At 67.2% G+C, this 56,498-nt stretch carries 52 protein-coding genes and 2 tRNA genes (2 of these 54 only partly in view); 23 read left to right on the forward strand and 31 right to left on the reverse strand.

Going from position 1 to position 56,498, the window contains the following annotated elements:
* Window positions 1-1,190 carry the 5' portion of an ATP-binding protein gene (locus OHZ10_RS16750; protein WP_342703232.1) on the reverse strand. It extends 241 nt beyond the left edge of the window, so only the first 1,190 of its 1,431 coding nucleotides appear in the window; its start codon is at window positions 1,188-1,190; its stop codon lies off the left edge, out of view.
* 91 nt (window positions 1,191-1,281) lie between these two features.
* Entirely contained in the window at window positions 1,282-1,527 is a 246-nt protein-coding gene (locus OHZ10_RS16755; RefSeq protein ID WP_342703233.1) for a cysteine-rich CWC family protein, read from the reverse strand.
* 294 nt (window positions 1,528-1,821) lie between these two features.
* On the opposite strand from OHZ10_RS16755, the gene argB reads away from it, so the two are divergent.
* From argB to OHZ10_RS16790, 7 genes are all read left to right on the forward strand, one after another.
* Window positions 1,822-2,721 (forward strand): acetylglutamate kinase, encoded by a 900-nt coding sequence (argB, locus tag OHZ10_RS16760; RefSeq protein WP_006490510.1) that lies wholly within the window; start codon window positions 1,822-1,824, stop codon window positions 2,719-2,721.
* A complete protein-coding gene (locus OHZ10_RS16765; RefSeq protein ID WP_059232923.1) occupies window positions 2,718-3,509 on the forward strand; it encodes a pyrimidine 5'-nucleotidase in 792 nt (263 codons plus the stop codon). Before argB ends, OHZ10_RS16765 begins: the two co-directional genes overlap by 4 nt.
* Window positions 3,476-4,144: a nucleoid occlusion factor SlmA gene (slmA, locus tag OHZ10_RS16770; protein ID WP_174994148.1), complete on the forward strand. Its 669-nt coding sequence runs from the start codon at window positions 3,476-3,478 to the stop codon at window positions 4,142-4,144. The genes OHZ10_RS16765 and slmA overlap by 34 nt, the downstream gene beginning before the upstream one ends.
* 270 nt (window positions 4,145-4,414) lie before the next feature.
* A complete protein-coding gene (metX, locus tag OHZ10_RS16775; protein WP_059232921.1) occupies window positions 4,415-5,560 on the forward strand; it encodes a homoserine O-succinyltransferase MetX in 1,146 nt (381 codons plus the stop codon).
* The gene (gene metW, locus OHZ10_RS16780; RefSeq protein WP_059232920.1) at window positions 5,557-6,165 is read left to right on the forward strand and encodes a methionine biosynthesis protein MetW; all 609 of its coding nucleotides are present in this window, start codon (window positions 5,557-5,559) and stop codon (window positions 6,163-6,165) included. Before metX ends, metW begins: the two co-directional genes overlap by 4 nt.
* Window positions 6,166-6,284: 119 nt before the next feature.
* Window positions 6,285-7,706 (forward strand): AmpG family muropeptide MFS transporter, encoded by a 1,422-nt coding sequence (locus OHZ10_RS16785; protein ID WP_174994147.1) that lies wholly within the window; start codon window positions 6,285-6,287, stop codon window positions 7,704-7,706.
* Window positions 7,696-8,748: a M48 family metallopeptidase gene (locus OHZ10_RS16790; protein ID WP_256085356.1), complete on the forward strand. Its 1,053-nt coding sequence runs from the start codon at window positions 7,696-7,698 to the stop codon at window positions 8,746-8,748. Before OHZ10_RS16785 ends, OHZ10_RS16790 begins: the two co-directional genes overlap by 11 nt.
* A 23-nt stretch (window positions 8,749-8,771) precedes the next feature.
* Here the strand turns inward: OHZ10_RS16790 and OHZ10_RS16795 are convergent, their stop codons facing one another.
* A complete protein-coding gene (locus OHZ10_RS16795; protein WP_059232917.1) occupies window positions 8,772-9,716 on the reverse strand; it encodes an AraC family transcriptional regulator in 945 nt (314 codons plus the stop codon).
* A 227-nt stretch (window positions 9,717-9,943) separates the two neighbouring features.
* Here OHZ10_RS16795 and OHZ10_RS16800 point away from each other — a divergent pair, with 227 nt between their 5' ends.
* Window positions 9,944-10,996: an NAD(P)-dependent alcohol dehydrogenase gene (locus tag OHZ10_RS16800; protein ID WP_256085357.1), complete on the forward strand. Its 1,053-nt coding sequence runs from the start codon at window positions 9,944-9,946 to the stop codon at window positions 10,994-10,996.
* Window positions 10,997-11,083: 87 nt separating this feature from the next.
* Here OHZ10_RS16800 and OHZ10_RS16805 read toward each other — a convergent pair whose 3' ends face one another.
* The 5 genes from OHZ10_RS16805 to gatC form a co-directional block, all read right to left on the reverse strand.
* A complete protein-coding gene (locus tag OHZ10_RS16805; protein ID WP_174994145.1) occupies window positions 11,084-11,857 on the reverse strand; it encodes an exodeoxyribonuclease III in 774 nt (257 codons plus the stop codon).
* Window positions 11,858-11,898: 41 nt separating this feature from the next.
* Complete coding sequence (locus OHZ10_RS16810) at window positions 11,899-12,738, reverse strand: PPK2 family polyphosphate kinase (RefSeq protein WP_256085358.1); 840 nt, start codon at window positions 12,736-12,738, stop codon at window positions 11,899-11,901.
* A gap of 118 nt (window positions 12,739-12,856) precedes the next feature.
* Entirely contained in the window at window positions 12,857-14,332 is a 1,476-nt protein-coding gene (gene gatB, locus OHZ10_RS16815; protein ID WP_059232913.1) for an Asp-tRNA(Asn)/Glu-tRNA(Gln) amidotransferase subunit GatB, read from the reverse strand.
* 4 nt (window positions 14,333-14,336) lie between these two features.
* Window positions 14,337-15,827, reverse strand: coding sequence for an Asp-tRNA(Asn)/Glu-tRNA(Gln) amidotransferase subunit GatA (gene gatA / locus OHZ10_RS16820; protein WP_342703238.1), 1,491 nt, complete (start codon window positions 15,825-15,827; stop codon window positions 14,337-14,339).
* A 69-nt stretch (window positions 15,828-15,896) separates the two neighbouring features.
* Complete coding sequence (gatC, locus tag OHZ10_RS16825) at window positions 15,897-16,196, reverse strand: Asp-tRNA(Asn)/Glu-tRNA(Gln) amidotransferase subunit GatC (protein ID WP_006477478.1); 300 nt, start codon at window positions 16,194-16,196, stop codon at window positions 15,897-15,899.
* 367 nt (window positions 16,197-16,563) lie between these two features.
* On the opposite strand from gatC, the gene OHZ10_RS16830 reads away from it, so the two are divergent.
* From OHZ10_RS16830 to rodA, 5 genes are all read left to right on the forward strand, one after another.
* Window positions 16,564-17,607, forward strand: a complete 1,044-nt coding sequence (locus OHZ10_RS16830; protein ID WP_004189550.1) for a rod shape-determining protein — start codon at window positions 16,564-16,566, stop codon at window positions 17,605-17,607.
* A gap of 126 nt (window positions 17,608-17,733) precedes the next feature.
* A complete protein-coding gene (gene mreC / locus OHZ10_RS16835; RefSeq protein WP_342703242.1) occupies window positions 17,734-18,738 on the forward strand; it encodes a rod shape-determining protein MreC in 1,005 nt (334 codons plus the stop codon).
* Window positions 18,735-19,247 (forward strand): rod shape-determining protein MreD, encoded by a 513-nt coding sequence (gene mreD / locus OHZ10_RS16840; protein ID WP_009687274.1) that lies wholly within the window; start codon window positions 18,735-18,737, stop codon window positions 19,245-19,247. The genes mreC and mreD overlap by 4 nt, the downstream gene beginning before the upstream one ends.
* A gap of 94 nt (window positions 19,248-19,341) precedes the next feature.
* Window positions 19,342-21,606 carry a penicillin-binding protein 2 gene (gene mrdA, locus OHZ10_RS16845; RefSeq protein WP_059232910.1) on the forward strand — a complete coding sequence of 755 codons (2,265 nt, stop codon included), beginning with the start codon at window positions 19,342-19,344 and terminating at the stop codon, window positions 21,604-21,606.
* A gap of 11 nt (window positions 21,607-21,617) precedes the next feature.
* Complete coding sequence (gene rodA / locus OHZ10_RS16850) at window positions 21,618-22,766, forward strand: rod shape-determining protein RodA (RefSeq protein ID WP_059232909.1); 1,149 nt, start codon at window positions 21,618-21,620, stop codon at window positions 22,764-22,766.
* A gap of 81 nt (window positions 22,767-22,847) precedes the next feature.
* Here rodA and OHZ10_RS16855 read toward each other — a convergent pair whose 3' ends face one another.
* The 14 genes from OHZ10_RS16855 to def form a co-directional block, all read right to left on the reverse strand.
* On the reverse strand, window positions 22,848-23,600 hold the full coding sequence (locus OHZ10_RS16855; RefSeq protein WP_059232908.1) for a tetratricopeptide repeat protein: 753 nt from the start codon (window positions 23,598-23,600) through the stop codon (window positions 22,848-22,850).
* Window positions 23,597-24,382 (reverse strand): HpcH/HpaI aldolase family protein, encoded by a 786-nt coding sequence (locus OHZ10_RS16860; protein ID WP_059232907.1) that lies wholly within the window; start codon window positions 24,380-24,382, stop codon window positions 23,597-23,599. Before OHZ10_RS16860 ends, OHZ10_RS16855 begins: the two co-directional genes overlap by 4 nt.
* Window positions 24,383-24,701: 319 nt before the next feature.
* Window positions 24,702-25,154, reverse strand: a complete 453-nt coding sequence (gene queD / locus OHZ10_RS16865; RefSeq protein WP_059232906.1) for a 6-carboxytetrahydropterin synthase QueD — start codon at window positions 25,152-25,154, stop codon at window positions 24,702-24,704.
* A gap of 18 nt (window positions 25,155-25,172) precedes the next feature.
* Window positions 25,173-25,805: a 7-carboxy-7-deazaguanine synthase gene (gene queE, locus OHZ10_RS16870; RefSeq protein WP_021163976.1), complete on the reverse strand. Its 633-nt coding sequence runs from the start codon at window positions 25,803-25,805 to the stop codon at window positions 25,173-25,175.
* 72 nt (window positions 25,806-25,877) lie between these two features.
* Window positions 25,878-26,612 carry a 7-cyano-7-deazaguanine synthase QueC gene (gene queC, locus OHZ10_RS16875; protein ID WP_059232905.1) on the reverse strand — a complete coding sequence of 245 codons (735 nt, stop codon included), beginning with the start codon at window positions 26,610-26,612 and terminating at the stop codon, window positions 25,878-25,880.
* A 350-nt stretch (window positions 26,613-26,962) separates the two neighbouring features.
* A tRNA-Phe gene (locus tag OHZ10_RS16880) sits at window positions 26,963-27,038 on the reverse strand.
* Window positions 27,039-27,099: 61 nt separating this feature from the next.
* On the reverse strand, window positions 27,100-27,801 hold the full coding sequence (gene esaR / locus OHZ10_RS16885; RefSeq protein ID WP_059232904.1) for a response regulator transcription factor EsaR: 702 nt from the start codon (window positions 27,799-27,801) through the stop codon (window positions 27,100-27,102).
* On the reverse strand, window positions 27,802-30,216 hold the full coding sequence (esaS, locus tag OHZ10_RS16890) for a sensor histidine kinase EsaS (RefSeq protein ID WP_059232903.1): 2,415 nt from the start codon (window positions 30,214-30,216) through the stop codon (window positions 27,802-27,804).
* Window positions 30,206-30,796, reverse strand: coding sequence for a DUF4390 domain-containing protein (locus OHZ10_RS16895; protein ID WP_059232902.1), 591 nt, complete (start codon window positions 30,794-30,796; stop codon window positions 30,206-30,208). The genes esaS and OHZ10_RS16895 overlap by 11 nt, the downstream gene beginning before the upstream one ends.
* Entirely contained in the window at window positions 30,793-32,184 is a 1,392-nt protein-coding gene (gene rsmB, locus OHZ10_RS16900) for a 16S rRNA (cytosine(967)-C(5))-methyltransferase RsmB (RefSeq protein ID WP_174994330.1), read from the reverse strand. The genes OHZ10_RS16895 and rsmB overlap by 4 nt, the downstream gene beginning before the upstream one ends.
* A gap of 231 nt (window positions 32,185-32,415) precedes the next feature.
* Window positions 32,416-33,273 carry a zinc metalloprotease HtpX gene (htpX, locus tag OHZ10_RS16905; protein ID WP_059232900.1) on the reverse strand — a complete coding sequence of 286 codons (858 nt, stop codon included), beginning with the start codon at window positions 33,271-33,273 and terminating at the stop codon, window positions 32,416-32,418.
* 100 nt (window positions 33,274-33,373) lie between these two features.
* A complete protein-coding gene (locus OHZ10_RS16910; RefSeq protein WP_174994331.1) occupies window positions 33,374-34,015 on the reverse strand; it encodes a LysE family translocator in 642 nt (213 codons plus the stop codon).
* Window positions 34,016-34,135: 120 nt separating this feature from the next.
* Entirely contained in the window at window positions 34,136-35,119 is a 984-nt protein-coding gene (gene fmt / locus OHZ10_RS16915; protein WP_059232898.1) for a methionyl-tRNA formyltransferase, read from the reverse strand.
* A 34-nt stretch (window positions 35,120-35,153) separates the two neighbouring features.
* Complete coding sequence (gene def / locus OHZ10_RS16920) at window positions 35,154-35,657, reverse strand: peptide deformylase (protein ID WP_011353573.1); 504 nt, start codon at window positions 35,655-35,657, stop codon at window positions 35,154-35,156.
* 185 nt (window positions 35,658-35,842) lie between these two features.
* Between def and dprA the strand changes: the two genes are divergently transcribed.
* The 3 genes from dprA to OHZ10_RS16935 all read left to right on the forward strand — a co-directional run bounded on the left by dprA (window position 35,843) and on the right by OHZ10_RS16935 (window position 40,382).
* Window positions 35,843-37,174 carry a DNA-processing protein DprA gene (gene dprA / locus OHZ10_RS16925; RefSeq protein WP_342703249.1) on the forward strand — a complete coding sequence of 444 codons (1,332 nt, stop codon included), beginning with the start codon at window positions 35,843-35,845 and terminating at the stop codon, window positions 37,172-37,174.
* Between the two features lie 36 nt (window positions 37,175-37,210).
* A complete protein-coding gene (locus OHZ10_RS16930) occupies window positions 37,211-37,591 on the forward strand; it encodes a thioredoxin family protein (protein WP_059232896.1) in 381 nt (126 codons plus the stop codon).
* Window positions 37,592-37,784: 193 nt separating this feature from the next.
* Window positions 37,785-40,382: a DNA topoisomerase III gene (locus OHZ10_RS16935; RefSeq protein ID WP_174994333.1), complete on the forward strand. Its 2,598-nt coding sequence runs from the start codon at window positions 37,785-37,787 to the stop codon at window positions 40,380-40,382.
* Between the two features lie 130 nt (window positions 40,383-40,512).
* Here OHZ10_RS16935 and OHZ10_RS16940 read toward each other — a convergent pair whose 3' ends face one another.
* Window positions 40,513-41,562 carry a LysR family transcriptional regulator gene (locus OHZ10_RS16940; RefSeq protein ID WP_059232894.1) on the reverse strand — a complete coding sequence of 350 codons (1,050 nt, stop codon included), beginning with the start codon at window positions 41,560-41,562 and terminating at the stop codon, window positions 40,513-40,515.
* Window positions 41,563-41,989: 427 nt separating this feature from the next.
* Here OHZ10_RS16940 and OHZ10_RS16945 point away from each other — a divergent pair, with 427 nt between their 5' ends.
* Window positions 41,990-43,003: a D-2-hydroxyacid dehydrogenase family protein gene (locus OHZ10_RS16945; protein ID WP_256085363.1), complete on the forward strand. Its 1,014-nt coding sequence runs from the start codon at window positions 41,990-41,992 to the stop codon at window positions 43,001-43,003.
* Between the two features lie 48 nt (window positions 43,004-43,051).
* On the opposite strand, the gene OHZ10_RS16950 is transcribed toward OHZ10_RS16945, so the two are convergent.
* Both OHZ10_RS16950 and OHZ10_RS16955 read right to left on the reverse strand, forming a co-directional pair.
* The gene (locus tag OHZ10_RS16950) at window positions 43,052-43,918 is read right to left on the reverse strand and encodes a patatin-like phospholipase family protein (RefSeq protein WP_174994335.1); all 867 of its coding nucleotides are present in this window, start codon (window positions 43,916-43,918) and stop codon (window positions 43,052-43,054) included.
* Between the two features lie 8 nt (window positions 43,919-43,926).
* Entirely contained in the window at window positions 43,927-44,331 is a 405-nt protein-coding gene (locus tag OHZ10_RS16955; RefSeq protein WP_059232891.1) for a PaaI family thioesterase, read from the reverse strand.
* A 190-nt stretch (window positions 44,332-44,521) separates the two neighbouring features.
* On the opposite strand from OHZ10_RS16955, the gene OHZ10_RS16960 reads away from it, so the two are divergent.
* A tRNA-Lys gene (locus OHZ10_RS16960) sits at window positions 44,522-44,597 on the forward strand.
* A gap of 329 nt (window positions 44,598-44,926) precedes the next feature.
* On the forward strand, window positions 44,927-45,832 hold the full coding sequence (locus OHZ10_RS16965; protein ID WP_425394775.1) for a DUF3592 domain-containing protein: 906 nt from the start codon (window positions 44,927-44,929) through the stop codon (window positions 45,830-45,832).
* Window positions 45,833-45,872: 40 nt separating this feature from the next.
* On the opposite strand, the gene OHZ10_RS16970 is transcribed toward OHZ10_RS16965, so the two are convergent.
* Complete coding sequence (locus OHZ10_RS16970; protein WP_174994336.1) at window positions 45,873-46,487, reverse strand: CGNR zinc finger domain-containing protein; 615 nt, start codon at window positions 46,485-46,487, stop codon at window positions 45,873-45,875.
* A gap of 81 nt (window positions 46,488-46,568) precedes the next feature.
* Between OHZ10_RS16970 and OHZ10_RS16975 the strand changes: the two genes are divergently transcribed.
* The gene (locus OHZ10_RS16975) at window positions 46,569-47,384 is read left to right on the forward strand and encodes an alpha/beta hydrolase (protein WP_340624554.1); all 816 of its coding nucleotides are present in this window, start codon (window positions 46,569-46,571) and stop codon (window positions 47,382-47,384) included.
* A gap of 24 nt (window positions 47,385-47,408) precedes the next feature.
* Here OHZ10_RS16975 and OHZ10_RS16980 read toward each other — a convergent pair whose 3' ends face one another.
* The 5 genes from OHZ10_RS16980 to phnA all read right to left on the reverse strand — a co-directional run bounded on the left by OHZ10_RS16980 (window position 47,409) and on the right by phnA (window position 52,544).
* Complete coding sequence (locus OHZ10_RS16980; RefSeq protein ID WP_342703256.1) at window positions 47,409-48,167, reverse strand: amino acid ABC transporter ATP-binding protein; 759 nt, start codon at window positions 48,165-48,167, stop codon at window positions 47,409-47,411.
* The gene (locus OHZ10_RS16985) at window positions 48,164-48,844 is read right to left on the reverse strand and encodes an amino acid ABC transporter permease (protein WP_059232887.1); all 681 of its coding nucleotides are present in this window, start codon (window positions 48,842-48,844) and stop codon (window positions 48,164-48,166) included. Before OHZ10_RS16985 ends, OHZ10_RS16980 begins: the two co-directional genes overlap by 4 nt.
* Before the next feature lie 14 nt (window positions 48,845-48,858).
* Complete coding sequence (locus OHZ10_RS16990) at window positions 48,859-49,641, reverse strand: amino acid ABC transporter substrate-binding protein (RefSeq protein ID WP_059232886.1); 783 nt, start codon at window positions 49,639-49,641, stop codon at window positions 48,859-48,861.
* 180 nt (window positions 49,642-49,821) lie between these two features.
* Complete coding sequence (gene phnY, locus OHZ10_RS16995; RefSeq protein WP_059232885.1) at window positions 49,822-51,276, reverse strand: phosphonoacetaldehyde dehydrogenase; 1,455 nt, start codon at window positions 51,274-51,276, stop codon at window positions 49,822-49,824.
* A 29-nt stretch (window positions 51,277-51,305) separates the two neighbouring features.
* Window positions 51,306-52,544 (reverse strand): phosphonoacetate hydrolase, encoded by a 1,239-nt coding sequence (phnA, locus tag OHZ10_RS17000; protein ID WP_342703257.1) that lies wholly within the window; start codon window positions 52,542-52,544, stop codon window positions 51,306-51,308.
* A 208-nt stretch (window positions 52,545-52,752) separates the two neighbouring features.
* Between phnA and OHZ10_RS17005 the strand changes: the two genes are divergently transcribed.
* The 3 genes from OHZ10_RS17005 to OHZ10_RS17015 all read left to right on the forward strand — a co-directional run.
* On the forward strand, window positions 52,753-53,808 hold the full coding sequence (locus OHZ10_RS17005) for a putative 2-aminoethylphosphonate ABC transporter substrate-binding protein (RefSeq protein WP_059232884.1): 1,056 nt from the start codon (window positions 52,753-52,755) through the stop codon (window positions 53,806-53,808).
* A gap of 108 nt (window positions 53,809-53,916) precedes the next feature.
* Window positions 53,917-55,008 carry a putative 2-aminoethylphosphonate ABC transporter ATP-binding protein gene (locus OHZ10_RS17010; RefSeq protein ID WP_342703258.1) on the forward strand — a complete coding sequence of 364 codons (1,092 nt, stop codon included), beginning with the start codon at window positions 53,917-53,919 and terminating at the stop codon, window positions 55,006-55,008.
* Window positions 55,005-56,498: the 5' portion of a putative 2-aminoethylphosphonate ABC transporter permease subunit gene (locus OHZ10_RS17015; protein ID WP_340624559.1), read on the forward strand. The gene runs 234 nt beyond the window's last position; only the first 1,494 of its 1,728 coding nucleotides appear in the window; it begins with the start codon at window positions 55,005-55,007; its stop codon lies off the right edge, out of view. The genes OHZ10_RS17010 and OHZ10_RS17015 overlap by 4 nt, the downstream gene beginning before the upstream one ends.

Genomic DNA, 56,498 nt, shown 5'->3' on the forward strand with positions numbered 1-56,498 from the left:
AGTTCGATCTCGCCGCCAAGCCGCGCGGCCGCACTGAACGCGAGATACAGGCCGACCCCGTGCCCGCCCTGCGTGCTGTCGACCGGCATCGCGCCGAGCGATTCGCGCAGCGAGGCCGGAATGCCGGGCCCGTCGTCGCATACCTCGAATTCAATTTCGTCGACCGTGCCGCCGTGCGCGACCTTCGCGGCCAGCGTCACGCGCTGCGGGCTCGCCCGCGCGGCGTTGTCGAGCAGGATCGTCAGGATCTGGCCGGCCGCGACCGTATCGTCGAGCGCGACGCCCGCCGGACGCGCGCCGAGCGATTCGAACTGCACGTGCGGATGCCGCAGGCGCCAGTGCTCGACGAACGTGTCGAGCCAGTCGTCCACCGGCTGGCGGCTGGCCGGCGCGCTCGCGCGGCTGCGCAGGCGCGCGAGCGCCGACGTGCAGAGCGTCATCTGTTCCTCGAGCACCTTCAGGTCGGCCTCGTAGCGCGCGAGCCCCGGATCGGCGCGCGCCGCGTCGCGCAGCTCTTCGGCGAGCATCGCGATCGTCGACAGCGGCGTGCCCATCTCGTGCGCGACGGTGGCAGCCTGCACGCCGAGCGCAACGGCCCGCTCGTCGCGCAGCAGATGCTGCTGCGCTTCGCCGAGCGCCGAATCGCGCTGGCGCAGCGCATTCGACATGCGCGCGACGAACCACGCGATCAGCCCGACGCTCACCATGAAGTTCGCCCACATGCCGGTACGGTAGTAGTCGAACAGGTTCGCCGGGTTGTCCATGTTGAGCGGCACCGAATCGAAGCCGAGTGCCGCATAGCACGCGACCGCGAACGCCGCGAGCCAGATCATCAGGTGCCACGGCAGCACGGCCGCCGCGATCGCGAGCGACGGCAGGTACAGCGACACGAACGGGTTGGTCGTGCCGCCCGACAGGAACAGCAGCGCGGACAGCGCGCCGAGGTCGACCCACAGCTGGCCGAGCAGCTCGAAATTGGTCTCGGGCCGGGCGCGCAGCACGCGCACCCAGGTCAGCGCGTTGAAAACGATTTCGAGCGCGATGACCATCAGCATTGCCGGTAACGGCAGGTGCACGCCGAAATAGGTCTGCACGACGCCGATCGTCACGAGCTGGCCGATGATCGCGAGATTGCGTAGCCAGAACAGGTGACTGAGGTTGACGCGCCCGGTGGTGGTGATTCGTTGCATCCGAGCAGTTTACCCGTTTAGCGGGCGGCGCCTCTAGCGGGGCCGGATCGGATCGCGCGGGCGGGGTGCGCCGCGGGCACGGCGGCCGCCGTCAGCCGGTCGCGCCGGCCATGCGTTGCGCGATCTCGTCGGCCAGGCACTCGGGGCACCGGCAGCGCGCGCCGGCCGCAGGCGGCGTGCCGCCGGGCACCACCGGCATCGACGCGCACCAGCAGTCGAACGGCTGCGTATGCGCGCCACAGTCGAAGCCGCGCCCGCAATGCGGGCAGCGCGCGCGGCGCGGTGCGGAGCGGGCGGCGGCGGCGGCGGCGGCGGCGGCGGCGGCAGGATCGATCATGGCGCAATCGCGGAAGCGGGCGGGAAATCGCCCCACGCGACAAGCATAGCGCGGCGCACGGATTTTGCACGCCGGCCATCCGGCCGAGGCCCCTCGCAAACACGCGCGCGCCAGCCCGCCGGCGACACCCGCGCGCCGCGGCCGGAATCGCGCCGCGCCATAGCCGGCGGGCCGCCGCGCGCCGTGCCCGCCTCGCGCCGCCGGTGTTCCGGCCCGCCCAAAAACCCGATGCTGCGCTGCGCCACTCCTGTACAATTCGCCGTGTTTCAACTGTTCCCAGCCAGAGCCGCCGCCATGTCCGAGCCCATCGACCTCTCGCAGATCGCCCCCACGCTGAAAGCAGAAATCCTCGCCGAGGCGCTGCCGTACATCCGTCGTTACCACGGCAAGACCGTGGTCATCAAATACGGCGGCAACGCGATGACGGAAGAGCGGCTCAAGCAGGGCTTCGCGCGCGACGTGATCCTGCTGAAACTGGTCGGCATCAACCCGGTGATCGTCCACGGCGGCGGTCCGCAGATCGATCACGCGCTGAAGAAGATCGGCAAGGCCGGCACCTTCATCCAGGGCATGCGCGTCACCGACGAAGAGACGATGGAAGTCGTCGAGTGGGTGCTGGGCGGCGAAGTGCAGCAAGACATCGTGATGCTGATCAACCACTTCGGCGGCCACGCGGTGGGCCTGACGGGCAAGGACGGCGGCCTGATCCACGCACGCAAGCTGCTGATGCCGGACCGCGACAACCCGGGCCAGTACATCGACATCGGCCAGGTCGGCGAAGTCGAGGCGATCAACCCGGCGGTCGTGAAGGCGCTGCAGGACGACGCGTTCATCCCGGTGATCTCGCCGATCGGCTTCGGCGAAGACGGCCTCTCGTACAACATCAATGCGGACCTCGTCGCGGGCAAGCTCGCGACCGTGCTGAACGCCGAGAAGCTGCTGATGATGACCAACATCCCGGGCGTGATGGACAAGGACGGCAACCTGCTGACCGACCTGTCGGCGCGCGAGATCGACGCGCTGTTCGAGGACGGCACGATCTCCGGCGGCATGCTGCCGAAGATCTCGTCGGCACTCGACGCCGCGAAGAGCGGCGTGAAGTCGGTGCACATCGTCGACGGCCGGATCGAGCATTCGGTGCTGCTGGAAATCCTGACCGAGCAACCGTTCGGCACGATGATCCGCTCGCATTGAGCGCGCGCCGCCAGCCAGTCAGCCCCGACCTGCCGGCCCCGCTGCGGCGCCGGCGCATCTCGCGCAGCCGGCCGCGCGCCGGCGCGCCCGTCTGGCTGTTCGACCTCGACAACACGCTGCACCACGCATCGCACGCGATCTTTCCCGAGATCAACCGTGCGATGACGCAATACATCATCGATACGCTGCAGGTCGAGCGAGCCGAAGCCGACCGCCTGCGCAACGACTACACCGAGCGCTACGGCGCCGCGCTGCTCGGCCTCACGCGCCACCATCCGATCGACCCGCACGACTTCCTGCGCGTGGTCCACACGTTTTCCGACCTGCCCGCGATGATCCGCGCCGAGCGCGGCCTCGCGCGCATCGTCGCCGCGCTGCCGGGCCGCAAGCTGATCCTGACCAACGCGCCGGAGAACTATGCGCGCGCGGTGCTGCGCGAGCTGCGCATCGAGCGGCTGTTCGAGCGCGTGATCGCGATCGAGCACATGCGCGACCGCCGCACGTGGCGCGCGAAGCCCGATCACACGATGCTGCGCCGGACGCTGCGCGCCGCCCATGCGCGCCTGTCCGACGCGATTCTCGTCGAAGATACGCGCGGCCACCTGAAGCGCTACAAGCGTCTCGGCATCGGCACGGTATGGATCACCGGCCACCTGCCGGGCCATCTGCCGGTTACCGGGCGTCCCCACTATGTCGACCAGCGCATTCGTTCGTTAAAATCGCTCCGACTGGGCACACGATCGGGGCGACAAAAATGCAGCCGACTTACCCGCAGGACCAAGCCGTAACGGACGATCAGGCATCACCCACCCGCACCCGTACGCGCCCGAAGCCGGGCGAGCGTCGCGTGCACATCCTGCAGACGCTCGCAACGATGCTCGAGGCGCCGAAGCGCGAGAAGATCACGACGGCATCGCTGGCGGCGCGGCTCGACGTGTCCGAAGCCGCGCTGTACCGCCATTTCCCCAGCAAGGCGAAGATGTACGAAGGGCTGATCGAGTTCATCGAGCAGTCGCTGTTCGGCCTCGTCAACCAGATCGTCGAGAAGGAACCGAACGGCGTGCTGCAGGCCCGCACGATCGCGCTGACGATGCTCAGTTTCGCCGCGAAGAACCCCGGGATGACGCGCGTGCTGACCGGAGAGGCGCTGGTCGGCGAGGACGAGCGGCTGACCGAGCGCGTGAACCAGCTGCTCGACCGCATCGAAGCCACCGTCAAGCAGTGCCTGCGGGTCGCGCGCACGGAGGCGAATGCGCCCGGCGGCGCCGCGCCGTTCGCGCTGCCGGCCGATTACGACCCGGCCGCGCGGGCGAGCCTGCTCGTCAGCTACGTGATCGGCCGCTGGCACCGCTTCGCGAAAGGCGGATTCCAGAAACCGCCCGGCGAGCAGGCCGATGCGCATCTGCGGCTGATCCTGCAGTGAGGGGACGCTGACGGCACGCCGCGCCACCCGCGCCGGAATCCGCCTCCCGCAAATTCCGCTATACTTTGCCGACTTGCCGCCCCTCGGGTGGCAGGTCGGAAGCGCGCCGATTTGCTGACTCGATTGCGGGCGCGCGAACCGGCCGGGGCGTTGATGGTGTCTTTGTCCCGGCGGTTCACTACAAATGCGGCTAAAGAGGTCGTCAGCCGCGCACCTCCGACTCCGCGCATCGCCGACACCATTTAGCTGCCCAGTCATAAGGCGGAACGAATGGAATCGATCGGCATCGTCGCTCCACAGACCATGCACTTCGCCGAACCGCTGCGCTTGCAAAGCGGCAGCGTGATCGGCAACTATCAGCTCGTCGTCGAGACGTACGGCGAACTCAACGCCGCGCGCTCGAACGCGGTGCTCGTCTGCCACGCGCTCAACGCGTCGCACCACGTCGCCGGCGTCTACGCGGACGATCCGCGCAGCACCGGCTGGTGGGACAACATGGTCGGGCCGGGCAAGCCGCTCGACACCAACCGCTTCTTCGTGATCGGCGTGAACAACCTCGGCTCGTGTTTCGGCTCGACCGGCCCGATGAGCGTCGATCCGTCGACCGGCAAGCCATACGGTGCGCGCTATCCGGTCGTCACCGTCGAGGACTGGGTCCACGCGCAGGCGCGGGTTGCCGACGCGTTCGGCATCGAGCGCTTCGCCGCGGTGATGGGCGGCAGCCTCGGCGGCATGCAGGCGCTCGCGTGGAGCCTGATGTATCCGGAGCGCGTCGCGCACTGCATCGACATCGCGTCGACGCCGAAGCTGTCCGCGCAGAACATCGCGTTCAACGAAGTCGCGCGCTCGGCGATCCTGTCCGATCCCGATTTCCACGGCGGCGACTACTACGCGCACGGCGTGAAACCGAAACGCGGCCTGCGCGTCGCGCGGATGATCGGCCACATCACGTACCTGTCCGACGACGACATGGCCGAGAAATTCGGCCGCGCGCTGCGCCGCGCCGACGGCGCGCTCGACGCGTACAACTTCAGCTTCGACGTGGAATTCGAGGTCGAGTCGTACCTGCGCTATCAGGGCGACAAGTTCGCCGACTACTTCGACGCGAACACCTACCTGCTGATCACGCGCGCGCTCGACTACTTCGACCCGGCGAAGGCGTTCGACGGCAACCTGACGGCCGCGCTCGCGCACACGCAGGCGAAGTACCTGATCGCGAGCTTCTCGACCGACTGGCGCTTCGCGCCCGCACGTTCGCGCGAAATCGTGAAGGCGCTGCTCGACAACAAGCGCACGGTCACCTACGCGGAAATCGACGCGCCGCACGGCCACGACGCGTTCCTGCTCGACGACGCGCGCTATCACAACCTGATCCGCGCGTATTACGAACGAATCGCCAACGAGGTGGGTGCATGAACCAGCAAGCGCTGAATTCCCTGTCCGCGCGCGCGGACTTCCGCACGATCGCCCGCTGGGTCGAGCCGCGCTCGACCGTTCTCGACCTCGGCTGCGGCGACGGCTCGCTGTTGTCGCTGCTGATGGAAGAACTGGACGTCACCGGTTACGGGATCGAACTGAACGACGCGGGCGTGCTCGCGAGCACGAAGAACGGCATCAACGTGATCCAGCAGAACCTCGAGGACGGCCTGCGCCTGTTCGAGGACCACAGCTTCGACATCGCGATCCTGTCGCAAACGCTGCAGACGATCCACCAGACGGCCGCGATCCTGCGCGAAACGGCGCGCGTCGGCCGCGAATGCATCGTGTCGTTCCCGAACTTCGGTTACTGGTCGCACCGCCTGTCGGTGCTGCACGGCCGGATGCCCGTGTCGAAATCGCTGCCGTACCAGTGGCACAACACGCCGAACGTGCGGGTGCTGACGATCAAGGATTTCGAGGCGCTCGCGCCCGAAGTCGGCGTCACGATCCTCGATCGCGTCGTGCTGCACGAAGGCCAGCCGATTCGATGGGGAGCGAACTGGCGTGGTAGTCTTGCTGTCTACCGCGTCAAGCGCAGCTGAGCCAGGGGGCCGTTGACGGACGCCGACGGCCCGCACGCTCGTGCGGCCGCGCTTCTGTGCCACCCGCGCCGCCGCCTGCGCCGCCGCCGCAATCAGTCAACGCTACCCAGTTCCAGTCCATGTCGAAAACGCCACACGAGGCGCCCGCACTCACCGCTCACGAGGAGCACCCCGGCTGGCGAGCCTATCTGAACACGCACATGCTGATCTGCGTGTTCCTCGGCTTCACGTCAGGTCTGCCCCTCTTCACGCTCGTCTACCTCGTGCAGGCATGGCTGCGCTCCGAGGGCGTGAACCTGAAGGAAATCGGCCTGTTCGCGCTGATCCAGTTCCCGTATACGTGGAAGTTCCTGTGGGCGCCGCTGATGGACCGCTACATCCCGCGCCTGCCCGGCTGGCGGCCGGGCCGCCGGCGCGGCTGGATGCTGCTCACGCAGGTGCTGGTCGCGGGTGCGATCGCCGCGCTCGGCTTCGTGTCGCCGCGCGACTCGATCTGGACGGTGGCCGCGCTCACGACGCTCGTCGCGTTCTTCGGCGCGAGCTCCGACATCGTGATCGACGCGTACCGCCGCGAGCTGCTGCGCGATACCGAGCAGGGCCTCGGCAACGCGGTGCACGTGAACGCATACAAGCTCGCCGCGCTGATTCCCGGCTCGCTGGCGTTGATCCTGTCCGACCACATGCCGTGGGACGCCGTGTTCGCACTCACCGGCGCGTTCATGCTGCCGGGCATCCTGATGACGCTGCTCGTGCGCGAGCCGGAAGTGGTCGGCGTGCCGCCGCGCAACCTGCGCGACGCGATCGTGCTGCCGTTCCGCGAATTCATCCAGCGCGACGGCTGGGCCGGCGCGCTGCTCGTGATCGCGTTCATCTTCCTGTTCAAGATCGGCGACACGATGGCGACCACGCTGTCGACGTCGTTCTTCCTCGACATCGGCTTCACGCGCACCGAAATCGGCATCGTCGCGAAAACCACCGCGCTCGTCGCGAGCGTCGCCGGCGGCATCATCGGCGGCATCTGGCTCGTGAAGATCGGCATCGGCCGCGGGCTGTGGATCTTCGGCGCGCTGCAGATGGTGTCGACGCTCGGCTTCGCGTGGCTCGCGCAGCTCGGCCCCGGCTCGCCGGCGCTCGCGATGCTCTACGACTTCACCGTCTCGACGAGCCACGCGATCGCATCGGCACTGTCGGTGTTCGGCATCGCCGTCACGCCGCAATTCAGCCCGATGACGGTCGCGCTCGCAATCGTCTACGGTTTCGAAACCTTCACGACGGGCCTGACGATGGCCGCGTTCGTCGCGTATATCGCGAGCACGACCGACCCGCGCTACACGGCCACGCAGTTCGCGCTGTTCACGAGCCTCGCGTCGGTGCCGCGCACGCTCGCGTCGGCTGCGAGCGGTTTCGTCGTCGCGAAGATCGGCTGGTTCGACTACTTCATCGTGTGTACCGCGCTCGCGATTCCCGGCATGCTGCTGCTGTTCAAGATCGCGCCGTGGAACGGTACCGCACGCAACGGCGAGGCCAGCCGTGCGCAGTGACCGCCTGCACCGCGTCGCGCGCGTTGCGGCCTCGTTGAGCATCGGCGCCGCGGCACTCGCCGCGACGTTCGCGCACGCGTCCGACACCGCTGCGCCTGGCGCGGGCACCACGCCGGCTGCCGCACCCGCCACGCCAACCGCGCCCGCAACGTCCACCGCACCCGTCGCGCCGTCCGCCGCCGAAGCCGCGCAGCCGACCGGCGCCGCGGTGCCGGCAAAGGCCTATACGCCGACGCCGCAGCAGGTGCGCTACGGCAACGCGATCGCGTTCCGTACGCTGATCCCGTCGCCGCTGCTCGAACAGCTCACCGCGAACGAATACGCGCAGATCGTGCAGGCCGCCGCCGACAGCAACCGGCTGCTGCCCGCGAACCAGCCGCGCGTGAAGCGCCTGCGCGCGATCGTCGCGAAGCTCGCGCCGTATTCGGTGAAGTGGAACGATCGCGTGAAGAGCTGGAACTGGGACGTCAACGCGATCCGCTCGCGCGACATCCGCCTGACCTGCCTGCCGGGCGGCAAGGTGCTCGTGTACGGCGGCATGCTCGACCGCGTCCGCCTGAACGACGACGAGCTCGGCGTGCTGCTCGCGCACGGCATCGCGCATGCGCTGCGCGAACACGCGCGCAGCAACTTCAGCACGGCCTCGCAGACGTCGCTGCGCGCCGCCGCGCTGCCGCCGCTGTTTGGCGTCGGCGATCCGCTGCCGCAGGCGCTGAACCTCGGCGAGCGCCTGCAGGCGCTCCACTACGACCCGACCGACGAGACCGAAGCCGACGTGATCGGCGGCGACATCGCCGCCCGCGCGGGCTTCGATCCGCGCGCCGCGATCACGCTGTGGGACAAGCTCGCGGTTGCGACGCGCGCGAACAAGGCCACCGGCTTCATCTACACGCACCCGTACAGCACCGCGCGGCGCCAGGACCTGCTGAACCGGCTGCCGGACCTGATGCCGCTGTACGCGAAGGCGACCGGCAAGCGCGTCGACACGCTGCCCGACTACGCCGGCATCAGCGCGCAGCGGCGCAAGGTCGTGCGGCGCTGAGCGCCGCCGCGTGACATCGAACGCTAAGCGTCCACCGCGGCCGCGATCGGACGAACGCCGCTTTCGCGCATCCAGCGCACCTCGTCACCGGGGCTGCGGCCGAACAGCCGCTTGAATTCGCGACTGAACTGCGACGCGCTCGCATAGCCGACGCGCGCGGCCGCCGTACCGGCGCCCACCCCGTCCTGCACCATCATCAACCGCGCCTGGTGCAGCCGCGCGGCCTTCACGTACTGCATCGGCGACGTCGCCGTCACGTGCTTGAACTGCGCATGGAACACCGCGAGGCTCATCCCGGCCTCGCGCGCGAGCGTCTCGACATCGAGGTCGGCCTTCAGTTCCGCATGGATACGCCGCAACGCCTTCGCGATGCGGCCGAAGTGATGCTGCTGCACGAGCGCCGCGCGCATCGCGTCGCCCTGCTCGCCCGTCAGCACGCGATACGCGATCTCGCGCATGATCGCGGGCCCCAGCACGCGCGTGTCGTGTGGCGACGCGAGCGCTTCGAGCAGCCGCACGACCGCGTCGGCCAGCGGCGCGTCGAGCGGCGTTGAATAGACGCCGAGCGGTTCGCTGGCGGCGGCGCCGAGCGTCTCGTCCAGCAGGATCGCGAGCTCGGCGATCACCGCGAGGTCGACGCGGATCGAGATCGCGAGAAACGGCTCGTCCATGCTCGCGAACGTCTCGCACTCGAATGGCAGCGGCACCGACAACACCAGGTACTGCTGCGCGTCGTACACGAACGAGCGATCGCCCAGATAGCCGAGCTTGCGCCCCTGGCACACGACGATGATGCTCGGCTCGTACAGCACCGGCATGCGCGGCGCGGGACGGGTCACGCGGATGAAGCGCACGCCGTCGAGCGCCGCGAGCGTGTCGCCATCGTTCGGCGCGAGGCGCGTGTGCAGCTCGATCATGCGGCGCTGCACGCGGTCGCCCGCGTCGGCCAAAAGGGGCTGGAAGCTCATCGGCGTGGTCCTGTCCGGCAAGAGAATCTGGCTCGCAATGTAGCACCTTGAATGCGTTTTGACGGCTGTTAGCGTGCAGTTCAAGAGGAATAGGCAAATCTTCCAGACCTTCGTGTATTTCGCCGCGGCGTCGCGCTCCTTACGATGACGTCCTGCCTCGCCGCATCGCCACATGATGCGACGGCAGTCTGTTTCGCCGGATCCGTTCCGGACAAGGAGCCCACCGCATGAGCACTACCTATGCCTACGCGGCGACCGATTCGCAGTCGCCGCTCGCCCCGTTCGAATTCCAGCGTCGCGCGCTGCGCGACCTCGACGTCCAGATCGACGTCCTCTACTGCGGCGTCTGCCACTCGGACCTGCACCAGGCGCGCAACGAATGGCGCAACACGATCTACCCGGTCGTGCCGGGCCATGAAATCGTCGGCCGCGTGACCGCGACCGGCGCGCAGGTCTCGCGCTTCAAGGTCGGCGAGCTGGTCGGCGTCGGCTGCCTCGTCGATTCGTGCCGCACCTGCCCGAGCTGCGCCGACGGCCTCGAGCAATACTGCGAGAACGGCTTCGTCGGCACCTACAACGGCCAGGACCGCGTGACGGGCGACGTCACGTTCGGCGGCTATTCGACGCAGCTCGTCGTCGACGAGGCGTTCGTGCTGCGCGTGCCCGAGACGCTCGACCCGGCCGGCGCCGCGCCGCTCCTGTGCGCGGGGATCACGACCTACTCGCCGTTGCGGCAGTGGAACGTCGGCCCCGGCAAGAAGGTCGGCATCGTCGGGCTCGGCGGCCTCGGCCACATGGGCGTGAAGCTGGCGCGCGCGATGGGGGCGCACGTCGTGCTGTTCACGACGTCGCCGTCGAAGATCGAGGACGGCAAGCGCGTCGGCGCGCACGAAGTCGTGATCTCGAAGGACGAAGCGCAGATGAACGCGCACCTGAACAGCTTCGACTTCATCCTGAACACGGTCGCCGCGCAGCACGACCTGAACCCGTTCCTGCACCTGCTGAAGCGCGACGGCACGATGACGCTCGTCGGCGCGCCGGAGCACGATCACCCGTCGCCGCAGGTGTTCAACCTGATCTTCAAGCGCCGCCGCCTCGCGGGCTCGCTGATCGGCGGGATCGCGGAAACGCAGGAAATGCTCGACTTCTGCGCGGAGCACGGGATCACGTCGGATATCGAAACGATTCCGATGCAGCAGATCAACGCCGCTTACGAGCGGATGCTGAAGAGCGACGTGAAGTACCGGTTCGTGATCGACATGGCGTCGCTCAGGCAGTAAGCGCCGCGTCAAACGAAACGGGCCGCATGTCCGACATGCGGCCCGTTTTGCATTCGGCGGCTGCGCGACGCGGCGCAGCGCCGGCGATCACTTCTTGTAGTCGTAGTCGATCGTCAGCGGCGCATGGTCGCTGAACTTGATGTCCTTGAAGATCGACGTGCTTTTCGCGGTGCCGGCCACGCCCGGCGTCGCGATCTGGTAATCGATCCGCCACCCGACGTTCTTCGCGTACGCCTGGCCGCGGTTGCTCCACCACGTGTACTGCTCGGCGCGCGGGTCGAGCGTGCGGAATACGTCGACGTAGCCGACATCGTCGAACAGCTTCGTGAGCCACTCGCGCTCTTCCGGCAGGCAGCCCGAGTTCTTCTGGTTGCTCTTCCAGTTCTTGATGTCGATTTCCTTGTGGACGATGTTCACGTCGCCGCACAGGATCACTTCGCGCTTCTTCTTCAGCGCGGCGAGGTGCGGCATGAATTCGTCCATGAAGCGGTACTTCGCCTGCTGGCGCTCTTCGCCGCTCGAGCCGGACGGCACGTACACCGACACGACCGACAGCTTGCCGTAGCGCGCCTCGACGTAGCGCCCTTCGGTATCGAATTCGCTGCTGCCGAAGCCGATGATCACGTCATCGGGCTCGCGGCGGCTGTACACGCCCGCGCCGCTGTAGCCCTTCTTCTCGGCGTGGTGGAAATAGCTCTTGAAGCCGTGCGGCTCGACGAATTCGGCCGGCAGGTCGTCGGCCGATACCTTGATTTCCTGCACGCACACGCAATCGGCGTTCTGTTCGCCGAGCCATTCGAAGAAGCCCTTCTTCGCGGCGGAGCGGATGCCGTTCAGGTTGGCGGTAATCACTCGCATCATGTCGGGTTCCGTTCAGTTCGATGTTTTTACAGGGTGGCAGCTTAACGGATCTTCACGCCTTCGAGCTCGGGCTTCGGCGGCGGGAATTCCAGCTTCATGTCGGTCATCGCGCGCAGCAGCAGCTCGGCGATCATCACGTTGCGGTGCGTCTTCGAATCCGCCGGGATCACGTACCACGGCGCATGCTCGGCCGACGTCGCGGCAAGCGCGTCGCGGTACGCGGACTGGTACGCCTCCCAGTGCTTGCGCGCGTCGAGGTCGGAGATGTCGAACTTCCAGTGCTTGGCCGGATCGTCGATGCGCGCCTGCAGCCGCTCGCGCTGCTCGTCCTTCGAGATGTGCAGGAAACACTTGATGATCGTCGTGCCGTTCTCGAACAGCATCGTCTCGAAATCGCGGATCTGCCGGTAGCGGCGCTCGCACTCCTTGCTGTCGATCGCATCGAGCACGCGCGGCACGAGCACGTCTTCGTAGTGGCTGCGGTTGAAGATCGCGAGCTCGCCCGCGGCCGGCACCTGCGCATGCACGCGCCACAGGAAGTCGTGCGCGGCCTCGATCGGCGTCGGCGCCTTGAACGGCACGATGCGCAGGCCGAGCGGGTCGACATCGCGGAACACCGCGCGCACGGTGCCGTCCTTGCCGCTGGTGTCCATCCCCTGCAGCACGAGCAGCACGCGCTTCTTCTGTTGCGTGTGCAGGCGCTCCTGCTGCGTGTCGAGCTCGGTCGACACGGCCGACAGGCGTTCGCGGTCGGCGTCCTTCGAGCCGGACGAAAACGGCTTCGCGCCCGGGTCGAACGCATCGAGCTTGAATGCGGCGGCTTCCTTCTCGCGCGTGCTGTAGGGCACGCGGAAATCGTCGAGCGACGGTTGTTTCGCCATTCGTTCCTCCGTTGGACGGTGTGATGCATACGATAACGCATCCACCAAACGCAACGGGCCGCCCCGAACTGGTTCGGAGCGGCCCGTCGTCAAGCGCGGTTCAGGCGCGCGGTCATGCTCAGCCGAGCTTCTTCTTCAGCAGTTCGTTGACCTGCTGCGGATTGGCCTTGCCCTTCGTCGCCTTCATCGCCTGGCCGATCAGCGCGTTGAACGCCTTTTCCTTGCCTGCGCGGAATTCCTCGACCGACTTCGCGTTCGCCGCGAGCACTTCGTCGATGATCGCTTCCAGCGCGCCGGTGTCGGAGATCTGCTTCAGCCCCTTCGCGTCGATGATCCGGTCGGCCGCGCCTTCGTCGGTCGCCTTCTCGTCCCAGATCGCCGCGAAGATTTCCTTCGCGATCTTGTTCGAGATCGTGCCGTCGGCGATGCGCTGCAGCAGCAGCGCGAGCTGCGCGGCCGACACGGGGATCGCGTCGATCTCGATGCCGTCACGGTTCAGCTGCGACGACACGTCGCCCATCAGCCAGTTCGCGACGATCTTCGCGTTCGCCGCGCCGGCCTTCGCGACCACCGCCTCGAAGTAAGCGGCCATCGCCTTGCTCGTGGTCAGCACGCCCGCGTCGTACGCAGACACGCCGTACTCGTCGACGAAGCGCTGCTGGATCGCGGCCGGCAGTTCGGGCATGCCCGATTGCACGCGCTCGACCCAGTCCTGGCCGATCACGAGCGGCATCAGGTCGGGGTCGGGGAAGTAGCGGTAGTCGTGCGCGTCTTCCTTGCTGCGCATCGAACGCGTCTCTCGCTTGTCCGGATCGTAGAGGCGCGTTTCCTGCACGACTTCGCCGCCGTCCTCGATCAGCTCGATCTGGCGACGGACTTCGAAGTTGATCGCCTCCTCGAGGAACCGGAACGAGTTCAGGTTCTTGATTTCCGCGCGCGTGCCGAACTTCTCCTGGCCGACCGGGCGCACCGACACGTTCGCGTCGCAGCGGAACGAGCCTTCCTGCATGTTGCCGTCGCAGATGCCGAGCCACACGACGAGCCCGTGCAGCGCCTTCGCGTAGGCGACGGCCTCGGCCGCGCTGCGCATTTCCGGCTCGGTGACGATCTCGAGCAGCGGCGTGCCCGCACGGTTCAGGTCGATCCCCGTCGCGCCCGCGAAGTCTTCATGCAGCGACTTGCCCGCATCTTCCTCGAGGTGCGCGCGGGTCAGGTTGACCGTCTTCTCGTACGCGGCCTTGCCGGCCTTTTCGTTGGCGGGCACCTGGATCGTGATCTGGCCGCCCTGCACGACCGGAATCTCGTACTGGCTGATCTGATAGCCCTTCGGCAGATCGGGGTAGAAGTAATTCTTGCGCGCGAAGATGCTGCGCGGCGCGATGGTCGAGCCGATCGCGAGGCCGAAGCGGATCGCCCGCTCGACCGCGCCGCGGTTCAGCACCGGCAGCACGCCCGGCAGCGCCAGGTCGACCGGGCAGGCCTGCGTGTTCGGCTCGGCGCCGAACTGCGTCGACGCGCCCGAGAAAATCTTCGAGACGGTCGACAGTTGCGCGTGCGTCTCGAGACCGATAACGACTTCCCATTGAGTAGCCATATGCTTACACCCCTGCCGGAACTTGCTTGTGCCAGTCGGTCGCGCGCTGGAACGCGTCGGCGACCTGCAGCATCCGGGCTTCGTTGAAATAGTTGCCGATGATCTGCAGGCCGACCGGGCGCTTCGCGTTCGCGCCCGCGCCGAAGCCGCACGGCACGCTCATGCCGGGCAGGCCGGCGAGGCTCACCGACAGCGTGTAGATATCCGCGAGATACATCTGCACCGGATCGTCGCCCTTCGCGCCGAGATCCCATGCGACCGTCGGCGACGCCGGACCCATGATCACGTCGCAGGACTTGAACGCTTCCTGGAAATCGTTCGCGATGATGCGGCGGATCTTCTGCGCCTGCAGGTAGTACGCGTCGTAGTAGCCGTGCGACAGCACGTACGCGCCGACCAGAATGCGGCGCTTCACCTCGGGGCCGAAGCCTTCGGCGCGCGACTTCTTGTACATGTCGAGCAGGTCGCCGTACTGCGCGGCGCGATGGCCGAAGCGCACGCCGTCGAAACGCGACAGGTTCGACGACGCTTCGGCCGGCGCGATCACGTAGTACACGGGGATCGACAGTTCCGTCTTCGGCAGCGATACCGGCACGAGCGTCGCGCCGAGCGCTTCATACTGCTTCAGCGCCGCGTCGATCGTCGCGCGCACGTCGTCGGCGAGGCCTTCGCCGAAATACTCGTTCGGCAAACCGATGCGCAGGCCCGCGAGCGGCTTGCCCGTGTCGTTGCCGACCGTCCACGGCTGGCCGAGGTGGCGCGTGAAATCTTCGTCGTCGCGCTCGAGGCTCGTCGAGTCGCGCTCGTCGAAACCGGCCATTGCGTTCAGCAGCAGCGCGCAGTCGGACGCGCTCTGCGCCATCGGGCCGCCCTGGTCGAGCGACGACGCGAACGCGATCATCCCGTAGCGCGACACGCGGCCGTAGGTCGGCTTGATGCCCGTCACGCCCGCGAACGACGCGGGCTGGCGGATCGAGCCGCCGGTGTCGGTGCCGGTCGCGGCCGGCGCGAGTCGCGCGGCGACGGCGGCCGAGCTGCCGCCCGAGCTGCCGCCCGGCACCGCGTTCGTGTCCCACGGGTTCTTCACCGCGCCGAACGCGGAATTCTCGTTCGACGAGCCCATCGCGAACTCGTCCATGTTGGTCTTGCCGAGCGTGACCATGCCGGCCGCCTGCAGGCGGGCGACGACGGTCGCGTCGAACGGGCTCTCGTAATTCGCGAGCATCTTCGAGCCGGCGGTCGAGCGCCAGCCGCGCGTGACGAACACGTCCTTGTGCGCGATCGGCAGGCCGGTGAGCGCGCCGCCCGCGCCGCGCGCGAGCTCCGCGTCGGCGGCTTTCGCCTGCGCGAGGGTCAGATCGGCGTCGACATGGACGAACGCGTTCAGGTCGCGTGCGGCGTCGATCCGTTTCAGGTAGTGCTGCGCGAGCTCGACGGCCGAGCATTCCTTGGCGGCGAGCGCGGCGCGCAGTTCGGTCAGGCTTTTTGCGTGCATTGAGTGGTTTTCCTGGGAATTCTGGGTGGCGCGCGGCGCAAGGCGGCCGGCGCGCTTGTCATCGAATGCTTACTCGATCACCTTCGGCACGAGATAGAGGCCGTCCTGGACGGCCGGCGCCGGACGCTGGTTGTCGTCGCGATTGACGACTTCCGTCACGGCGTCGTCGCGCAGGCGCTGCGCGACTTCCTGGATCTGTTCGATCGGGTGGGCGAGCGGCGCGATGCCGGCGGTATCCACCGCCTGCATCTGCTCGACGAGGCCGAAGAATTCATTGAGCTGGCCGAGCATGTGCTCGGCGTCGGCGTCGGCCATTTCGAGTCGCGCCAGGTGCGCGATGCGTTTCACATCGGTCAGGGTCAGGGCCATGCGATCACCGGAAAAACAAGGCTGCGCAGCGCATCAAAAGCAGCACTGCGGCGGGGGGTTGGAGGGTGCGATCCCACCCTCAAAAATCGGGGCCGAAGCGGCAAAAATACCACCCGTTTCGATTCAAATACCGTGAAATTATAAGGTATCATTACGCGTTCGACCCAAACCCGGCAGCCTTTTCCCGCACCGTTTCGCCCCACTTCGGCAAGCCGTGCGTGCATCGTGCGATCCCCGGTAGACATCACTCGCAGCTTCGTGCGCCGCGGCGGCCGCTTCCGCCACGCTTCCCGAGGCTGTTATTTTTTCCGCTGCCGCCCTCAGCGCTCGCTATGCAGGGCCGGCCCAGAGCGAAACAGGATTCTGAATGTTCGGTTTTTTGCGCAGCTACTTCTCCAACGATCTCGCGATCGACCTCGGCACCGCAAACACCCTGATCTACATGCGCGGCAAGGGCATCGTGCTCGATGAACCGTCCGTCGTGTCGATCCGCCAGGAAGGCGGCCCCAACGGCAAGAAGACGATCCAGGCGGTCGGCAAGGAAGCCAAGCAGATGCTCGGCAAGGTGCCGGGCAACATCGAGGCGATCCGCCCGATGAAGGACGGCGTGATCGCCGACTTCACCGTCACCGAGCAGATGATCAAGCAGTTCATCAAGACCGCTCACGAATCGCGCATGTTCTCGCCGTCGCCGCGCATCATCATCTGCGTGCCGTGCGGCTCGACCCAGGTCGAGCGCCGCGCGATCAAGGAAGCCGCACACGGCGCCGGCGCATCGCAGGTCTACCTGATCGAGGAGCCGATGGCGGCCGCGATCGGCGCGGGCCTGCCGGTGTCGGAAGCCACCGGCTCGATGGTCGTCGACATCGGCGGCGGCACGACCGAAGTCGGCGTGATCTCGCTCGGCGGCATCGTGTACAAGGGTTCGGTCCGCGTCGGCGGCGACAAGTTCGACGAGGCGATCGTCAACTACATCCGCCGCAACTACGGGATGCTGATCGGCGAACAGACCGCCGAGGCGATCAAGAAGGAAATCGGCTCCGCGTTCCCGGGCTCCGAAGTCAAGGAAATGGAAGTGAAGGGCCGCAACCTGTCGGAAGGCATCCCGCGCAGCTTCACGATCTCCAGCAACGAAATCCTCGAAGCGCTGACCGATCCGCTGAACCAGATCGTGTCGTCGGTGAAGATCGCGCTCGAGCAGACGCCGCCGGAACTCGGCGCCGACATCGCCGAACGCGGGATGATGCTGACGGGCGGCGGTGCGCTGCTGCGCGACCTCGACCGCCTGCTCGCGGAAGAAACCGGCCTGCCGGTGCTCGTCGCCGAAGATCCGCTCACCTGCGTCGTGCGCGGTTCGGGCATGGCGCTCGAGCGCATGGACAAGCTGGGCAGCATCTTCTCGTACGAGTGATCGTCTAAGCTGTTTCGTTGATATGACGCACCCGCGGCGTGGCCGGATCGCTCGTTTAGAACGAACCGCCGCGCCGTTTGCGCGTCTGAGCATCATTTAACCGATCACACGCGCCCGGCGCCGACCATGGAATACAGTCCGCCGCCCCTCTTCAAGCAAGGTCCGCCCGCGCTTGCGCGGCTCATCTTCTTCGTTGCCCTCGCCATCGCGCTCCTGGTGTCGGACGCGCGCTTCAGCACGCTCGAAATCGTGCGCGGCGTGCTCGGCACCGTGCTCTATCCGCTGCAGCGCGCAGCGCTCGTGCCGCGCGACCTGTTCATGGGCGCGGCCGACATCGCCGTCACCGGCGCATCGCTGCGCCACGAGAACGACGACCTCCGCAAACGCAACCTGCAGCTGTCCACGCAGGCCAACCAGGCCGCCGTGCTCACGCAGGAAAACGCGCACCTGCGCGCGGTGCTCGAGCTGCGCCAGCACATCGCGACGCAATCGACGCCGGTCGAGATCCAGTACGACACCAGCGATCCGTTCACGCAGAAGATCGTGGTCGGGCAAGGCTCGCAGCAAGGCATCCAGAACGGCTCGCCCGTCGTCAGCGAAGACGGCGTGATCGGCCAGGTCACGCGCGTGTTCCCGCTGCAGGCCGAAGTCACGCTGGTCACCGACCGCGATCTCGCGATTCCCGTGCAGGTGCTGCGCACCGGCCTGCGCAGCGTGATCTACGGCACGCCGAAGGGCGATTCGCTCGACCTGCGCTTCGTGCCGACGAGCGCGGATCTCGTCGCCGGCGACGAGCTTGTCACGAGCGGCCTCGACGGCGTCTATCCGCCCGGCCTGCCGGTTGCGAAGGTCGCGCGCGTCGACAAGCTCGCCGATACCGCATTCGCACGCGTGACCTGCGCGCCGGTCGCCGCCGTGCGCGGCGCGCGCCAGATGCTCGTGCTGCATTACCAGAACGACATCCCGCCGCGCCCGGTCGAGCCCGATCCGGCCGCCGACAAGAATGCGAAGGGCAAGAAGGGCGCGAAGGCCGCCGCGAAGGGCGAGAAGGCGGACAAAGCCGACGCGAACGCGAAGCCGGCCGCCGCGCCCGCGAAGCCCGCGGCCGGGCAACCAGGAGCCCAGCGATGAACCGCCCGCAATACATCCTGCAGCCGGTCAATCCGTACTTCATCGTCTTCAGCCTCGCCGCCGCGTTCCTGCTGAACCTGATGCCGTGGGGACGCCTGCCCGGCGTGCCCGACTTCGTCGCGCTCGTGCTGCTGTTCTGGAACATCCACCAGCCGCGCAAGGTCGGGATGGGCGTCGCGTTCGCGCTCGGCATCCTGATGGACGTGCATGACGCGGGATTGCTCGGCGAGCACGCGCTCGCCTATACGCTGCTGTCGTACGGCGCGATCACGATCCACCGCCGCGTGCTGTGGATGCCGATCGGCGTGCAGGTGCTGTATGTCACGCCGCTGCTCGTCGTCGCGCAGCTCGTGCCGTTCGTGATTCGCCTCGTGATGGGCGCCGCGTTCCCGGGCTGGCGCTACCTGGTCGACGGCTTCGTCGAAGCCGCGCTGTGGCCGATCGCGAGCCACCTGCTGCTGATGCCGCAACGCCGCCCGGTCGATCCGGACGATACGCGCCCCATCTGAGCCGGACCGACCTTGAATACCCGCCGCCCCCACGCCCGTTGCGCCCAGGGGCGGCACCTCGCCCGCCCGCGCGGGCCGGATCGACTGTAACCGCATGACCGAATTCAACGACACCCAACAGCAGCTCTCGAAGTTCCGCCTGCGCGTCGCGGCGGCGGGCGTGTTCGTGTTCGTCTGCTTCGGGCTGCTCGCGAGCCGCTTCTTCTACCTGCAGTTGATGCAGCACGGCAAATACGCGCTGCAGGCCGAGGAAAACCGCATCTCGGTCGCGCCGATCGTGCCGAACCGCGGGATCATCACTGACCGCAACGGCGTGATCCTCGCGAAGAACTATTCGGCGTACACGCTCGAGATCACGCCGTCGAAGCTCGACGACACGCTCGACAACACGATCGACAAGCTGTCCGAGATCATCCCGATCGACGCCCGCGACCGCCGCCGCTTCAAGAAGCTGCAGGAAGACTCGAAGAATTTCGAGAGCCTGCCGATCCGCACGCGGCTCACCGACGCGGAAGTCGCGCGCTTCACCGCGCAGCGTTTCCGCTTCCCCGGCGTTGACGTGCGCGCGCGCCTGTTCCGCCAGTACCCGCTCGGCATGACGGCCGCGCACGTGATCGGCTACATCGGCCGGATCTCGAAGCGCGACCAGGATCGCATCGACGCGATGAGCGACGACAACGACAGCGACCAGGAACACTACGATCCGCGCCGCGACGCGAACAACTACAAGGGCACCGACTACATCGGCAAGATCGGCGTCGAGCAGAGCTACGAGACCGAGCTGCACGGGCTGACGGGCTTCGAGGAAGTCGAGGTGACGGCCGGCGGCCGGCCGGTGCGCACGCTGTCGCGCACGCAGGCGACGCCCGGCAACAACCTCGTGCTGTCGCTCGACATCGCGCTGCAGCAGGTCGCCGAACAGGCGTTCGCCGGCAAGCGCGGCGCGCTCGTCGCGATCGAACCGAAGACGGGCGACGTGCTCGCGTTCGTGTCGTCGCCGAGCTTCGACCCGAACTCGTTCGTCGACGGCATCGACCAGCAGACCTGGGACGAACTGAACAACTCGCCCGACAAGCCGCTCCTGAACCGCCCGCTGCACGGCACCTACCCGCCCGGCTCGACGTACAAGCCGTTCATGGCGCTCGCGGGCCTGACGCTCGGCAAGCGCACGCCGGGCTGGGGCTTCCAGGATCCCGGCTACTTCACGTTCGGCGGCCACACGTTCCGCAACGACGTGCGTTCGGGCCAGGGCTGGGTCGACATGAACAAGGCGATCATGGTGTCGAACGACACCTACTTCTACATGCTCGCGCGCGACCTCGGCGTGAACTCGATCGCGAACTTCATGAAGCCGTTCGGCTTCGGCCAGATCACCGGGATCGACATCCAGGGCGAGGCGCGCGGGATTCTTCCGTCGACCGACTGGAAGAAGAAGGCGTTCAAGAAGGCCGCACAGCAGAAGTGGTTCGACGGCGAGACGATCAGCCTCGGGATCGGCCAGGGCTACAACTCGTTCACGATCCTGCAGCTCGCGCACGCGACCGCGACGCTCGCGAACAACGGCGTCGTGATGAAGCCTCACCTCGTGAAGGAAGTCGAGGATCCGATCACGCGCGGGCGCCACCTGACCGTGCCGAAGGAAAGCGAGGTGATCCCGCTCAAGCAGGCCGACATCGACGTCGTGAAGCGCGGGATGGAGAACGTGATCGAGAACCCGTCCGGCACCGCGTACAAGGTGTTCCGCGGCGCCCCGTACCTCGCCGCCGGCAAGACCGGTACCGCGCAGGTGTTCTCGCTGCAGGGCTCGAACTACAAGGGCCACCTGCTCGCCGAGCACCTGCGCGACCATGCGCTGTTCATCGCATATGCGCCGGTCGACCACCCGCAGATCGCGGTGGCGCTGGTCGTCGAGAACGGCGGCTGGGGTGCGCAGGCCGCGGGCCCGATCGCGCGCCGCGTGCTCGACTACTACCTGATCGACCGCCTGAACCCGAAGAACGAGGCCGCGGCCGTGGCCGCCGCGGCGTCGGCGACCGAGCCGGTGAGCACGCCCGTGGTCGGCGACGCCTCGAAGCCCGCCGCCGTCGCGGCCGGCTTCACCGCGCTGCCGCAGCCGGTCGTGCCGACCGCGGCCAGCGCAGCCGATGCCGCATCGGCTGCATCGGCCGCGTCGGCTGCCGCAGCCCCGGCCGACGCGAGCGCCGCGGCGCCGATGGCCGCGAGCCTGCCGCCGATCCGGCGCCCGCACCGGCCGCGCCGGCCCGCCAGCGACGCGCAGCCGCTCGTCGCCACGCCGCGGGACGACAACCACCGTGCGACGGCCCCCGCGAAGGCGGCGGACGCCGGCACCGCTCATTAACGGAGAAAGGCATGCAATTCGACAAGCGCGCCTGGCTCGACAAGATCAAGCAGATGTTCGCGGGCTTCGACCGCCCGCTCGCCCTCATCGTGTTCCTGCTGCTGTGCGTCGGCATCGTCACGCTGTACAGCGCGGCGATCGACATGCCCGGCCGCGTCGAGGACCAGTTGCGCAACATCCTGCTGACGTTCGTGCTGATGTGGGTGATCGCCAACATCCCGCCGACCACGCTGATGCGCTTCGCGGTCCCGCTCTATACGTTCGGGGTCGCGTTGCTGATAGCCGTCGCGCTGTTCGGGATGACCAAGAAGGGCGCGAAGCGCTGGCTGAACGTCGGCGTCGTGATCCAGCCGTCGGAAATCCTCAAGATCGCGACACCGCTGATGCTCGCGTGGTACTACCAGCGCCGCGAAGGCGGGCTGCGCTGGTACGACTTCATTGCCGCGTTCGGAATCCTGCTGGTGCCGGTCGGGCTGATCGCGAAGCAGCCCGACCTCGGCACGGGCCTGCTCGTGTTCGCGGCCGGCTTCTTCGTGATCTACCTCGCCGGCCTGTCGTTCAAGCTGATCGTGCCGGTGCTCGTCGCCGGCGTGATCGCGGTCGGCTCGATCGCCGTGTTCGAGGAACGCATCTGCCAGCCCGAAGTGCAGTGGCCGCTGATGCACGACTACCAGAAGCACCGCGTGTGTACGCTGCTCGACCCGACTTCCGATCCGCTCGGCAAGGGCTTCCACACGATCCAGGCCGTGATCGCGATCGGCTCGGGCGGCGTGCTCGGCAAGGGCTACCTGAAAGGCACGCAGGCTCACCTCGAATTCATTCCGGAGAAGCACACCGACTTCATCTTCGCGGTGTTCTCGGAGGAATGGGGGCTCGCCGGCGGGCTCGTGCTGCTGACGCTGTACATGGCGCTGATCGCGCGCGGGCTCTACATCGCCGCGCAGGGCGCGACGCTGTTCGGGCGCCTGCTCGCGGGCTCGCTCACGCTCGCGTTCTTCGTCTATGCGTTCGTCAACATCGGGATGGTGAGCGGCGTGCTGCCGGTCGTCGGCGTGCCGTTGCCGTTCATGAGTTACGGCGGCACCGCGCTTACGACGCTCGGCATCGCGATCGGGATGATCATGAGCGTCGGGCGGCAGCGGCGGTTGATGAAGAGCTGACCGCGCGGCCTGCACCGCAGCCAAAGAAAACGGCGCCCCCGGGCGCCGTTTTTCATGGGCCAGGAGGCCGGACGCGGCCGCTTACTGCGGTGGCGCGTGCGGCCCGCCTTGTTCCGCTCCGCCGCCCGTTGCCGGCTCCTGCGCCTTCAGCCGCGCGCTCAGCTCCTTGAACTTCAGCCCGGCTGTCTCGTCGCCCTGCGCGGCCGCCGCCGCGTAATACGCGCGCGCGATGTTCAGGTTCTGCGCGACGCCGTCGCCGCCGCGCTCGTAAAACGACGCGGTCACGTACTGCGCGGTCGGCTCGCCCGCGTCGGCGGCCTGCTTGTACCACGCGAACGCCTGCCGGTTGTCGCGCGGCGTACCGCGCCCGTCGAGGAACTGGTTCGCGAGCGACAGCTCGGCCTGCACGTGCCCCTGCTTCGCCGCCCGCAAGAACCAGCGATGCGCTTCGGCCGGATTGCGCGCGACGAACTCGCCGTCGTCGAACATCCGGCCGTACACGTACTGCGCATGCGACATGTTCGCGTCGGCCGCGCGCTTCAGCCAGCGCAGCCCTTCGTCGACGTTCGCGGTCACGCCTTCGCCCGTCAGCAGCATCATCGCGTAGTTGAATTGCGCGAGACGATCGCCGCGCTCGGCCGCGTCGTGGAACTGCACCAGCGCCGCGCGAAAGTCGCCGGCGTTGTAGTCGGCGACCGCCGATTGCGTCTCGTGCGACGGATCGGGCTTCGCTTGCGGCGCACCCTGCGCGATGGCCGCGACACACACGGCCCACAGGCCGAACACCATACCGATCTGCGCGCGCCCGCGGCACGCACCGTCGCCGCCGTTCATGACCGTACCTCCTGCAGCGCCTGCCGCGTCGCGCGCAGCAGCCAGCTTACGTCGGCCGACACCGTGATCATCCGGTAACCGGCCTCGCGGTACTGGCGCGCGGCTGCCGTATCGCCCGCGAAAATACCGACCGCGACGCCCGCCTGCCGGCCGGCTGCGAGCACGCGCGCCATCGCGGTTTCGACGTCCGGGTGGCGGATGTCGCCGAGATGCCCGAGGCTTGCCGCGAGATCGGCCGGGCCGATGAACAGGCAGTCGACGCCGGGCGTCGCCGCGATCCGCTCGACTTCGTCGACGCCGCGCGCCGATTCGATCTGCACGACCACCGCGACCTGCGCATTCGCCGTCTGCACGTAATCGCGGCGCATGCCGAACGCCGCCGCACGCACCATGCCCGCGACGCCGCGCAGCCCGTCCGGCGAATCGGGCGACGGATAGCGCGTGAGCCGCACCGCATGCGCGGCTTCGTCGGGCGTCTCGATCGACGGAAACATCAGCGTGCGCGCGCCGGCGTCGAGCGCGCGCTTCACGAGCCACGGCTCGCGCGCCGGCACGCGCACGACGGGTTCGCTCGGCAGGTGCGCAGCAGCAATCGCGCGCAGCTGCGAGGCCACGTCGCGGCTGTCGTTCGGCGCGTGCTCCATGTCGATGCAGAGCCAGTCGTAACCGGCATGCGCCAGCGCTTCCGCAGCCGATTCGCTGCCGAGCGACAGCCACAGGCCGTACAGCGGATCGTCGCCGTCACGCAGGCGTTGTTTGAGGGAATTGGTGAGCGTGCTCATCGATACGGCCTCCTGGACGGAACGGCAATCGAACGGGACAAGCAACTGGCCAAGCGGAATGCGACACGTCGTGCAGCGCAGCACGGCGGCTGCACCGGATCGCACCCTGGAACGTTAGTCGGCGACGGGCAGCCGATCTGACAGCGCATGGCGTGCAACGGCGCACGGAAGCATTTTCCGGTGCCACTCAACGATCATAGCGCGGCGTTGCGCGGAATGCGGGAACAGCCGGGGAAGCGTTGCCGACGCGGGACGGGGCCGGCACGGCGCAGTGACGGGCAGCCCACGCCGGATGGCGGGGGCTGCCGGGAAGGCGGGATCAGCGGCCGGGCTGGCGCTCGACGTCGGCCCAGCAGTTCGGCGTTTCGTACAAACGCACGCGTTCGAGGCGCAGGTTCACGCCGTAGTGCGCGTCGTACACGTTCGCGAGAAGGTCGAACGCGAGCGCGGCAAGGTTCTCGACGGTCGGGATCCGGTCGATCACGACGGTCTTGTGGTCGGCCATCTGTTCGAGGAACGAGCGTACGACGTCGTCGCGCGCGTAGACCAGGAACGCGTGGTCCCACTTGCTGACGAGGTGCTCGACCGCGAGCGCCTTCACGTCGGCGAAATCCATCACCATGCCGCGGTCGGGCGCCCCTTCGGTATCGACGAGATCGCCGCGCAGCGTGATTTCGAGCACGTAGCGATGGCCGTGCAGGTTCCTGCACTGGCTGCGGTGATCGGGGATGCGGTGGCCCGCGTCGAATTCGAGTTTTCGGGTAATCAGCACGATGTCAAAAGCCGTGGCTCAGGGAATGTTCAGATATTTGTGGGTCTGCATCGACAGCCGCCACTGCGGATGACGCTTGCACCAGTCGATCGCGAGCTTCGTATTGAGATCGCGCGACGGGCCGTCCATCGGCTGGACCAGGAAGTACTCGAAGTCGAGCTTCGCGTAGTCGGCCAGCCGCTGGTTGTCCTGCGGGATCACGACCTTCAGTTCGTTGCCTTTCGTGACGACGAGCGGCGCGTCGGCCTTCGGGCTCACGCAGATCCAGTCGATCGATTCGAGCACCGGCAGCGAGCCATTGGTCTCGATCGCGATCTCGAAGCCGGCCGCGTGCAGCGCGTCGACGAGCGGCTGGTCGAGTTGCAGCATCGGCTCGCCGCCCGTGCAGACGACGAAGCGGTGCGCTTCGCCCTCCGGCCACAGGCCGGCGATCGTCGCGACGAGTGCTTCGGCGTCCTTGAACTTGCCGCCGTTCTCGCCGTCGGTGCCGACGAAATCGGTATCGCAAAAGCGGCACACGGCCTCCGCACGATCCTCTTCGCGGCCCGACCACAGGTTGCAGCCGGCGAACCGGCAGAACACGGCCGGCCGGCCCGCATTCGCGCCTTCGCCCTGCAACGTGTAGAAAATTTCCTTGACCGCGTAAGTCATCGTGCTTCGTCCGGCTCGCGCCGCTCGTTGTCGATCAGAATCCGTTATCCAGCCGGCACTGCCGGCACCCGCTCACAGCGGCGCCTCGGTCACCCGCTCGCCCTTCAGGTAAGCCTCGTAGCCGCGCTTGCGCAGCTTGCAGGCCGGGCATTCGCCGCAGCCGAAACCCCAGTCGTGCAGTTCCGCGCGCTCGCCCACGTAGCACGTGTGCGTCTCGACGCGGATCAGTTCGACGAGCGCCTCGCCGCCGAGCTGTTCGGCGAGCTGCCACGTCTGCGCCTTGTCGAGCCACATCAGCGGCGTCTCGAGCACGATGCGCGTGTCCATGCCGAGGTTCAGCGCGACCTGCAGCGCCTTCATCGTGTCGTCGCGGCAGTCGGGATAGCCCGAGAAATCGGTCTCGCACATCCCGCCGACCAGCACGCGCAACCCGCGGCGATAGGCGATCGCCGCGGCGATCGTCATGAACATCAGGTTGCGGCCCGGCACGAACGTGTTCGGCAGGCCGTTCGCCGTTGTCTCGATCTCGATCGTGCGCGTCATCGCGGTATCGCTGATCGCACCGAGCACCGACAGGTCGATCATGTGATCGTCGCCGAGCCGGTCCGACCAGGCGGAAAAATCGCGCTTCAGCGCTTCGCGCACGCCTTCGCGACATTCGAGCTCGACGCGATGGCGCTGGCCGTAATCGAAGCCGAGCGTCTCGACCGTCTGGTAGCGTTCGAGCGCCCATGCCACGCACGTGGCCGAGTCCTGCCCGCCGGAAAACAACACGAGCGCGCCGTCTTTAGCGTCTGTCCGAATCACCGTGATACTCCGTGAATGTGTAGGCTCGCGTCGCGCTGCGCCCCAAGGCCGGCTGCCGCCGGGCGGCCCGACGCGGCCGGCCTGCGCCGGCTCGACCAGTATAGGCAGCGCGATTGGCCGCGAACGCGGCGGCGCGCTTATACCGCCCATCGCGCGGCATCGTTGCCGCGCGTCACGGCGGCGCGAGACACGCGGCCTGCCGTGCGCATGAAGCGATGCGCTAAGTCATTGAGCGGGCACGGATTTTATCATGCCCCGGCAAATGCTGCCGGCCACGCCGCCAACGACACGCCATACCCACCACAAACGAAAAACCCCAAGAACCTTCCGATTCTTGGGGTTTTAAATGCTGGTGGCCTGGGACGGAATCGAACCATCGACACGCGGATTTTCAATCCGCTGCTCTACCAACTGAGCTACCGGGCCAACGAAGAAGAGAAAGTATAGCGACCCTTCTTCACTTGAGCAAGTGCTTTCGCAAAATATTTTATAGCGCGCCTTCGGCCGGCTTCTTGCCGAGCTCCACGCCGAGCTGTTTGAGCTTGCGATACAGGTGCGTGCGCTCGAGGCCCGTCTTCTCCGCGACGCGCGTCATGCTGCCGTTCTCGCGCGCGAGGTGATATTCGAAGTACGCGCGCTCGAACGCATCGCGCGCTTCGCGCAACGGGATGTCGAACGGGATCGCGGCCGTCTGGCCCGCAAGGCCGAGGGCCGACACCATGTCGTCGCCGAGCGTCGGCAGCGCAGCCGCGGACGCGACCGCCGCGGGCCCTGCGGCCTGCCCGGCGCCGGCCTTCGCCGCCGCATTCGCCGACACCGGCGCCGCCCCGCGGGCGAGACCGTGCTCGACGGACTTCAACAGCTTCTGCAATGCGATCGGTTTCTCGAGGAAATCGAGCGCACCGATCTTCGTCGCCTCGACGGCCGTATCGATCGTCGCGTGCCCGGACATCATGATCACGGGCATCGTCAGCAGCCCCTGCGCCGCCCATTCCTTGAGCAACGTGACGCCGTCGGTATCGGGCATCCAGATATCGAGCAGCACGAGATCGGGCGCCTGCTTCAGCCGGTATTCCCGCGCGGCCTGCGCGTTCTCCGCCGCCTCGACGACATGTCCTTCATCGCTGAGGATCTCCGAGAGCAATTCCCGGATGCCCATTTCATCATCTACCACCAGGATGGTTGCCATTTACGCTGCCTTTGTCTGCTCACTTGCTTTTGTCTTGGCGGGGGTCGTCCCGTCCTGCGCACCCGGTTCGGTGCCTGGCGTATCGCTCGCCATCTGCAGGAACAGGATCGACACCTGCGCACCCTCGACGGTCTCGCCGTGCATGCGGTTGCGCAGATCGATCCGCGCACCGTGCTCGTCGACGATTTTCTTGACCGTGGCCAGCCCGAGCCCCGTGCCCTTCGCCTTCGTCGTCACGTAAGGCTCGAACGCGCGGGTCAGGATGCGTGCCGGAAAACCGGGCCCGTTGTCGGACACGGTCAGACGTACCGCGACGCGCGTTTTGCCCTCGGCGTCGGGATCGCCATATTCTACTGTCTTGGTTTCGATCAACACACGCGGATGCGCAGACTCCGCGACCGAATCCTGCGCATTCTGCAGCAGGTTGTGAATCACCTGGCGCAGTTGCGTCGCGTCACCGCGAATCACCGGCAACGACGGCGCGAGCTCGGCGACGATCGGGCTCTTGCCTTCGCCGACACCATACAGCCCGAGCACCTCGCTCGCCAGTTCGTTCAGCTGCAGGTTCGCGAGCACCGCCGGCGGCGTGCGCGCGTATTCGCGGAAATCGTCGACCATCCGCTTCATCGCCGCCACCTGGTTCACGATCATCGTCGCACCGCGCTTGAGCACATCCGCATCAGGCGGTGCGAGCTTGTCGGACAGCTTCATCTGCAGCCGCTCGGCCGACAGCTGGATCGGCGTCAGCGGATTCTTGATCTCGTGCGCGAGCCGCCGCGCGACCTCGCCCCACGCGACCGAACGCTGCGCGGAAATCACGTCGGAGATGTCGTCGAACACGACGACATAGCCGGACGTCTGCGGATCGTCGGCCTGCCCCTCGACCGTCGACACGAGGCGCGCGCCGCGCACGAGCAGCGTCAGCGGTTCGGTTTCGCCCGGCATCTCGATCGCGAACTGCTGCTGCCAGTGGCCGCGATCGCCGCTGCCGCCGTCGGATGCCGCCTCGCGATCGGCGAACGCCTTGCGCACCATCGCGCCGAACCCGGCGGCCACGCCGATCCGGTCGAGCGTCGTGCCGATCAGCGCGTTGAACGGCTGCCGGAAGATCCGCTCGGCGCCGCGATTGGCCGTCGTCAGCCGGAACTGGCGGTCGAGCACGAACACGCCGGCCGTCAGGTTCGCGAGGATGCTCTCGAGATACGTCTTCGAATGCTCGAGCGCGATACGGTTCTTCTCGACCGCGAGCCGCGCCTCGGACAACTGGCGCGTCATCGCGTTGAACGACTGCGTGAGGAAGCCGAGCTCGTCGCGCGTCTTGATCTCGCGCTTCGGCGTGTAGTCGCCTTCCGCGACCTCCTTCGTGCCCTGCGCGAGCAGGAACAGCGGCCGGGCGAGCTGCTGGCCGAGCGCGAGCGCGAGCATCATCGCGATGAAGGTCGCGAGGAACAGCGCGAGCGTCAGCGTACCGATGTACATCTTGCGCAGCCCCGTGCGGCCGAGCGACTTTTCCTGGTACTCGCGATACGCGCGCTGCACGGCATCCGCGTTGTGCGCGAGCGTCGGGGGCACCGGTTGCGTGAGCTGCAGGAAGCGCTCCGCCGGCTGCAGCAGCGACGTCGTCGCATCGGGGATCGGCCGCACGACGCGCAGCCGCAGCGCGCCCTTCGCGCCGTGCGTGCGCGGGTCACCGTCGACTTCGCCTTCGATCGCCGCATAGGCGCCGTGTTCGCGCGCCTGGCTCAGCATCAGCGACGTCGGCAGGTCGTCCGGGATCAGCGCCGCGAAATTACCCGACGCCTGCGCGACGATATGCAGGTCGGGCGCCGCGCCCGAGCCGCCGCGGCTCGGCTCGACGATCGTCGCATCCTGCACGCCGAACTGGTCTCGCAGACGCAGCAGCGTGAGCGTCGTGCCGTTCGTGTTCGCGTCGACGCTCGCGAGCTGGTCGGACATCAGCCGCGCCTTCGTCTGCAGATCGGACAGCGACGCATCGAGCATCCCGCGGCCGAGGTTCAGGCCAGCCGTCAGCGCGGTCTCGACGTTCACGTCGAACCACGACTCGATACTGCGCGACACGAACTGGTACGACACCACGTAGATGATCCCGCCCGGCACCACGCCGACGAGCGCAAAGAACACCGCGAGCTTCGCGAGCAGCCGCGTGCCGAATTTGCCCTTCCTCAGGCGCACGATGATCATCCCGATCAGCCCGAGCACCACGAGCAGGAACACCAGCGCGACGATGATGTTCATCGCGTACAGCCACGAGTAGTAGCGGTCGAAGAATTCGGTGTTCGCGCTCGCGGCCGCGAGCAGCACGAGCAGCAGCAGCGCGGTGAGCGCGACGGTCGAGACGATCACGCGAACGAGGAGGCTCTTCCCGCTGGCCGCGCGGCGCACTTTATTTAGCACGTTCGGTCACCGTGAAGTTGAAGCGCTTCCAGTCCGACCCGAGCGTCCAGTCGCGGTTGTTCACGGCATCGACCTGGAACGGCTTCGGCATCAGCGCCGTATCGAGCTGCATCCGCACCGACGCCGTGTAGGTTTCACCCAGGCGCACCTGGTTGCGGTCGATCACGTGCCACGACGTGATGTGCCGCACGACCGCGAGCGCATCCTTCAGCGACGGGAAGCCGAGTTGCAGGCCGCCCGTCGACACGCGGTACTCGCGCGTGAGCGGCTGGAACGACAGGCGGATCGTCTGCGTCACCGCCACCGGCTGCTCGTCGAACCAGTACCAGCGCGCGCGGCTCAGTTCGAAGTCGGTCGTGAAGTAAAGCGGGATGCCCTTGTTGACGGCATCCTCGAGGTTCGGATTCAGCTCGAAGTCGAAACGCGCGTCGAGGCTCCAGCCGCTTCCGTCGGACTGGAGCGACGCGCGCTGTACGGCGATCGATTCGGCATGCGCCGGCCGGACGACGGCCAGGCATAGCATCAACGCGACCAGCAAGACGGCCGCGAGCCGAAATGGAAAAAGGTGTTTGATCGTCACCGTTTCTGAAACCGCGCGTAGAAAAATCCGTCGTGATCGATGTTCTGGTCGAGTGCGCCGGCGGCCGCCCGTCCCTGCACGCCGCCCGGCAGCAGCTGGCCGGGGGCGTCCAATCGTACCGCATCTTCACAGGCCGCTTCAAACCAGCGCGCCTGCCATTCGCCTTCCTCGGGGAAGATCGAACAGGTCACGTAAAGCAGTTCGCCGCCCGGCTTCACGAGCGGCCACAGCGCCGACAGGATGCGGCGCTGCTCCGCGACGAGCGCCGGGATGTCGGCCTCGCGGCGCAGCCAGCGGATGTCGGGGTGCCGCCGCACGATGCCGGACGCCGAGCACGGCACGTCGGCCAGAATGCGGTCGAACGGACGCCCGTCGTACCACGCGTCGGGCGCGCCCGCGTCGCCGACGCGCACGTCGGCGTCGAGCGACAGGCGCACGAGGTTCTCGCCGATGCGTGCCGCGCGCGCCGCGTCGCTTTCGAGCGCCACGACTTCCGCACCGGCCAACTCCAGAATGTGGCCCGTCTTGCCGCCGGGTGCCGCGCACGCGTCGAGCACGCGCATGCCGTCACGCGCGCCGAGCCATTCGGCCGCGAGCTGCGCGCCGGCGTCCTGCACCGACACCACGCCATCGGCGAATCCCGGAATGCGATCGACCGGCAGCGCCGACGCGAGCCGCACCGCATGCCGGCCGATCGCGGTCGCCTCGATGCCGCTCGCGCGCAGCGTGTCGAGATACGCATCGACGCTCGCGCGGCGCGCATTCACGCGCAGCGTCAAAGGCCCCTGGCGTTCGCCGGCCGCGAGGATTGCCTGCCATGCATCGGGCCATGCGCGCTTCACTGCATCGACCCACCATGCGCGGTAATTCCAGCGCGCAACCGGGTCGTCCTGCATCGCCGCGACGAGCGTGTCGCGCTCGCGCAGGAAACGACGCAACACCGCGTTGACCATGCCCTTCGCGAACGCGCATTCACGCCGCGCGCCGATCACGGTCACGGCCTGGTCGACCACCGTGAACGCCGGATACGCGGCATCGTCCGCCGGATCGAGCAGCAGCGCGAGCGCGCCGGCGAGCACCGCATGCACGTGCGCAGGCGGCGCCTTGCTGACGAGTTTGCCGATCAGCCAGTCCGCGCTGCCGAGGCGGCGCATCGTCCGGTAGGCGACGTCCTGCGTCGCGCCGCGCGCGAGCGCCTGCGCACCGGACGGCATCTGCGCGAACACCGCCGACAGTGCCGCCGGCAATGCGGTGCCGCGCCGTACCGCATCGACCGCCTGCGCGGCCGCGTCGAGCGCGAAGCCGAGCGATTCGGGCGCCAGATGCAGCGCGGCCAGACGCGCCGGGCGGCCGGAAGAGGACGGAGCGGAAGAACGGGTTCGTGTCATCGGTACGGAATCGGCAATCAGGCGCGGCAAAAACGTGCAGCAAAAAATGCGGCAAACGGCAGGATCGCGGCGGCCGCGAAGCCTCGCGATCCCAAACCGCGCATTGTAGCGTGCGACCACGCGGCCCCTTTGGCCCCTTTACGGCACGCACAAATGAAACACCCCGCAGCGCGAAGCGTGCGGGGTGGCATGACGGCTCCCCGCGGCAACAGCCGCGCGGGGAGCCGGGGTTTAGTCGAAGCGACCGGTACGCGCCATCTCCATCAGGCGCGCAATGCGCTCCTCGGTCGCCGGGTGCGTCGAGAACAGGTTCTGCAAGCCGCCGCCGTGCAGCGGGTTCATGATCATCATCTGCGCGGTGGCCGGATGGGCCTCGGCCGCCTGGAACGGGATACCCGCCGCATAGCGATGGATCTTGTCGAGCGCGGTCGCGAGCGACTGCGGATCGCCGGAAATCTGCGCGCCGCCGCGGTCGGCCTCGAACTCGCGTGCGCGCGAAATCGCCATCTGGATCAGCGCGCCGGCGATCGGCGCGAGCAGCGCGACCGCGATACCCGCGATCGGATTGGCCGGCCGGCCGTTCTCGTCGCGCCCGCCGAAGAACATCGCGAAGTTTGCGATCGCCGAGATCGCGCCCGCCATCGTCGCGGTGATCGTCGAGATCAGGATGTCGCGGTGCTTCACGTGCGCGAGCTCGTGCGCCATCACGCCGCGCATCTCGCGCTCCGACAGCACGCGCAGGATGCCCGTCGTCGCGGCGACCGCCGCGTGCTCGGGGTTGCGGCCCGTTGCGAACGCGTTCGGCGCGTCCTCGTTGATCAGGTAGACGCGCGGCATCGGCAGGTTCGCGCGCGTGGCCAGCTCGCGCACCATCCGGTAGAACTGCGGCGCCGTGTTCTCGTCGACTTCCTGCGCGTTGTACATGCGCAGCACCATCTTGTCCGAGAACCAGTACGAGAAGAAATTCATGCCGAGCGCGAACAGCAGCGCGATCGTCATGCCGCGCGAGCCGCCGATCATGCCGCCGATCACGATGAACAGGGCCGTGATCGCGGCCATCAGCATCGCCGTTTTGACCCAATTGAACATACCCACTCCTTATCCGTCAGGGGACCCGCCACGCATCAGAGGGCGCAGCGGAAAATTGTAAGCGATTTGTTAGATAAGGTCTTGCCGGAAAAATTCAATCTCAACGTTGCGATGTCGCAAGACGAAGCCCCAGGCCGACGAACGCGCTGCCGACCGTGCGGTCGAGCCACTTCCTGACGCCCGGCTTGCCGGAAAAGCGCTCGGTGACGCTGCCCGCGACCCACGCGACCAGGCTGGTCCAGACCGTGCTCATCGCGACGAACACCGCCCCGAGGGTCAGGAACGCCCAGGCCTTGTGCGGGCTGTCGGCCGACACGAACTGCGGGAAGAACGACACGAAGAACAGCACGACCTTCGGGTTCAGCACGTTGGTCCAGAAGCCCTGCATGAACAACTGGCGCAACGGCTTGGCGGGGGCGGCCTGCGCGGCTTCGGCGCCCGACGGCGCGCCGGCCTGCTTCGCGATGATCATCCGCACGCCGAGATAGATCAGGTAGGCCGCGCCGACCAGCTTGATCACCGTGAACGCGGTGGCCGACGCCGCGAGCAGCGCGGTCAGGCCGAATGCACAGGCGAGGGCGTGAACGCAGCAGCCGGCCGAAATGCCGAATGCCGACATCAGCCCCGCGCCGCGACCCTGCGCGACGCTGCGGCCGACGATGTAGGCCGTGTCGGGGCCGGGCGTGATGTTCAGCAGGAATACCGCGAACACGAAGAAGCCGAAATGGGTGATGCCGAACATGAAAACCTCGAAACCGGTGAGCGCAAGGAAATTCTACGCGCGCCTGCCACGCCGCGCGACTCGGCCGTCCGGCCAATTGCGCAGCGCCGGCAGACCGTGTCGAATGGCGATCAGGCCGTGTCAGTTCACGTCGGGCAGCGTGAAACGCTGGCCCGCGGCGAGCGGCGAGCCGGCCAGGAATTCGCGCGCGGGCAGTCGTTTGCCGCCCGGCTTCTGCAACTGCGTGACGCGCAGCGCGCCGCTGCCGCATGCGACGACCACGCCTTCCGGCGCAGCTTCGACGATCGTGCCGGGCGCCGCGTCGCCGCGCGCCGCCACGGGCTCGGCCGCCCACAGCTTGATCGCCGCGCCGTCGAGCGTCGCGACGCCGCCCGGGAACGGATCGAACGCACGCACCTGGCGCGCGAGCACGTCTGCCGGCTTGCGCCAGTCGAGCGCCGCTTCATGCTTGCCGATCTTTTCCGCGTAGGTCACGCCGTCGGCCGGCTGCGGCGTGGCCGGCAGCGTGCCGTTGCGCTCGAGCTGCACGAGCGCGTCGACGATCAGCCGCGCGCCGTCGGCGGCAAGACGGTCGTGCAGCGTCGCGGTCGTATCGTCCGCCGCGATCGCGAGACGGGCTTCCTCGATCATCGCGCCGGTGTCGAGGCCGACGTCCATCTGCATCAGCGTGACGCCCGTCTCGGCGTCACCCGCCTCGATCGCACGATGGATCGGCGCGGCGCCGCGCCAGCGCGGCAGCAGCGAGGCATGGATGTTGATGCAGCCGGCGCGCGGGATGTCGAGCACTTCCTGCGGCAGCAGCAGGCCGTACGCGGCCACCACCATCACGTCGTGCGGCGTCGCGCGCAGCAGCTCGATCGCGTCGGCCGCCTCGGCCGGGTACTTGCCCGCGCGGCGCAGCGACGGCGGCTGCGCGACGGGCATCCCGTGCTCGACGGCGTAGCGCTTCACGGCGCTCGCCTGCAGCTTCATCCCGCGCCCAGCAGGGCGATCGGGCTGGGTGAGCACGAGCGGCACCGGGAAACCGGCCTCGTGGATCGCGGCAAGGGCAGCCGCGGCGAATTCCGGCGTGCCGGCAAAAATCACGCGCAACGTATGGGTCATGACAGCGTTCGGGGTCGGGCAGCGTGAGCGCGCATTACATCGCGCGTTCGAGTTTCTTCATCTTCGTCTTGATGCGCGTCTGCTTGAGCGGCGACAGGTATTCGACGAACACGCGCCCCATCAGGTGATCCATCTCGTGCTGCACGCATACAGCGAGCAGGCCTTCGCAGTCGAGCTCGAAGGTTTCGCCCTGCTCGTTGAGCGCGCGCACGCGCACGTGGTCCGGCCGCTCGACTTCGTCGTAGATGCCGGGCACCGACAGGCAGCCCTCTTCATAGATCTGCTTCTCGTCGCTCGACCACACGATCTCGGGGTTGATGAACGCGCGCAGCTCGTTCTTTTCCTCGGAGACGTCGATCACGATCACGCGCTCGTGCACGTCGACCTGCGTAGCCGCAAGGCCGATGCCGGGCGCCGCGTACATGGTCTCGGCCATGTCGGCGACGAGCTTGCGGATCCGGTCGTCGACCTTGTCGACGGGCTTGGCGACCTTGTGCAGCCGCTTGTCGGGGTAATGAAGAATGTTCAGCAAAGCCATGGTGTTCGGTATTCGGTGGAGCGGCGTGCCGCATCGGCCATCCGGCCGGCTGGTGCCGCCGCCGGGATGCAATGAAGATGAGGCGGATGCGCGGCGTATCAATGCCGCGGATCGCGCCTCCTGCAATTGGCCGGGCGCTTGTGCGCGCGGCCCTGTCGAGTATTTCGGATGATGAAAATTTTATCATGGCGCCACGCGCTTCGCTGGCCGCCACATTCGAGGGCAGCCTCATGTCGCCGCAAGCGCTGACGCACTCCGCGCTGCGCGCATGGATGCAGCTCGCCCATGCACCCGGCCTCACGCCCGCCGTACTGCAGGCGCTGCTCGATGCATTCGGCTCGCCGGCGGCGCTGCTGCACGCGTCCGACCAGGCCATCGCCGCCGTGAGCAGCCCCGCCACCGCGCAAGCCGTGCGCGCGAGCGAGCGCGACGATCTCGACGCGCGCACCGACGCCGCACTCGCCTGGCTCGACGGGCCGGGCAACCTGCTCGTCGCGCTGAACGATCCGGCCTACCCGCCGCGGCTGCGCGACCTGCACGATCCGCCGCCCCTGCTATATGTAAAGGGGCGGCTCGACCTGCTACATGCGCGCGGCCTCGCCGTGGTCGGCAGCCGCCACGCGACGCCGCAGGGGCTCGCCGACGCAACGCGTTTCGCACGCACGTTGTCCGACGCGGGTCTCACGATCATCTCCGGCCTCGCGCTCGGCATCGACGGCGCCGCGCATCGCGGCGGGCTCGACGGCCGGTCGGGCACCGTCGCGGTGATCGCAACGGGCGCCGATCTCGTCTACCCGGCGCGGCACCGCGCGCTCGCCCACGAGATCGCCGCGCACGGCGCGATCCTGTCCGAATGGCCGCTCGGTACGCCGGCCCGCGCCGCGCACTTCCCGCAGCGCAACCGGCTGATCGCCGCGCTCTCGATCGGCGCGCTCGTCGTCGAGGCCGCGCCGCGCTCCGGCTCGTTGATCACCGCTCGGCTCGCGAACGAACTGGGGCGCGATGTGTTCGCGATGCCGGGATCGATTCACGCGCCGCTTGCTCAGGGCTGCCACGCGCTGATCCGCGACGGTGCGAAGCTCACTGCGACACCGCGCGATGTGCTCGAGGAATACGGGCCGGCGGAACCGGCAGCACGCGCAGCAGGCAGCGCGGTGCGCGCCGGAAATCCGGGTCCGGACGCAGGCGAAATCCGCGAACCCGAAACTGCCGGCGTCGCGCAAGCGGATTCCGCCATAGCCGTAGCCGTAGCCGTAGCCGCCGCCGTTCCGGCCCGGATCGAGGCCCCGCCGCCGGATCGCCCGTCCGAGCAAGCCGTGCTGGCCGCATTGGGATACGGCCCCGTTACCTACGAATGGCTCGCCGAGCACAGCGGCCTGTCCGACGACGTGCTGCACCGCGCGCTGCTCGCACTCGAACTGGCCGGCCGTGTCGCGAGCGTCGCCGGTGGACGCTTCGCGCGGCTTGACGCCGCGCCCACCCCGGCCGCGCGCGGCGTGCTACATTCCCCGGCATAGGGGCGGCCGCGCCGCCGACGATATCCAAGGAATTCCATGCCCGCGCTGAACCTCGACACCGATGCGGATCGGATCGCCGAGCGCCTCGCCGATCCCGGTACGTTGCTCGTCGCCTGCCTGTGCGCCGAATGGTGCGGCACGTGCCGCGACTACCGGACGGCCTTCGACCAGCTCGCCGACGCGCATCCGGACGCCTGCTTCGCCTGGATCGACATCGAAACGCATGCCGACCGGCTCGACGATCTCGACGTCGAGAACTTCCCGACGATCCTGATCGAGGATGCGAACACCGCACGCTTCTTCGGCACGGTGCTGCCGCACGCGGCGATCGTCGAGCGGATGCTGTCCGACCTGAGCGCGGTACCCGGCGTGCCGCACGCACCGAAATTGCGCGACGTCCTGATCGTCGAAGCCTGAATTCGCGGGCCGGCCAGGCGGTTTTGCGCATGTTTGCGCGTCCCGCCGCGGCGGGCGCTTGCCGCCGTTGCAGCCCCCCTCTATGATGAGCCGCTTTTTACACGCTGAGCCGCCGTCGCTTCGGCGTGTGCTATAAAGCGGTCGTAAAAGGGACCCACAACCGGCGAACCCGGTCTACCAACACACACCTGTCATGTCCAAAGCACTGATCATTGCGGAAAAGCCTTCTGTCGCGAACGACATCGCACGCGCTTTGGGCGGCTTTACCAAGCATGACGAGTATTACGAGAGCGACGATTTCGTCCTTTCGTCCGCTGTCGGCCACCTGCTGGAAATCGCCGCCCCGGAAGAGTACGAGGTCAAGCGCGGGAAATGGAGCTTCGCGCATCTACCCGTCATCCCCCCGCATTTCGACCTGAACCCGATCGCAAAAAGCGAGTCGCGCCTCAAGGTGCTCACGAAGCTGATGAAGCGCAAGGACGTCGACCGCCTGATCAACGCATGTGACGCGGGGCGCGAGGGCGAGCTGATTTTCCGCCTGATCGCGCAGCACGCGAAGGCGAAGCAGCCGGTCCAGCGCCTGTGGCTGCAATCGATGACGCCGCAGGCGATCCGCGACGGTTTCGCCAACCTGCGCAGCGACACGGACATGCAGCCGCTCGCCGACGCCGCGCGCTGCCGCTCGGAAGCCGACTGGCTCGTCGGGATCAACGGCACCCGCGCGATGACCGCGTTCAACAGCAAGGGCGGCGGCTTCTTCCTGACGACCGTCGGTCGCGTTCAGACGCCAACGTTGTCGATCGTCGTCGAACGCGAAGAGAAAATCCGCCGTTTCATTCCGCGCGACTACTGGGAAGTGAAGGCCGAATTCGCGTGCGCGGGCGGCTTCTACGAAGGCAAGTGGTACGACCCGAAATTCAAGCGCGACGAATTCGATCCGGAAAAGCGCGACTCCCGCCTGTGGAGCCTGCCGGCTGCCGAAACGATCGTCGCCGCATGCCGCGACCAGGTCGGCACGGTCTCCGAGGAATCGAAGCCGTCGACGCAACTGTCGCCGCTGCTGTTCGACCTGACGAGCCTGCAGCGCGAGGCGAACAGCCGTTTCGGCTTCTCGGCGAAGAACACGCTCGGTCTCGCGCAGGCGCTGTATGAGAAGCACAAGGTGCTGACCTACCCGCGTACCGATGCGCGCGCGCTGCCGGAAGACTACCTGTCGACGGTCGAGTCCACGCTCGAGATGCTCAAGGAGAGCAACAACTATCTGCCGCATGCGAAGCAGGTGCTCGACAAGGGCTGGGTGAAGCCGAACAAGCGGATCTTCGACAACTCGAAGATCAGCGACCACTTTGCAATCATCCCGACGCTGCAGGCGCCGAAGTCGCTGTCCGAGCCGGAGCAGAAGCTGTACGACATGGTCGTGAAGCGCTTCCTCGCCGTGTTCTTCCCGGCGGCCGAATTCCGCGTCACGACGCGGATCACCGAAGTCGCCGGCCACCACTTCAAGACCGAAGGCAAGGTGCTCGTCGAGCCGGGCTGGCTGCAGGTGTACGGCCGCGACGCGGAAGGCGCGGACGCGAACCTCGTGCCGGTGCAGAAGGACGAGAAGGTGAAGACGGACGAAATCGCCGCCGTCTCGCTCGTGACGAAGCCGCCCGCACGTTACTCGGAAGCGACGCTGCTGTCGGCGATGGAAGGCGCGGGCAAGCTCGTCGAGGACGACGAGCTGCGCGAAGCGATGGCCGCGAAGGGCCTCGGCACGCCGGCGACGCGCGCGGCGATCATCGAAGGCCTGCTCGGCGAGAAATACCTGCTGCGCGAAGGCCGCGAACTGATCCCGACCGCGAAGGCATTCCAGCTGATGACACTGCTGCGCGGCCTCGGCGTGAAGGAACTCACCGCGCCCGAGCTCACCGGCGAATGGGAATACAAACTGTCGCAGATGGAGCGCGGCAATCTCGGGCGTGAAGCGTTCATGCAGGAAATCGCCCGCATGACGCAGCAGATCGTCAAGCGCGCGAAGGAATACGATTCCGACACGATCCCCGGCGACTACGCGACGCTCGAGACGCCCTGCCCGAACTGCGGCGGCCAGGTGAAGGAAAACTACCGCCGCTTCGCGTGCACGAAGTGCGAGTTCTCGATCTCGAAGATTCCGGGCAGCCGGCAGTTCGAGATCCCGGAAGTCGAGGAGCTGTTGCAGAAGAAGGAAATCGGGCCGCTGTCCGGGTTCCGCAGCAAGATGGGCCGTCCGTTCTCGGCGATCCTCAAGCTGTCCTTCGACGACGAGACGAAGAACTACAAGCTCGAGTTCGATTTCGGCCAGGACCAGGGCGGCGAGGACGGCGAAGCGCCCGACTTCTCCGCGCAGGAACCGGTCGGCGCGTGCCCGAAGTGCAAGGGCCGCGTGTTCGAGCACGGGATGAGCTACGTGTGCGAACACTCGGTGGCGAATCCGAAGACCTGCGACTTCCGCTCGGGCAAGGTGATCCTGCAGCAGGAAATCACGCGCGAGCAGATGGGCAAGCTGCTGGCCGACGGCCGCACGGACCTGCTGCCGGGCTTCAAGTCGTCGCGCACCGGCCGCAACTTCAAGGCATTCCTCGTGAAGCAGCCGGACGGCAAGATCGGCTTCGAGTTCGAGAAGAAGGAGCCGAAGGCTGCCGCCGCGAAGAAGACGGCAAAATCGGCGACGAAGGATGCCGAAACCGTGACGGAAGGCGCCGAAGAGAAGCCGGCACCGGCCCGCAAGACCGCCGCCCGCAAGACGACGGCGCGCAAGACGGGTTCGTAACGGCCCGGCCGCCGGGGCGCCCCCGGCGCGTCAGGCTCCGTCACGCAGCCAATAAAAAAACGCGGATCGATCGCTCGATCCGCGTTTTTTCTTTTGTGCCGGCGGCAACCGCCGCCCGACCGTCGCGCCGTTACAGCGGCGACGGCACCGCCACGCGCGTGCGCGGCGAACGCGGCAGGCGCGGCGACAGGTTCGGGTCGGCCGCTTCCGGCTGCTCCGCACGCGTCTCGACGCCGATCGGCGCGAGCGCCGAACTCTGCGCGGCCCACTGCTCGCCCATCGTCGCGTCGGTCGAGTGGCTGAAATGCTCGACGAGGTGGTCGATGAACGTGCGCACCTTCGCCGGCAGATGGCGCCGGCTCGGGTAAGCGATGTTGATCTCGACCTGCGGCAGCCGGAACTCGGGCAGCAGCCGCACGAGCGCGCCGCGCGCGATGTCGCTGCCGATCAGGTAGCTCGGCAGGATCGCCACGCCCATCCCGAGCAACGCGAACTGACGCAGCATCGCAGTGTTGTTCGCGACGATCACGTTGGTCGGGCGCACGCGCACTTCGCCGTCCGGCCCCGTGAACACGCGCTCGTCGCCCCAGTATTCGGTCGGCAGGCTCAGGCTCGGGTGCTCGGCGAGCTGCTCCGGATGGGTCGGCACGCCGTGCTTCTCCAGATAGCTCGGTGTCGCGCACACGGTCATGCAGCCGGTGGTCAGGCGCCGCGTGACGATGCTCGCGCTGCGCATCTGGCGCGTGACCACGATGCCGACGTCGAAGCCTTCCTCGACGAGATCGACCTGGCGGTCGACCAGCGTGAGATCCGGCACCACTTTCGGGAAATTCTCCGTGTACGACTGCAACACGGGCGCGAGGTTATGCAGGCCGAACACGACCGGCGCGACGATGCGCAGCGTGCCGACCGGCTCGTGATTGCGTGCGACGACCATCTGCTCGACATCCTCGAGCTCATCGAGGATCTGGCGGGCACGCTCCAGATAGACCTGACCCGACTCCGTCAGGGAGAGGCTGCGCGTGGTGCGGTTAAGCAAACGCGTGCCGAGCCGGCCTTCCAGGTCCGCGACGTGGCGCGTCGCGACCGCGTTGGAAATATCCATTGCGCTCGCGGCCCGCGCGAAACTGCCGAGATCTGCAACCTTGACGAACACGCGCATCGACTGCAAATGATCCATAAACGACTCCTGCCGCTAGTACAACTTCAAAAAGATGAAGCAAATGCGTAATTCTCCTACGACAGCGGAAATGATGCAGAGTTGCTCAACAAGGGGCCGGTTGACGATAAAAATAGTCAAAAATCCTCGCCTTCTGCGGATAGATGATCCAATTATTCTGATTGGAGCAACAATTGGGTGAACCTCGTCGAGTAAGTAGCTGAATCAGGAAAGACGTGTTTGATGCGACACAACAGCGCACCCTTCCGCCCAGCACGCGAGCGGCGCCGGGTCAGGCTCCCGCCAATTGCGGCGGAGCGTAACAACCTGTTAAAAAGACACCATCCGGGCGGCCAACGTAGCATCATGTCGGCCCCGGCCGGGCGGGACGGGTGCGCGACGTGCGCCGCCGCCACTGCCGCTTTCAACGCGCGACACCCCGTTCACCATGAAAATTGCCATCCTCGACGACTACCAGGACGCCGTCCGCAAGCTGAACTGCTTCGAGATGCTCGCCGGCCACGACGTAAAGGTCTTCAACAATACGGTGCGGGGCCTGGGACAACTCGCGAGCCGTCTGGCGGAAGTCGAGGCGCTCGTGCTGATTCGTGAACGGACCCCGATTTCCTCGCAACTGCTCGCCAAGCTGCCGAACCTGCGCATGATCAGCCAGACCGGCCGCGTGTCGAGCCACATCGATCTCGAAGCCTGTACCGACCGCGGCATCGCGGTGCTCGAGGGCTCCGGTTCGCCGATCGCGCCCGCCGAGCTGACCTGGGCGCTGGTGATGGCCGCCCAGCGCCGCATTCCGCAATACGTTGCGAACCTGAAGCAGGGTGCGTGGCAGCAGTCGGGCCTGAAGACGTCGGCGATGCCGCCGAACTTCGGCCTCGGCCAGGTGCTGCGCGGCCAGACGCTCGGCATCTGGGGCTACGGCAAGATCGGCCGCCTCGTCGCCGGCTACGGCAAGGCATTCGGGATGAACGTGCTGATCTGGGGCCGCGAGCATTCGCTCGAGGCCGCGCGCGCCGACGGCTACACGGCCGCCGAGAGCCGCGAGGCGCTGTTCGAGCAAAGCGACGTGCTGTCGCTGCACCTGCGCATGCACGACGACACGCGCGGGATCGTGAAGCAGGAAGACCTGATGCGGATGAAGCCGACGTCGCTGCTCGTCAACACGAGCCGCGCCGAGCTGCTCGAGGAAAACGCGCTCGTCAACGCGCTGTCGCACAACCGTCCGGGGATGGTCGCGATCGACGTGTTCGAGAGCGAGCCGATCCTGCAGGGCTACAGCCTGCTGCGCATGGAAAACGTGATCTGCACGCCGCACATCGGCTACGTCGAACGCGAAAGCTACGAGCTTTACTTCAGCGCGGCGTTCCGCAACATCCTCGCGTTCGACGACGGCGACATGTCGAGCGTCGCCAACCCGGAAGCGCTGACGCCGATCCGCAAGCGCTGATCGCACGGGCTGCGCGCGTTGCGCGGCCCGCCTCTCCCTTCCCGATCGTCAGGCGGCCCCGCGGCCGCCCGTCATCGCGCCGACGCGCGTGAGGAAATGCTCGCCGTCGCGCCGCCCGAGATCGTACGCATGCCGCATCTGCGACGGACTCGTGTAATCCCAGCTCGAAATCGGCACCTTGCTCGACGGTTGTACGTACAGCCGCCGCTGGTCGCCGTGCGCGACCGTGAACATCTGCGGCCGCGGATACAGCCGCGTGACGAGCACCAGTACGTCACCCGGCGACGGGTCGAGCGCATCGACCGGCACGTTGTCGACCATCCCGCCGTCGAGCACGGGCCGGCCGCCGCGGCGCAGCACCGGCGTGAACGGCGGCGTACAGGACGACTGCAGGATCAGGTCGGCGAGTTCGTCGACACGCGTGCAGGCCTGCGCGCGCACGAATTCCGGCCGAAAGCCGAGCGAGCGCCCGAGCGTCGGGTGCAGCGTCTTGCGAACGTACTTCTCGATGTTGTACGCGACCAGGCCTGCTGCGACCGCGCTGCGCGCGCCGAGCCAGCGCGGCACGTGCGATACGCCGATGCGGATCTCCGGCGCGCCGGCCAGCTTCGCGAACGGCTCGCCGTAGATGTCGAGCAACGCCTGGCGATAGATCCGGTAGTGCGGAAACACGGGCTCGCGCCCGAACAGGTTGCCCCAGTACGCGTTCTTGCGGTTGTGGCGCAACGCCTCTTCGTAATAGCGCATCACCCACGCGGCGTCACGCGTATACAGCATGCACGCGGTCGCCGCGCCGGCCGAGATGCCGGTGATCACGCGCGGGCGCAGGTCGAGCGCCGGCCGCGCGACATCCCAGAAGCCGGCCTGCCACCAGCAGCGATTGCCGCCGCCCGCAAAGACGATCTGGTCGAACATCGCGCCGCTCAGCTGACGAGCGCGTAGGTCGACGTCGCGTGGACGGCCATCTTGCCGTCCTCGTCGAACAGCTCGACTTCGCCGAACACGAGGTTGCGGCCCATCCGCAGCACGCGCGCGGTGACGAGCACGTCGCCCTTGCGCACGGGACGCATGAAGTTCGTGTTCAGCGATACCGTTGTCATCGGCCGGAATTCGCCGAGCGCGACCGAGATCGCGACCACCATCGCAGTGTCGGCGGCGGCCGTGAACACCTGGCCGCAGATGATGCCGCCCGAATGGCGGAATTCGCCGGAAAACGGCAGGCGCAGCGTGACGCTGTCGTCGCCGATCGACACGGGGACCAGACCCAGCGAGCGGACCCACGGGGCCAGCAGGCGATCCAGCAATTCGCGGACTGCGTTTTCGTCCATCTTCGAATGTCCAGAAAGCGTTGCGCGACCGCCGCGCAACACGTGTGGCGTCATCATACCGGGAGCGCGCAAACCGCGACCGCTCGTTATCGCGCCGACAGCTGCCGTTGGCGGGACGAAATATTTTGAGGAAATTTGCAGAAAGGTCTTGCCAGGGCTGAAGAACTCATGCATAATCTTTCTTCTGTTGGGGGCGTTAGCTCAGTTGGTAGAGCAGCGGACTCTTAATCCGTAGGTCGAGTGTTCGAGTCACTCACGCCCCACCAGGAATTTCAAAGGCCGGTTAGCGCAAGCTAACCGGCCTTTTCCTTTTCCGCCGCCGTATTCACGGCGCGCGCCATTCGCGGTACGCAACCGCACGCCTCTCGCGCATCGTTTCCGCTAGAATCGTCCGACAAATACCACACGACCGGCGCAGGCACTGTCGTTTGCCCGCCGGCACTGAGAGAACATGGGACGTCAGACATGGAAGCATGTGAACGAGACGCGACCATTCAGAGGGCCTGGTTGCGCCGATATCGGCTTGTCCGCCGGGACGAGCCGCTCACCCGATCACACCCGACTCCGCCGCGCGACGCACAAACTGGATCGGATCATGCCGGGTAAGGACGCGCTCGTCGCGATACTGCTCGGCGTCGTGCTGCTCGTGCTGGCCGGCGTGTTCGCCGCCACGGCCGGCGGCGAAACCGGTCGTCTGGTCCGTGCGCCAGGCACGGTCGTGCGCATCGTGCAGGACAGCGACGCGATGCGCGCGTACCGGCCGATCGTCGCGTACCTGTCGAACGACGGACAGCGCCGCGAAATTGCCGGCAATACCGCATCGACCGTCCCCGCGTACGACATCGGCGAAAACGTCGACGTGCTGCTCGACCCCGACCACCCCGACCGCCCCGCCCTGATCGACGATTTCTCGCAACGCTGGTTTCCGGTGGCCGTGCCGGCGCTGCTCGCCGTCGCGTCGTTTGCGATCGGCGGCCTGCTGATCGGCGGCGAGCGCCGCCGCCGGCAATCCGAACCGCCGCCGACCCGCGCCACACGCAAGGAAGCGAAGCGCCGCTGGGATGTCGCGATCGTGCTGATTCCGATCGCGATCGGCACGGGCTTCCTCGCCGGCGCCGGTGCGACCGGGCTGCGTCAATGGCAGATCGTCCATCACTACGCGCGCTCGACCGGCCATGTCGTCGAGATTGCGAAAAACGGGCGATCGTCGCGGTCGCGCGCGTCGCTCTATTCGGCCATCGTCGCATTCACGACCGACAGCGGGCGGCTGATCACGTTCGCCCAGGGCTCGGCGTCGTCGCATCCGGGCCTGCACGAAGGCGACGCGGTCGACGTGCTGTACGACCCCGTCACCCCCGAACGCGCGATCGTCGACCGTTTCTGGGATCGCTGGGGCCTCACGGCGATCCTGTTCGCGATCGGTGCGCCGTTCCTCGCGGCCGGACTGTTCGTCGCCGCGACGCTGTGGCCCGAACATCGTCCGCACGAAGCCGCCCAGTGATGCGCACGGGACGCGTGCGACGACCGTAGCGGCACGCGCTTCACCGCTCCCGGAACGCCTCGACCTTCGCGCGGTTTCCGCACGTGCGCATGTCGCACCAGCGCCGCCCGACGCCACGGCCGCGATCGACGAAGAACCACGTACACCGGCCGCACTGCCGCACACGCGCGAAATCGTCACTGCGCATCAGCTGCTCGAAACCGAGCGCGGCCGCATCGATCCAGCGTGACGCGGCGCGCGCATCAGGCCGCCACGCAAAGCGGCCGCCGACCGCGTCGAACGCGCTGCGGCCGATCGCTTCGCGGATCGCCATCGCAAGCCGGTCCGCGGCGCGCGCACCGGCGCTCCCCCCCTCCTCCGCCGTCAGGTGCACGATCGCGGCGTACGCGTCGTCGCGAAAACGGCGCAGCGCCGCCAGCTCGTCAGGTCCGTCCAGCCGCGGACGACGCAGCAGCCGCGCCAGATCGTCCGGCGCCAGCAACCCGGATGGTTCGGCCCACGCGCGCACGGCCGGCCAGTCGACGAGCTTGTCCTCGTCGCGCGTCTTGCCCGTATCGGCCACCGTGTTGAGGAAGTCGAGCGCCGGATGCCCCCCGACGAAATCCGCCGCGCCCCAGGCGGGCGCGAATTGCGCCGGCTCAGATCGAGTAACCATTTATTTTCACCTGTCGGTTTCACATCCGGACAATCCGGCGTAACCTGTTAACAACCAAAACAGGTTAGCACGGAGAAGCCGATGCTCGAACTCGCGAATCGCTTCAATTTCGAAGGCCACCGGATCGCATGGGGCACGCTCGGCGAAGGCCCGCCGCTCGTACTCGTGCACGGCACGCCGTTTTCGTCGCAGGTCTGGCGCCGGATCGCACCGTGGCTCGCGCGGCGTCATCGCGTGTATTTCTACGACTTGCTCGGCTACGGCCAGTCCGACATGCCGGACGCGGACGTGTCGCTCGGCCGCCAGAATGCGCTGTTCGGCGCGATGCTGAATGAATGGAAGATTTCACGGCCACGCGTGCTTGCACACGACTACGGCGGCGCAACCGTGCTGCGCGCGCACTTCCTGGACGGCATCGCGTATGCGGATCTCACCCTCGTGAATCCGGTCGCCATCGCGCCGCAGGGGTCGCCGTTCGTGCGCCATGTCGCGCAGCACGAAGCCGCATTCACCGGCCTGCCCGCGTATGCGCATCACGCGCTCCTGTCGGCCTATCTCGGCAATGCGGTCGCGCGGCCGCTGAGCCACGAAGCGCTGTCGATCTACCGCGCGCCGTGGCTCACGCCCGCCGGTCAGGCCGCGTTCTATCGCCAGATCGCGCAGATGCGCCAGCGCTACATCGAGGAAGCAGAGGCCCGCTACGCGCCGCCTGATTTTCCGGTGCGTATCGTGTGGGGCGAGGACGACGCGTGGATTCCGCTCGAACAGGGGCAGGCGCTCGCCGATCGCATCGCGAACGGCAAGCTGATCACGGTGCCGCACGCGGGCCACCTGGTCCAGGAAGATGCGCCGGAGGCGATCGTCGCCGCAGTCCTGGACGGGCACGCGCCGGACTGACCTCCGCCGGCATCGCGTGTCGTATCAGAACGCCGGCACGCCCTGCGCGAGCGTCGCGACGAACTTCGCGGTGCGCGGGTCGCGCGGCCGGCCGAACAGGTCGCGCGAGGCACCGGCTTCGACAATGCGACCGCCCGCGAGGAACACCGCGTCGTGCGCGATCGATGCGGCGAGGCGCAAGTCGTGCGTGGCCATCAGCATCGTCGTGCCTTCGCGTGCGAGCTGGCGCAGCACCTCGACCACTTCGACGGACAGCTCAGGATCGAGCGCCGACGTCGGCTCGTCGCACAGCAGCACCTGCGGCGACGGCGCAAGCGCGCGCGCAATCGCGACGCGTTGCTGCTGGCCACCCGACAGCGTACCGGGCCACGCGTCGGCCTTGTCCGCGATGCCGACCTTCTCCAGCAGCGCAAGCGCGCGCTCGCGAGCCCGTTCGCGCGGCCAGCGCTGCACGGTCACGAGCCCTTCCATCACGTTCTGCACGACGCTCAGGTGCGGAAACAACTGGAAGTTCTGGAACACCATGCCGGTCTGCCTGCGCACCGCGAACACCGCGTCGCGCGACGGCCGGTGCCCCGGCGCAAATTCAATGCGCGCATCGCCGACCGCGAGCGTGCCCGCTTCCGGCACTTCGAGCAGGTTCACGCACCGCAGCAGCGTGCTCTTGCCGCTGCCGGACGGCCCGATCAGCGCGGTCACGCTGCCCGGCTGCAATGCGAGGTCGATGCCGCTCAGCACGCGATGCGCGCCGAACGACTTGTCGATATGGTCGAGACGGATCACCGCAACTCCGCCTGGAACAGCGCGTGACGGCCGAAGCGGGCTTCGAGGCGGCGTTGCAGCGTGGACAGCACCGAACTGAACAGCAGGTAGATCAGCGCGGCTTCGGTATAGAGGATCAGCGGCTCGTATGTCACGGCCGCGATCCGCTGCGCCGCCTGGAAAATCTCGGGCACGGTCAACACGGCCGCGAGCGACGTGTCCTTCACGAGCGAGATGAACGAATTCGACAGCGCGGGCAACGCCACGCGTGCGGCCTGCGGCAGGATCGCGCGGCGCAATGCCTGCGCGCGCGTCATCGCCATCGAGTACGCGGCCTCCCACTGCCCCTTCGGCATCGATTCGATCACGCCGCGAATCACCTCGGCGTTGTACGCGCCGACGTTCAGCGAGAAGCCGATCACGGCGGCCGTCAGCGGGTCGAGCACGATGCCGACGTTCGGCAATCCGTAGAAGATCACGAACAGCTGCACGAGCAGCGGTGAGCCGCGGAACAGCCAGATATAGAAGCGCACGGCGGCCTGCGCCCAGCGCGGCCCGAACAGCCGCGTGAGCGCCGCGCCGAATGCGAGCAGCAAGCCGATCGCGAACGACGCGAGCGTGAGCGGAACCGTGAACACGAGCCCTGCGTAGAGCAGGGGCCGCAGCGATTCCGCCATCAGGTGCAGCCAGGCCGGCATCGTTCAGTCTCGCGTCACGGCTGCGACACGTCGCGGCCGAAGTACTTCTGCGAGATCTTCGCGTAGGTGCCGTCGGCCTTGATGTCCGCGAGCGCCTTGTCGATCGCGGCCACCAGCGCGGGGCTGCCCTTGCGCAGCAGCACGCCGGACGCGTCGCCGGCACCGGTCTTGTCGGTCGCCGCGACCTTCAGTTTCGCGTCGGGCTTGTGCTTGCGGAAATCGAGGTACGACAGCGAATCGTTGATCGTCGCGTCGACGCGCCCGGACGTCAGCAGGTCGATCGATTCGTTGAAGCCCTGCACCGGCACCACGTCGGCGCCATGCGCGGCCGCGAGCTTGCCGAAATTGCTCGTCAGCGTGTTCGCGGATTTCTTGCCCTTCAGGTCGTCGAACGAGCGGATCGCCGTGTTGTCCGCGCGCACGATCAGCACCGCGTGCGACGTGATGTACGGGGACGAGAAATCGTATTTCGCCTTGCGCGCGTCGGTGATCGACACTTCATTGACGACCGCGTCGTAGCGGTTCACGTCGAGGCCCGCGATCAGTCCGTCCCACTTGCCTTCGACGAACTGCGGCTTCACGCCGAGGCGCTGCGCGATCGCCGTGGCGATATCGACGTCGAAACCCGTCAGCTTGCCCGTCTCGTCGTGGTACGTGAACGGCGCGTAGGTGCCTTCGGTGCCGACCCGGAACACGCCGGCCGACTTGATCTGCGACAGGTCGTCGGCAGCCAGCGCACTGGTGGCCGCAGTGGCCTGCAGCAGCGCGACGATCAGGATGGAGCGGAGGAATTTCATGGTGCGGACCCCGAATGATTGGAGAGAATCATCCCGCCGGCATGCCAGCGCCGTTCGAGAAGTCCGCGAATTCTACCGACGCGTTGGAGCACGGCAAAAACGCAAATCGGCTAACCATATGAGCCGATCGAATAACGCCCGCACCGGCTGCGAAGCCGGCGCGGGCGCCTTACACGCCACTTACCACGGCAGCGAGTACGTCTTCGTATTCGTGAAGCTCTTCATCGCTTCCTGCACGCCCTCCTTGTACCCGAGCCCCGAATCCTTCACGCCGCCGAACGGCGTCAGTTCGAGCCGGTAGCCGGGCACTTCGCGCACGTTCACGCTGCCGACTTCCAGCTCGGTGATGAAACGCGTGATGTTGTCGAAGCGGTTCGTGCACACCGACGACGACAGCGCGTAGTCGGTGCTGTTCGACATCCGGATCGCTTCGTCGATGTCGCGAAAGCGCATGATCGGCGACACCGGGCCGAACGTCTCGTACTTCACGAGCGGCATGTCGGGCGTCACACGGTCGATCACCGTCGGCGAATACAGCGCGCCGTCGCGCACGTTGCCGACCAGCAGCCGCGCCCCGCGCGAAATCGCGTCATTCACCTGCTGCTCGCAGAACTTCGCGGCCGCCTCGTCGATCACCGTGCCCATGTCGACCGACGGATCGGATGGATTGCCGTACGACCACGCACGCGTCTTCTCGACAACAAGCTCGGTGAACCGATCGGCCACCGACTCGTGCACGAGCATCCGCTTGATCGCCGTGCAACGCTGCCCTGAGTTCTTGTACGAGCCCGACACCGCGAGCGTGCTCGCCTCGTCGAGATCGGCGTCTTCCATTACGATGATCGGATCGTTGCCGCCGAGTTCGAGCACCGCGCGCCGGTAGCCCATCCGCGATGCGATCGACTTGCCGATCGACACGCCGCCGGTGAAGGTGATGAGATCGATCGCCGGGTTCGTGATCAGCTCGTCGGCGATCTCCCTCGGGTCGCCGGTGATCACCTGCAGCATCTGCGGCGGCAAGCCGGCCTCATACAGGATGTCGGCAAAGAGGTAACACGACAGCGGCACCTTCTCCGACGGCTTCACGACGATCCGGTTGTTGGTCGCGACCGACGGCACGATCTTGTGCGCGACCTGGTTCATCGGGTGGTTGAACGGCGTGATCGCCGAAATCACGCCGAGCAGCGGATCGCGCTGCGTGTACACGCGGCGTTTCTTGCCGTGCGGTGTCAGGTCGCACGAAAAGATCTGCCCGTCGTCCTTCAGCACTTCACCGGCGCCGAACGTCAGCACGTCGGCCACGCGGCCCGCTTCGTACGTCGAATCCTTGATGCACAAGCCGGCCTCTGCCGTGATCAGCGCCGCGATCTCCGCCGTGCGCGAGCGCACGATGTCGGCCGCACGGCGCAGGATCGCCGCGCGGTCGTGGCGCGTAAGCGTCGGCCGGTACGCACGCGCAACCGCAAACGCGCGGCGCACGTCGTCCAGCGTCGCCTTCGGCACGGTGCCGACCAGCGTGCCGTCGTACGGGTTGCGCACGTCGATCACCGCGTCCCGATGAATCCGCTCTCCATTGATTCGCAGTGCTTCGCGACGAATCTCGCGGACGTCCGTCGATGCTGCAATGGCGTTCATGAATGTGTCCCCTTACGGATGCATGCGTATCACTGCAGATGGTTGAGCGCGATGTCGATGATGTCGAAGTTGCGCAGCCGCGCGCGGCCCGTGACGTCGGTCGCGACCGGCTTGCTGAAGATCAGCGGCACGATCTGCTCGGAGATGCCGCCGTGCGAACGCAGCGGCACGTCGAGGCCCGACAGGTCGTGCTTGATGCGGCGCGTGCCGAGCACGACGTCCTGCTTCGAGATCACGATCAGGTCGCCCATCCGCGCGGGCGGCAGCTCGAAGCGCGCGCAACCTTCGGCGCCCGTCAGCACGACCTCGATGCCGTCGACCGCGGCGAGCCGCGCGCTCAGTGCGTCGGCATCGGCCGTCGCCGGCACGTAGACGGTCGCGAACGAACCGAGCGCGCCGTGGTGCACGACGTACGGATCGGTGATCGGCAGGATCACGCGCGCCGCGTCGTGGCCGAGCCACTCGTCGAACAGCTCCTGCAGGTAGATCACGTTCGGCTCGCCGGTCTCGTCGTCGTGCTTCGCGTTCATCCCGTGGTCGGCCGTGATCGCGACGATCGCGCCGAGTTCGTCGAGGCGCTGCAGGTACGTGTCCATCATTGCGTAGAACGCGTTTGCGCCTTCCGTGCCGGGCGCGCACTTGTGCTGCACATAGTCGGTGGTCGACAGGTACATCAGGTCGATCGGGCGCGTCTCGAGCAGGCGCACGCCGGCCGCGAACACGAATTCCGACAGGTCCGCGCTGTACACGCTCGGCACCGGCTTGCCGACCAGCTCGAGCACGTTGTCGATACCGTTTTCCTCGACGCTCGCCTCGTCGGCCTTTTCCGACGAGAAGCAGATGCCCTTCAGCCCCTTGCCGAGCAGGCGGCGCAGCTTGTCCTTCGCGGTGACGACCGCGACGCGCGCGCCCTGTTCGGCGAAGGTCGCGAGCACGGTGGGCGCGACCAGGTACTTCGGATCGTTCATCAGCACCTCGGCGCCGGTGTCGCGATCGTAGAAGTAGTTGCCGCTTATGCCATGCACTGCCGGCGGCACGCCGGTCACGATCGACAGGTTGTTCGGATTCGTGAAGCTCGGCACCACGCACTCGCCCTTGAGCGCCGTGCCCGGCTTCAGCAGCGTGCGCAGGAACGGCGCGACGCCGGCCTCGGCAGCTTCTTCCAGATATTCGTATGCGCAGCCATCGACGCAGACGACCACCACGGGCCGGCTCATCCAGTTGTAGCGGCGGCCGTTCACTTCCACGGATACAGGCGTTTCAATCATGACGTTCATTCCTTTCAGTTCGAAGGGTAGAGCCGTCGGCGCCCGCGTCGCGCCGAAGGGAGGTGTTTTCCATGCTTGACATTAAAATTGATGATTTGTAGATTGTCAACAACATGCAGAGAACAGAAAGCAAAACAATGGTGTAGCAAGAGGGCTGGTCTCCACTCATCCGCCGTGTGCCGCGGCGCCACAGTCAAGGGGTCTGAAGATGAACGAAGTGCCGGTAAACAAGCGTTTGAATGCATGGGCGGCGGGCGCGGCCCGTTTCGCGCTGGCCGCGGCGGTCGCGCTCGGCGCCGCGCAGGCGGCGCACGCGAAGACGTCGCTGCTCGTCTACACCGCGCTGGAAGACGAGGCGATGAAGCCCTACAAGGACGCGTTCGAGAAAGCGAACCCCGATATCGAGATCCGCTGGGTGCGCGACTCGACCGGCTCGGTCACCGCGAAGCTGCTCGCCGAGAAGAACAACCCGCGCGCGGACGTCGTGCTCGGCCTCGCCGCGTCGAGCCTCACGCTGCTCGACCTGCAGGGCATGCTGATGCCGTACACGCCGAACGGCTTCGACCAGCTCACGCGCAAGTACAGCGATGCGAACACGCCGCCGCACTGGGTCGGCATGGACGTGTGGGGCGCGACCATCTGCTACAACCGCGTCGCCGCGCAGGCGAAGAACATCCCGAAACCGACGTCGTGGGAAGACCTGACGAAGCCCGTCTACAAAGGCGCGATCGTGATGCCGAGCCCGGTCTCGTCGGGCACCGGCTACCTGGACGTGACCGCGTGGCTGCAGACCTTCGGCGACGACAAGGGCTGGAAATTCATGGATGCGCTCGACAAGAACGTCGCGCAGTACGTGCACTCGGGCTCGAAGCCGTGCACGCTCGCCGGCACCGGCGAATTCCCGATCGGCATCTCGTTCGAGTTCCGCGGCCACGAACTGCAGTCGCAGGGCGCGCCGATCGATCTGGTGTTCCCGAAGGAAGGGCTCGGCTGGGACATGGAAGGCACGGCGATCATGAAGACGACGAAGCAGCCCGATGCGGCGAAGAAGCTCGCCGATTTCATGGCGAGCAAGGAGGCGAACCAGATCACCGCGCGCTGGTGGGCAATCGTCGCGTATCCGGGCGTCGCGCGGAAGCTGGCCGGCATCCCCGACAACTATTCGGAGCTGCTCGTGAAGAACGACTTCGTGTGGTCGGCGAAGAACCGCCAGTCGATCCTCGATACGTGGCAGAAGCGCTACGGGGCGAAGACGCAGCAATGACGCGGCCATGACGCCGCGACCGGCAGCGGGGCCGCGCAGCGCGCCGCCCCGCGTCACTCTTCCCCTCGTCGAATCCGGCCCCCGGGCCGCCCCAGCATGGAGGCGCGCATGGCACCTTATCTGAGCGTAGAACGCATCGAGAAGCGGTACAACGACACGCAGGTTCTCACCGACATCAACCTGAGCGTGATGAAGGGCGAGATGATCTGTTTCCTCGGGCCGTCCGGCTGCGGGAAAACCACGCTGCTGCGGATCATCGCGGGGCTCGAAACGCAGAACGCCGGCCAGATCATGCAGGACGGCCGCGACATCTCGCGGCTGCCGCCGCAACTGCGCGACTACGGCATCGTGTTCCAGTCGTATGCGCTGTTCCCGAACCTCACCGTGTACGACAACGTCGCGTACGGGCTCGTGAACCGGAAGATGAAGCGCGAGGCGATCCACGAGCGCGTGCACACGCTGCTCGCGCTGGTCGGCCTGCCCGACAGCCATCGCAAGCATCCGGGCCAGCTGTCCGGCGGCCAGCAGCAGCGCATCGCGCTGGCGCGTGCGCTCGCGACGTCCCCCGGCCTGCTGCTGCTCGACGAGCCGCTGTCGGCGCTCGACGCGCGCGTGCGCGTGCGGCTGCGCCAGGAAATCCGCGCGCTGCAGCAGCGGCTCGGCGTGACGACGATCATGGTCACGCACGACCAGGAAGAAGCGTTGTCGATGGCCGATCGCATCGTCGTGATGAACCACGGCGTGATCGAACAGATCGGCACGCCGCTCGAAATCTACCGGCAGCCGGCTTCGCCGTTCGTCGCCGACTTCATCGGCCGCGTCAACACGATTCCCGCCGAAGTCGCGCAGGACGGCACGCTGCGCGCGGGCGCGGTCGGCCTCGACTGCCGTCATGGCACGGCCCGCCCCGCACAAGGTGCGGCGGTGTCGGTCTACGTGCGGCCGGAAGACCTGCGCATCCGCGTGCCGGGCGAGACGGCCGACAACGTGCTGGCCGGCCGCGTCGAGAAGCTCGAATTCCTCGGCGCGTTCTGCCGCGTGAGCTTCCGGATCGACGGGCTCGACGGCCAGGAAATCGTCGCCGACCTGTCGTATCACGACGTCGACCGCACCGGCGTAGCGGCCGGCGCGCGCATCGACCTCGCGCTCGATCGCGAGCATGTCCGCGTGTTTCCGTACGCGAAGGAGCGACTGCAATGAGCACCGTCCTGACCGAGCGCCGCCGCGGCGCCTCCGCCCCCGCCGACGTGCGGCAGATCACGCACTGGCACGACCGCATCGCGCAGCTCGCGCTCGTCGCGATGGCCGCGCTGATGTCGCTGTTCCTGCTGCTGCCGCTCGCGCTCGTCGTGCAGAAATGCTTCGTCGACGCGGACGGGCGTTTCGTCGGCGCGCACAACTTCGTCGAGTACCTCGAGGACAGCGGCGTGCTGCGCTCGATGCTGCATTCGCTGACGGTCGGCGCACTCGTCACGATGATCGTCGTGCCGATGGCGTTCACGTTCGCGTATGCGCTGACGCGCTCGTGCATGCCGCTGAAGAACGCCGCGCGCACGATCGCGCTGCTGCCGCTGCTCGCGCCGACACTGCTGTCGGCCGTGTCGTTCATCTACTGGTTCGGCAACGCGGGGCTGCTGAAGCCGCTGCTGCACGGCCATTCGATCTACGGGCTGCCGGGCATCGTGCTGAGCATGGTGTACGCGTCGTTCCCGCACGTGCTGATGATCCTCGTCACCGCGCTGTCGCTCGCCGACGGCCGGCTCTACGAGGCCGCCGACGCGATGGGCACGAGCCGCATCCGCAAGTTCTTCACGATCACGCTGCCCGGCGCGAAGTACGGGCTGATCAGCGCGACGATGGTTGCGTTCACGATGTGCATCAACGACTTCGGCGTGCCGGTCGTGATCGGCGGTTCGTACAACGTGCTGTCGACCGACATCTACAAGCTGATCATCGGGCTGCAGGATTTCAACCGCAGCGCGGTCGTGAGCCTGATGCTGCTGTGTCCGGCGCTGGTCGCGTTCGGCGTCGACTTCTTCATCCGCCGCCGCCAGCAGTCGCAGCTCGGCGCGCGCTCGACGCCGTACCAGCCGAAGCCGTCGCGCGGCTTCGACGCCGCGATGCTCGCGTACTGCACGCTCGTGTGCGCGTTCTTCATCGCGGTGGTCGGCATCTCGGTATTCGCGTCGTTCGTGAAGTTCTGGCCGTACCAGATGAGCCTCGGGCTGCAGCACTACAAGATGGGGCTGATCGGCGCCGGCATCTTCGACGCGTACAAGAACAGCCTGCGGATGGCCGCGACGGTGGCGGCCGGCGGCACGATCGTCGTGTTCGGCGGCGCCTACCTGATCGAGAAGACCCGCGGCGCGCGCTGGCTGCGCGGCTTCATCAGCCTGTGCGCGATCCTGCCGATGGGCGTGCCGGGGCTCGTGCTCGGCATCAGCTACATCTTCCTGTTCAATGCGCCCGGCAATCCGCTGAACGGGCTGTACGGGTCGCTGTGGCTGCTCGCGATCGTCACGGTCGTCCACTACTACGCGTCGAGCCACCTCACCGCCGTTACCGCGCTCAGGCAGATCGACAGCGAGTTCGAGGCCGTGTCCGCCTCGCTGAAGGTGCCGTTCTACAAGACCTTCCTGCGCGTGACGGTGCCCGTGTGCCTGCCCGCGATCCTGCTGATCGCGCGCTAC

The sequence above is a fragment of the Burkholderia arboris genome, from assembly GCF_038723655.1.
Taxonomy (GTDB): Bacteria; Pseudomonadota; Gammaproteobacteria; order Burkholderiales; family Burkholderiaceae; genus Burkholderia; species Burkholderia arboris.

What these genes read in the sequence shown, in the direction of transcription:
- OHZ10_RS16755 (WP_342703233.1), bottom strand. Translation starts at nt 1,527, where the DNA reads ATGATCGATCCTGCCGCCGCCGCCGCCGCCGCCGCCGCCGCCGCCCGC.
- argB (WP_006490510.1), top strand. Translation starts at nt 1,822, where the DNA reads ATGTCCGAGCCCATCGACCTCTCGCAGATCGCCCCCACGCTGAAAGCA.
- slmA (WP_174994148.1), top strand. Translation starts at nt 3,476, where the DNA reads ATGCAGCCGACTTACCCGCAGGACCAAGCCGTAACGGACGATCAGGCA.
- metX (WP_059232921.1), top strand. Translation starts at nt 4,415, where the DNA reads ATGGAATCGATCGGCATCGTCGCTCCACAGACCATGCACTTCGCCGAA.
- metW (WP_059232920.1), top strand. Translation starts at nt 5,557, where the DNA reads ATGAACCAGCAAGCGCTGAATTCCCTGTCCGCGCGCGCGGACTTCCGC.
- OHZ10_RS16785 (WP_174994147.1), top strand. Translation starts at nt 6,285, where the DNA reads ATGTCGAAAACGCCACACGAGGCGCCCGCACTCACCGCTCACGAGGAG.
- OHZ10_RS16795 (WP_059232917.1), bottom strand. Translation starts at nt 9,716, where the DNA reads ATGAGCTTCCAGCCCCTTTTGGCCGACGCGGGCGACCGCGTGCAGCGC.
- OHZ10_RS16800 (WP_256085357.1), top strand. Translation starts at nt 9,944, where the DNA reads ATGAGCACTACCTATGCCTACGCGGCGACCGATTCGCAGTCGCCGCTC.
- OHZ10_RS16805 (WP_174994145.1), bottom strand. Translation starts at nt 11,857, where the DNA reads ATGATGCGAGTGATTACCGCCAACCTGAACGGCATCCGCTCCGCCGCG.
- OHZ10_RS16810 (WP_256085358.1), bottom strand. Translation starts at nt 12,738, where the DNA reads ATGGCGAAACAACCGTCGCTCGACGATTTCCGCGTGCCCTACAGCACG.
- gatB (WP_059232913.1), bottom strand. Translation starts at nt 14,332, where the DNA reads ATGGCTACTCAATGGGAAGTCGTTATCGGTCTCGAGACGCACGCGCAA.
- gatA (WP_342703238.1), bottom strand. Translation starts at nt 15,827, where the DNA reads ATGCACGCAAAAAGCCTGACCGAACTGCGCGCCGCGCTCGCCGCCAAG.
- gatC (WP_006477478.1), bottom strand. Translation starts at nt 16,196, where the DNA reads ATGGCCCTGACCCTGACCGATGTGAAACGCATCGCGCACCTGGCGCGA.
- OHZ10_RS16830 (WP_004189550.1), top strand. Translation starts at nt 16,564, where the DNA reads ATGTTCGGTTTTTTGCGCAGCTACTTCTCCAACGATCTCGCGATCGAC.
- mreC (WP_342703242.1), top strand. Translation starts at nt 17,734, where the DNA reads ATGGAATACAGTCCGCCGCCCCTCTTCAAGCAAGGTCCGCCCGCGCTT.
- mreD (WP_009687274.1), top strand. Translation starts at nt 18,735, where the DNA reads ATGAACCGCCCGCAATACATCCTGCAGCCGGTCAATCCGTACTTCATC.
- mrdA (WP_059232910.1), top strand. Translation starts at nt 19,342, where the DNA reads ATGACCGAATTCAACGACACCCAACAGCAGCTCTCGAAGTTCCGCCTG.
- rodA (WP_059232909.1), top strand. Translation starts at nt 21,618, where the DNA reads ATGCAATTCGACAAGCGCGCCTGGCTCGACAAGATCAAGCAGATGTTC.
- OHZ10_RS16855 (WP_059232908.1), bottom strand. Translation starts at nt 23,600, where the DNA reads ATGAACGGCGGCGACGGTGCGTGCCGCGGGCGCGCGCAGATCGGTATG.
- OHZ10_RS16860 (WP_059232907.1), bottom strand. Translation starts at nt 24,382, where the DNA reads ATGAGCACGCTCACCAATTCCCTCAAACAACGCCTGCGTGACGGCGAC.
- queE (WP_021163976.1), bottom strand. Translation starts at nt 25,805, where the DNA reads ATGACTTACGCGGTCAAGGAAATTTTCTACACGTTGCAGGGCGAAGGC.
- esaR (WP_059232904.1), bottom strand. Translation starts at nt 27,801, where the DNA reads ATGGCAACCATCCTGGTGGTAGATGATGAAATGGGCATCCGGGAATTG.
- rsmB (WP_174994330.1), bottom strand. Translation starts at nt 32,184, where the DNA reads ATGACACGAACCCGTTCTTCCGCTCCGTCCTCTTCCGGCCGCCCGGCG.
- htpX (WP_059232900.1), bottom strand. Translation starts at nt 33,273, where the DNA reads ATGTTCAATTGGGTCAAAACGGCGATGCTGATGGCCGCGATCACGGCC.
- OHZ10_RS16910 (WP_174994331.1), bottom strand. Translation starts at nt 34,015, where the DNA reads ATGTTCGGCATCACCCATTTCGGCTTCTTCGTGTTCGCGGTATTCCTG.
- fmt (WP_059232898.1), bottom strand. Translation starts at nt 35,119, where the DNA reads ATGACCCATACGTTGCGCGTGATTTTTGCCGGCACGCCGGAATTCGCC.
- def (WP_011353573.1), bottom strand. Translation starts at nt 35,657, where the DNA reads ATGGCTTTGCTGAACATTCTTCATTACCCCGACAAGCGGCTGCACAAG.
- dprA (WP_342703249.1), top strand. Translation starts at nt 35,843, where the DNA reads ATGGCGCCACGCGCTTCGCTGGCCGCCACATTCGAGGGCAGCCTCATG.
- OHZ10_RS16930 (WP_059232896.1), top strand. Translation starts at nt 37,211, where the DNA reads ATGCCCGCGCTGAACCTCGACACCGATGCGGATCGGATCGCCGAGCGC.
- OHZ10_RS16935 (WP_174994333.1), top strand. Translation starts at nt 37,785, where the DNA reads ATGTCCAAAGCACTGATCATTGCGGAAAAGCCTTCTGTCGCGAACGAC.
- OHZ10_RS16940 (WP_059232894.1), bottom strand. Translation starts at nt 41,562, where the DNA reads ATGGATCATTTGCAGTCGATGCGCGTGTTCGTCAAGGTTGCAGATCTC.
- OHZ10_RS16945 (WP_256085363.1), top strand. Translation starts at nt 41,990, where the DNA reads ATGAAAATTGCCATCCTCGACGACTACCAGGACGCCGTCCGCAAGCTG.
- OHZ10_RS16950 (WP_174994335.1), bottom strand. Translation starts at nt 43,918, where the DNA reads ATGTTCGACCAGATCGTCTTTGCGGGCGGCGGCAATCGCTGCTGGTGG.
- OHZ10_RS16955 (WP_059232891.1), bottom strand. Translation starts at nt 44,331, where the DNA reads ATGGACGAAAACGCAGTCCGCGAATTGCTGGATCGCCTGCTGGCCCCG.
- OHZ10_RS16965 (WP_425394775.1), top strand. Translation starts at nt 44,927, where the DNA reads ATGCCGGGTAAGGACGCGCTCGTCGCGATACTGCTCGGCGTCGTGCTG.
- OHZ10_RS16970 (WP_174994336.1), bottom strand. Translation starts at nt 46,487, where the DNA reads ATGGTTACTCGATCTGAGCCGGCGCAATTCGCGCCCGCCTGGGGCGCG.
- OHZ10_RS16975 (WP_340624554.1), top strand. Translation starts at nt 46,569, where the DNA reads ATGCTCGAACTCGCGAATCGCTTCAATTTCGAAGGCCACCGGATCGCA.
- OHZ10_RS16985 (WP_059232887.1), bottom strand. Translation starts at nt 48,844, where the DNA reads ATGCCGGCCTGGCTGCACCTGATGGCGGAATCGCTGCGGCCCCTGCTC.
- OHZ10_RS16990 (WP_059232886.1), bottom strand. Translation starts at nt 49,641, where the DNA reads ATGAAATTCCTCCGCTCCATCCTGATCGTCGCGCTGCTGCAGGCCACT.
- phnY (WP_059232885.1), bottom strand. Translation starts at nt 51,276, where the DNA reads ATGAACGCCATTGCAGCATCGACGGACGTCCGCGAGATTCGTCGCGAA.
- phnA (WP_342703257.1), bottom strand. Translation starts at nt 52,544, where the DNA reads ATGATTGAAACGCCTGTATCCGTGGAAGTGAACGGCCGCCGCTACAAC.
- OHZ10_RS17005 (WP_059232884.1), top strand. Translation starts at nt 52,753, where the DNA reads ATGAACGAAGTGCCGGTAAACAAGCGTTTGAATGCATGGGCGGCGGGC.
- OHZ10_RS17010 (WP_342703258.1), top strand. Translation starts at nt 53,917, where the DNA reads ATGGCACCTTATCTGAGCGTAGAACGCATCGAGAAGCGGTACAACGAC.